50 protein-coding genes and 1 tRNA gene (1 of these 51 running past the window's edge) are annotated in these 57,671 nt (G+C 58.7%); 30 read left to right on the top strand and 21 right to left on the bottom strand.

Going from position 1 to position 57,671, the window contains the following annotated elements:
• From thiE to ACJO5Y_RS17315, 3 genes are all read left to right on the top strand, one after another.
• On the top strand, positions 1-306 hold the 3' end of the coding sequence (gene thiE, locus ACJO5Y_RS17325) for a thiamine phosphate synthase (RefSeq protein ID WP_406988968.1). The gene continues 405 nt to the left of window position 1, outside the view; only the last 306 of its 711 coding nucleotides appear in the window; its start codon lies off the left edge, out of view; its stop codon occupies positions 304-306.
• Positions 307-310: 4 nt separating this feature from the next.
• Positions 311-1,591 (top strand): glutamate-1-semialdehyde 2,1-aminomutase, encoded by a 1,281-nt coding sequence (hemL, locus tag ACJO5Y_RS17320; RefSeq protein ID WP_406988967.1) that lies wholly within the window; start codon positions 311-313, stop codon positions 1,589-1,591.
• A 187-nt stretch (positions 1,592-1,778) separates the two neighbouring features.
• Positions 1,779-2,696, top strand: a complete 918-nt coding sequence (locus ACJO5Y_RS17315) for a lipase family alpha/beta hydrolase (protein WP_406988966.1) — start codon at positions 1,779-1,781, stop codon at positions 2,694-2,696.
• A gap of 41 nt (positions 2,697-2,737) precedes the next feature.
• Here the strand turns inward: ACJO5Y_RS17315 and ACJO5Y_RS17310 are convergent, their stop codons facing one another.
• The 4 genes from ACJO5Y_RS17310 to ACJO5Y_RS17295 form a co-directional block, all read right to left on the bottom strand.
• Entirely contained in the window at positions 2,738-3,973 is a 1,236-nt protein-coding gene (locus tag ACJO5Y_RS17310; protein ID WP_406988965.1) for a tetratricopeptide repeat protein, read from the bottom strand.
• Between the two features lie 274 nt (positions 3,974-4,247).
• Entirely contained in the window at positions 4,248-4,730 is a 483-nt protein-coding gene (locus tag ACJO5Y_RS17305) for a hypothetical protein (protein ID WP_406988964.1), read from the bottom strand.
• Positions 4,727-5,434 carry an anti-sigma factor family protein gene (locus ACJO5Y_RS17300; protein WP_406988963.1) on the bottom strand — a complete coding sequence of 236 codons (708 nt, stop codon included), beginning with the start codon at positions 5,432-5,434 and terminating at the stop codon, positions 4,727-4,729. The genes ACJO5Y_RS17305 and ACJO5Y_RS17300 overlap by 4 nt, the downstream gene beginning before the upstream one ends.
• A gap of 10 nt (positions 5,435-5,444) precedes the next feature.
• Positions 5,445-6,032, bottom strand: coding sequence for an RNA polymerase sigma factor (locus tag ACJO5Y_RS17295; RefSeq protein WP_406988961.1), 588 nt, complete (start codon positions 6,030-6,032; stop codon positions 5,445-5,447).
• Positions 6,033-6,272: 240 nt separating this feature from the next.
• Here ACJO5Y_RS17295 and ACJO5Y_RS17290 point away from each other — a divergent pair, with 240 nt between their 5' ends.
• Positions 6,273-7,163, top strand: coding sequence for a DUF4382 domain-containing protein (locus tag ACJO5Y_RS17290; protein ID WP_406988960.1), 891 nt, complete (start codon positions 6,273-6,275; stop codon positions 7,161-7,163).
• A gap of 50 nt (positions 7,164-7,213) precedes the next feature.
• Here the strand turns inward: ACJO5Y_RS17290 and ACJO5Y_RS17285 are convergent, their stop codons facing one another.
• Positions 7,214-7,792: a tetratricopeptide repeat protein gene (locus ACJO5Y_RS17285; RefSeq protein WP_406988958.1), complete on the bottom strand. Its 579-nt coding sequence runs from the start codon at positions 7,790-7,792 to the stop codon at positions 7,214-7,216.
• A complete protein-coding gene (mrcB, locus tag ACJO5Y_RS17280; protein WP_406988957.1) occupies positions 7,789-10,116 on the bottom strand; it encodes a penicillin-binding protein 1B in 2,328 nt (775 codons plus the stop codon). Before mrcB ends, ACJO5Y_RS17285 begins: the two co-directional genes overlap by 4 nt.
• A gap of 71 nt (positions 10,117-10,187) precedes the next feature.
• Between mrcB and ACJO5Y_RS17275 the strand changes: the two genes are divergently transcribed.
• The gene (locus ACJO5Y_RS17275; RefSeq protein WP_406988955.1) at positions 10,188-11,810 is read left to right on the top strand and encodes a bifunctional aminoglycoside phosphotransferase/ATP-binding protein; all 1,623 of its coding nucleotides are present in this window, start codon (positions 10,188-10,190) and stop codon (positions 11,808-11,810) included.
• The gene (locus ACJO5Y_RS17270; RefSeq protein ID WP_406988954.1) at positions 11,807-12,175 is read left to right on the top strand and encodes a Rieske (2Fe-2S) protein; all 369 of its coding nucleotides are present in this window, start codon (positions 11,807-11,809) and stop codon (positions 12,173-12,175) included. The genes ACJO5Y_RS17275 and ACJO5Y_RS17270 overlap by 4 nt, the downstream gene beginning before the upstream one ends.
• Here ACJO5Y_RS17270 and sfsA read toward each other — a convergent pair.
• Positions 12,159-12,887, bottom strand: coding sequence for a DNA/RNA nuclease SfsA (gene sfsA / locus ACJO5Y_RS17265; RefSeq protein WP_406988952.1), 729 nt, complete (start codon positions 12,885-12,887; stop codon positions 12,159-12,161). The genes ACJO5Y_RS17270 and sfsA overlap by 17 nt on opposite strands.
• A 176-nt stretch (positions 12,888-13,063) precedes the next feature.
• Between sfsA and dksA the strand changes: the two genes are divergently transcribed.
• The 11 genes from dksA (at position 13,064) to pgi (ending at position 25,146) form a co-directional block, all read left to right on the top strand.
• Positions 13,064-13,504: an RNA polymerase-binding protein DksA gene (dksA, locus tag ACJO5Y_RS17260; protein ID WP_406988951.1), complete on the top strand. Its 441-nt coding sequence runs from the start codon at positions 13,064-13,066 to the stop codon at positions 13,502-13,504.
• Between the two features lie 60 nt (positions 13,505-13,564).
• Complete coding sequence (gluQRS, locus tag ACJO5Y_RS17255; RefSeq protein ID WP_406988950.1) at positions 13,565-14,437, top strand: tRNA glutamyl-Q(34) synthetase GluQRS; 873 nt, start codon at positions 13,565-13,567, stop codon at positions 14,435-14,437.
• 70 nt (positions 14,438-14,507) lie between these two features.
• Positions 14,508-14,684, top strand: coding sequence for a hypothetical protein (locus tag ACJO5Y_RS17250; protein ID WP_406988948.1), 177 nt, complete (start codon positions 14,508-14,510; stop codon positions 14,682-14,684).
• Positions 14,674-17,637, top strand: coding sequence for an ATP-binding protein (locus ACJO5Y_RS17245; protein WP_406988946.1), 2,964 nt, complete (start codon positions 14,674-14,676; stop codon positions 17,635-17,637). Before ACJO5Y_RS17250 ends, ACJO5Y_RS17245 begins: the two co-directional genes overlap by 11 nt.
• Positions 17,638-17,643: 6 nt before the next feature.
• Positions 17,644-19,053 (top strand): sigma-54-dependent transcriptional regulator, encoded by a 1,410-nt coding sequence (locus ACJO5Y_RS17240; RefSeq protein ID WP_406988945.1) that lies wholly within the window; start codon positions 17,644-17,646, stop codon positions 19,051-19,053.
• A gap of 333 nt (positions 19,054-19,386) precedes the next feature.
• A complete protein-coding gene (locus ACJO5Y_RS17235) occupies positions 19,387-19,815 on the top strand; it encodes a hypothetical protein (RefSeq protein ID WP_406988944.1) in 429 nt (142 codons plus the stop codon).
• A 49-nt stretch (positions 19,816-19,864) separates the two neighbouring features.
• Positions 19,865-21,184, top strand: a complete 1,320-nt coding sequence (pcnB, locus tag ACJO5Y_RS17230) for a polynucleotide adenylyltransferase PcnB (protein WP_406988983.1) — start codon at positions 19,865-19,867, stop codon at positions 21,182-21,184.
• Positions 21,185-21,192: 8 nt separating this feature from the next.
• Complete coding sequence (folK, locus tag ACJO5Y_RS17225; RefSeq protein ID WP_406988982.1) at positions 21,193-21,702, top strand: 2-amino-4-hydroxy-6-hydroxymethyldihydropteridine diphosphokinase; 510 nt, start codon at positions 21,193-21,195, stop codon at positions 21,700-21,702.
• A 114-nt stretch (positions 21,703-21,816) separates the two neighbouring features.
• The gene (panB, locus tag ACJO5Y_RS17220) at positions 21,817-22,611 is read left to right on the top strand and encodes a 3-methyl-2-oxobutanoate hydroxymethyltransferase (RefSeq protein WP_406988942.1); all 795 of its coding nucleotides are present in this window, start codon (positions 21,817-21,819) and stop codon (positions 22,609-22,611) included.
• Positions 22,608-23,456 carry a pantoate--beta-alanine ligase gene (panC, locus tag ACJO5Y_RS17215; protein ID WP_406988940.1) on the top strand — a complete coding sequence of 283 codons (849 nt, stop codon included), beginning with the start codon at positions 22,608-22,610 and terminating at the stop codon, positions 23,454-23,456. The genes panB and panC overlap by 4 nt, the downstream gene beginning before the upstream one ends.
• Before the next feature lie 31 nt (positions 23,457-23,487).
• Positions 23,488-25,146 (top strand): glucose-6-phosphate isomerase, encoded by a 1,659-nt coding sequence (gene pgi, locus ACJO5Y_RS17210; RefSeq protein WP_406988938.1) that lies wholly within the window; start codon positions 23,488-23,490, stop codon positions 25,144-25,146.
• Here pgi and folK (ACJO5Y_RS17205) read toward each other — a convergent pair.
• Positions 25,132-25,653 carry a 2-amino-4-hydroxy-6-hydroxymethyldihydropteridine diphosphokinase gene (folK, locus tag ACJO5Y_RS17205; protein WP_406988937.1) on the bottom strand — a complete coding sequence of 174 codons (522 nt, stop codon included), beginning with the start codon at positions 25,651-25,653 and terminating at the stop codon, positions 25,132-25,134. The two genes, pgi and folK (ACJO5Y_RS17205), sit on opposite strands and share 15 nt — an antisense overlap.
• Positions 25,653-26,009: a dihydroneopterin aldolase gene (gene folB / locus ACJO5Y_RS17200; protein WP_406988936.1), complete on the bottom strand. Its 357-nt coding sequence runs from the start codon at positions 26,007-26,009 to the stop codon at positions 25,653-25,655. Before folB ends, folK (ACJO5Y_RS17205) begins: the two co-directional genes overlap by 1 nt.
• Positions 26,010-26,162: 153 nt before the next feature.
• Here folB and plsY point away from each other — a divergent pair, with 153 nt between their 5' ends.
• Entirely contained in the window at positions 26,163-26,747 is a 585-nt protein-coding gene (plsY, locus tag ACJO5Y_RS17195; RefSeq protein ID WP_406988934.1) for a glycerol-3-phosphate 1-O-acyltransferase PlsY, read from the top strand.
• Positions 26,748-26,754: 7 nt separating this feature from the next.
• Here plsY and tsaD read toward each other — a convergent pair whose 3' ends face one another.
• Entirely contained in the window at positions 26,755-27,810 is a 1,056-nt protein-coding gene (tsaD, locus tag ACJO5Y_RS17190; RefSeq protein ID WP_406988933.1) for a tRNA (adenosine(37)-N6)-threonylcarbamoyltransferase complex transferase subunit TsaD, read from the bottom strand.
• A 238-nt stretch (positions 27,811-28,048) separates the two neighbouring features.
• On the opposite strand from tsaD, the gene rpsU reads away from it, so the two are divergent.
• The 4 genes from rpsU (at position 28,049) to ACJO5Y_RS17170 (ending at position 32,361) form a co-directional block, all read left to right on the top strand.
• On the top strand, positions 28,049-28,264 hold the full coding sequence (gene rpsU, locus ACJO5Y_RS17185) for a 30S ribosomal protein S21 (protein WP_007153483.1): 216 nt from the start codon (positions 28,049-28,051) through the stop codon (positions 28,262-28,264).
• A gap of 155 nt (positions 28,265-28,419) precedes the next feature.
• Positions 28,420-30,156 carry a DNA primase gene (gene dnaG, locus ACJO5Y_RS17180; protein ID WP_406988932.1) on the top strand — a complete coding sequence of 579 codons (1,737 nt, stop codon included), beginning with the start codon at positions 28,420-28,422 and terminating at the stop codon, positions 30,154-30,156.
• A 178-nt stretch (positions 30,157-30,334) separates the two neighbouring features.
• The gene (gene rpoD / locus ACJO5Y_RS17175) at positions 30,335-32,182 is read left to right on the top strand and encodes an RNA polymerase sigma factor RpoD (RefSeq protein ID WP_406988930.1); all 1,848 of its coding nucleotides are present in this window, start codon (positions 30,335-30,337) and stop codon (positions 32,180-32,182) included.
• A gap of 102 nt (positions 32,183-32,284) precedes the next feature.
• A tRNA-Ile gene (locus tag ACJO5Y_RS17170) sits at positions 32,285-32,361 on the top strand.
• A 48-nt stretch (positions 32,362-32,409) separates the two neighbouring features.
• Here the strand turns inward: ACJO5Y_RS17170 and ACJO5Y_RS17165 are convergent.
• The 3 genes from ACJO5Y_RS17165 to ACJO5Y_RS17155 form a co-directional block, all read right to left on the bottom strand.
• On the bottom strand, positions 32,410-32,844 hold the full coding sequence (locus tag ACJO5Y_RS17165) for a hypothetical protein (protein ID WP_406988929.1): 435 nt from the start codon (positions 32,842-32,844) through the stop codon (positions 32,410-32,412).
• Between the two features lie 222 nt (positions 32,845-33,066).
• Positions 33,067-33,750 carry an SOS response-associated peptidase gene (locus tag ACJO5Y_RS17160; protein ID WP_406988928.1) on the bottom strand — a complete coding sequence of 228 codons (684 nt, stop codon included), beginning with the start codon at positions 33,748-33,750 and terminating at the stop codon, positions 33,067-33,069.
• A gap of 248 nt (positions 33,751-33,998) precedes the next feature.
• Entirely contained in the window at positions 33,999-34,541 is a 543-nt protein-coding gene (locus ACJO5Y_RS17155; protein WP_406988927.1) for a PEP-CTERM sorting domain-containing protein, read from the bottom strand.
• Positions 34,542-35,130: 589 nt separating this feature from the next.
• On the opposite strand from ACJO5Y_RS17155, the gene ACJO5Y_RS17150 reads away from it, so the two are divergent.
• The 6 genes from ACJO5Y_RS17150 (at position 35,131) to ACJO5Y_RS17125 (ending at position 46,182) form a co-directional block, all read left to right on the top strand.
• Complete coding sequence (locus ACJO5Y_RS17150) at positions 35,131-36,375, top strand: Ig-like domain-containing domain (RefSeq protein WP_406988926.1); 1,245 nt, start codon at positions 35,131-35,133, stop codon at positions 36,373-36,375.
• Positions 36,366-38,264 carry an Ig-like domain-containing domain gene (locus ACJO5Y_RS17145; RefSeq protein WP_406988925.1) on the top strand — a complete coding sequence of 633 codons (1,899 nt, stop codon included), beginning with the start codon at positions 36,366-36,368 and terminating at the stop codon, positions 38,262-38,264. Before ACJO5Y_RS17150 ends, ACJO5Y_RS17145 begins: the two co-directional genes overlap by 10 nt.
• A 319-nt stretch (positions 38,265-38,583) precedes the next feature.
• Positions 38,584-39,921, top strand: coding sequence for an alkane uptake protein AupA (gene aupA / locus ACJO5Y_RS17140; protein ID WP_406988923.1), 1,338 nt, complete (start codon positions 38,584-38,586; stop codon positions 39,919-39,921).
• A 13-nt stretch (positions 39,922-39,934) separates the two neighbouring features.
• A complete protein-coding gene (locus ACJO5Y_RS17135) occupies positions 39,935-43,108 on the top strand; it encodes an Ig-like domain-containing domain (protein WP_406988922.1) in 3,174 nt (1,057 codons plus the stop codon).
• A 292-nt stretch (positions 43,109-43,400) separates the two neighbouring features.
• The gene (locus ACJO5Y_RS17130; protein WP_406988921.1) at positions 43,401-45,707 is read left to right on the top strand and encodes a molybdopterin-dependent oxidoreductase; all 2,307 of its coding nucleotides are present in this window, start codon (positions 43,401-43,403) and stop codon (positions 45,705-45,707) included.
• Positions 45,708-45,726: 19 nt separating this feature from the next.
• A complete protein-coding gene (locus ACJO5Y_RS17125; RefSeq protein ID WP_406988920.1) occupies positions 45,727-46,182 on the top strand; it encodes a DUF2489 domain-containing protein in 456 nt (151 codons plus the stop codon).
• Between the two features lie 310 nt (positions 46,183-46,492).
• Here ACJO5Y_RS17125 and ACJO5Y_RS17120 read toward each other — a convergent pair whose 3' ends face one another.
• From ACJO5Y_RS17120 to ACJO5Y_RS17110, 3 genes are read right to left on the bottom strand one after another with little or no spacing between them, the layout of a single operon-like run.
• Positions 46,493-47,857, bottom strand: a complete 1,365-nt coding sequence (locus tag ACJO5Y_RS17120) for an aminoacyl-tRNA deacylase and HDOD domain-containing protein (RefSeq protein WP_406988919.1) — start codon at positions 47,855-47,857, stop codon at positions 46,493-46,495.
• 45 nt (positions 47,858-47,902) lie between these two features.
• The gene (gene recG / locus ACJO5Y_RS17115) at positions 47,903-49,978 is read right to left on the bottom strand and encodes an ATP-dependent DNA helicase RecG (RefSeq protein ID WP_406988918.1); all 2,076 of its coding nucleotides are present in this window, start codon (positions 49,976-49,978) and stop codon (positions 47,903-47,905) included.
• An 8-nt stretch (positions 49,979-49,986) separates the two neighbouring features.
• Positions 49,987-50,946, bottom strand: a complete 960-nt coding sequence (locus ACJO5Y_RS17110; protein WP_406988917.1) for a hydrogen peroxide-inducible genes activator — start codon at positions 50,944-50,946, stop codon at positions 49,987-49,989.
• Positions 50,947-51,057: 111 nt separating this feature from the next.
• Between ACJO5Y_RS17110 and ACJO5Y_RS17105 the strand changes: the two genes are divergently transcribed.
• The gene (locus ACJO5Y_RS17105; protein WP_406988916.1) at positions 51,058-51,927 is read left to right on the top strand and encodes an NAD-dependent epimerase/dehydratase family protein; all 870 of its coding nucleotides are present in this window, start codon (positions 51,058-51,060) and stop codon (positions 51,925-51,927) included.
• 53 nt (positions 51,928-51,980) lie between these two features.
• Here ACJO5Y_RS17105 and ridA read toward each other — a convergent pair whose 3' ends face one another.
• From ridA to ACJO5Y_RS17080, 5 genes are all read right to left on the bottom strand, one after another.
• Positions 51,981-52,367: a deaminase RidA gene (gene ridA / locus ACJO5Y_RS17100; RefSeq protein WP_248185376.1), complete on the bottom strand. Its 387-nt coding sequence runs from the start codon at positions 52,365-52,367 to the stop codon at positions 51,981-51,983.
• Between the two features lie 85 nt (positions 52,368-52,452).
• Positions 52,453-54,585 (bottom strand): RelA/SpoT family protein, encoded by a 2,133-nt coding sequence (locus tag ACJO5Y_RS17095; RefSeq protein WP_406988915.1) that lies wholly within the window; start codon positions 54,583-54,585, stop codon positions 52,453-52,455.
• A gap of 186 nt (positions 54,586-54,771) precedes the next feature.
• Positions 54,772-54,984: a DNA-directed RNA polymerase subunit omega gene (gene rpoZ, locus ACJO5Y_RS17090; RefSeq protein WP_406988913.1), complete on the bottom strand. Its 213-nt coding sequence runs from the start codon at positions 54,982-54,984 to the stop codon at positions 54,772-54,774.
• A 90-nt stretch (positions 54,985-55,074) separates the two neighbouring features.
• On the bottom strand, positions 55,075-55,707 hold the full coding sequence (gene gmk, locus ACJO5Y_RS17085) for a guanylate kinase (protein WP_406988912.1): 633 nt from the start codon (positions 55,705-55,707) through the stop codon (positions 55,075-55,077).
• A 103-nt stretch (positions 55,708-55,810) separates the two neighbouring features.
• Complete coding sequence (locus ACJO5Y_RS17080) at positions 55,811-56,677, bottom strand: YicC/YloC family endoribonuclease (protein WP_406988911.1); 867 nt, start codon at positions 56,675-56,677, stop codon at positions 55,811-55,813.
• A 191-nt stretch (positions 56,678-56,868) separates the two neighbouring features.
• Here ACJO5Y_RS17080 and rph point away from each other — a divergent pair, with 191 nt between their 5' ends.
• Positions 56,869-57,585 (top strand): ribonuclease PH, encoded by a 717-nt coding sequence (rph, locus tag ACJO5Y_RS17075; protein WP_406988910.1) that lies wholly within the window; start codon positions 56,869-56,871, stop codon positions 57,583-57,585.
• The last annotated feature ends 86 nt before the right edge of the window (positions 57,586-57,671 follow it).

Here is a 57,671-nt window from a genome sequence, read left to right as displayed (position 1 = left end):
TTCGGGCGTTTTTTCGGATCAACAACCAAACCCGATGCACCGCCTGCGGAGCTGTCGATTCTGGCGGAAGCCCGCCAGTACCAGCGACCACTGACCGCCATTGGCGGCATTACTACCCTGAACGGGGGTGATCTTATCAAGGCCGGGGCGGATATGCTGGCTGTCGTCGGCGGGTTGTTCGGCGGAAGCCCTGAACACACGGAACAACAGGCGCAAGCATTCGCGCGACTGTTTGCCGCCCACCACCCGCTGTTCCAGTCCCGGACGACAACTCACGACACATTTTCAAATATTCAGGAGCCCTGAAACCATGACTCACTCCGAAACCCTCTTTGCCGAGGCCCAGAAATACATCCCCGGCGGCGTTAATTCTCCGGTGCGGGCATTCCGGGGCGTGGGCGGCACGCCCATTTTCTTCAAGCATGCCGAGGGCGCCTACCTCTACGACGAGGATGATAAGCGCTATATCGATTACATCGGTTCCTGGGGGCCCATGATCCTCGGCCACTCCAGCAAGCTGATCAAGGACGCACTCCACACCCAGATTGACCTCGGTGTCGGCTACGGCGCGCCTACCGCCATTGAAACTGAAATGGCCAAGAAGGTGTGCGAACTGGTCCCCTCCATTGATCTTGTGCGCATGGTGAACTCCGGTACCGAGGCAACCATGAGCGCCATCCGCCTGGCTCGGGGCTACACCGGCCGGGACAAAATCGTCAAATTCGAGGGTTGTTACCACGGCCATGTGGATTCCCTGCTGGTCAAGGCCGGTTCAGGCGCCCTGACCCTTGGCGTACCCAATTCCCCAGGCATTCCCGCCAGCCTTGCCGAGCACACCCTGACGCTGACCTACAACGATATCGACAACGTGCGGGAAACCTTTGCCAGGATGGGTGATGAAATCGCCGCCATTATTGTGGAGCCGGTTGCCGGCAACATGAACTGCATTCCGCCGGCTCCGGGTTTCCTGGAAGCACTGCGCGAGGTTTGTGATGAACACGGCACGGTACTGATTTTCGATGAAGTAATGACTGGCTTCCGCGTATCACTGGGCGGTGCACAGGGATACTACGGCATCACCCCGGATCTGACTGCCCTGGGAAAGGTCATTGGTGGCGGTCTGCCGGTGGGCGCCTTTGGCGGCAAGCGGGAGATCATGGAGCATATTTCCCCTCTAGGCCCGGTGTACCAGGCCGGAACCCTGAGCGGTAACCCGCTGGCCATGTGTGCGGGGCTGACCACGCTGAACGCGATTTCCGAACCGGGCTTCTATGACCAGCTGACCGAGAAAACCAATGCCGTGCGTGACGGGCTCAAGGAAGCCGCGGATGAAGCCGGCATTCCTCTGACGGTTCAGAGCGCGGGCGCCATGTTTGGATTCTTCTTCACCGACGCACCGGCCATCACCCGTTTTGACGAAGTCATGGCGTGTGATGTGGAGCGCTTCAAGGCCTTCTTCCAGGGTATGCTGAAAGAAGGCGTCTATCTGGCTCCCTCCGCATTTGAAGCCGGGTTTACCAACGCTGCCTTGTCACAGGATGACATTGATCACACCATCGCCGCGGCAAAACGCGTCATAAAGACACTGTAAACCCGCACCCGGATGACAAGCCCCTTTCGCTTGTCATCCGGGGCCACGCCCGTGACCCCCCTCACAAATCCAGCCCTTTCTGGCCACAACACCCGCCCCGGACATTGACTTGATACCTACATGATCAAAGTATGTGCAAATCTCATACGAGATGATCAATTAAACAACAACAAATGTAGGTACAACAATGAAACAATGGCTCAAAGCAGCAGCTATGCTGTGTGTTCTCGCATGGTCCGCGCCCACCCTCGCATGGTGGGACTCTACTCCATCCAACTACACCGATACCCAATACCCCGTTGTTCTGGTACACGGAATGTTTGGCTTTGACTCCATTGCCGGAGTTGATTACTGGTACGGTGTTGCTGAAGATTTGCGCAAATACGGCGCTGACGTCTACACCACCCAGGTACCGGCCCTGGACAGCACGATTGCCCGCGGCGAAGCGCTCTTGCCTCAGGTTGAGGCCATTGCGGCAGTTCATGGCAAGGTCAACCTGGTCGGCCACAGCCACGGCGGCCCAACCGCCCGGTACGTCGCCCATGTACGACCGGATCTGGTCGCTTCCGTCACCTCCGTGGGCTCGCCCCATAAGGGCTCTCCGGTTGCCGACCTGATTGTCGGCTCTCCGGCCGAAGGCCCGGGCGCCACATTGGGCAATGCGCTGGGCGGTCTCATAGATTTGTTGTCAGGCGGCGGCTACGACCAGGATATGGGCGCCAGCCTGTATTCACTGACAACCCAGGGAAGTGCTGAATTCAACAACTTTGCACCAGCCGGCGTTCCGTCCACTGCCTGCGGTGAGGGCGCGTATTCCGCCAATGGGGTGCGTTTCTATTCCTGGGGCGGCACCGGCGTTCTGACCAACGCCCTGGACCTGTCCGATGCCCTGCTCGGCACCACTAGCCTGGCCTTCGCATTCAGTGACAACGACGGCCTGGTGGGGCGCTGCAGTAACCACTTTGGCAAGGTCATCCGCGACAATTACTTCATGAACCATCTGGATGAGGTCAATCAGACCCTGGGACTGCACAGCCTGTTCGAAACTGATCCGAAGGCCGTGTTCCAGCAACACGCCAACCGGTTGAAAAACGCCGGGCTATAAAAAAGCAGCACTACCCCGGTGGTGAACTCGGCCACCGGGGTTCAGAACACGCCTTCAATCCCCACCAAAGCCGTCTGCCGACGGTAGTCATAGCGAGCAAGGCTGCTCTGATTATCCCTGAACATCCATTCGCCCCGAACGAACCAGTGGTTACTCAAGGCGTATTCCGTCAACAGGGTACCCTGCGTGCGCTTGTCGATCCGCCGCTCGGTTTCCAGAACGCCCTGTGAGCTGAACAGGCGATGGGGATCCGCATAGCGGCTGTGACGGTAGCTGCCTTCAACACCGAGGCTCCAGCGTTGCGACACCTTATAGCGGAGTGTTAACTCTGCCATGTGCCGCTGTGGAGACACGCTTATAAACTGTTCTCCCGCTTCCAGGTCCTCTCGGCTATTCAGATCCCAGCGATACTGGGCATCGATGCGCCAGTGGGTGTAATCCTTACGCCCTTTCAGGCGGGCCTGATACCACTGCCCGTCATAGGCCTCAAACCCGTCACCGCCTTCAACATATCCGGAAGACACCGATGCCTGACACCGCGAGCTGGCGCCTGCATAGGGACACTGGTCAAGCCGATAGGAGAGATCCAGTCGATAGGTACGCTCAAGAGCATCAGAATCAAACCAGGACTGGCTGATACCAGCGGTGACGCCTGCCCTGCCCGGCCCCAGGCTCGTCAGCCAGCCAGCTCCGAACTGGAGAAGGTCGGTATCGAACCCGGACTCTGAAGGATATTGGCGAGAATATGCCGCGCCTTCCAGCCGAATAACCGAGTCGCCGGACTGATAGACATCTGCTGACCCTGCCGCCAGCAACTCACCAAAGCCGCCTTCGCGACCGGAGCTCCCGGACTCCGGCACACTGGCGATGTTGTCATCGTAGCCCCCCGCCAGGGACACATAGCCCATCCAGGGCATCGGGGGGTGGGCGGGCGATACGGTTTCTTCTGCCTCCTGAAGCTGGATAGCGGCCAGCGCCCGGATTTTCTCGGGAGAAGACTCCGCCGACGCGCGGACGAACCACGTGTTGGCAGCCTCCAAATCCCCCGCGGCCTTGGCTACCAGCCCCAGGTTATATTCCGCCAGTGCTTTGTTGGCGGTTTCAAGCAGCGCAGAAAAGGCGTCTTCGGCCAGGTCGTATTCACCCAGCCGGTAATACACCACACCGAGGTTGTACAGCAGGGAATGGCTCTCAAGCCCTGCCGCCCGTGCGCTTTCAAACGCATTTCTGGCCGACTCAAGATCTCCGCTCTGGAAGTGTTCAATACCAACAGCCATCCGTTCCCCGGGAGTATCGGAGGCAGCTGCCGGAGCAGAAATGGTCGCTATCAGCAACAAGCAAGATAGGGTGGGAAGCCGAACTGCAGCCTGCAAACAGATCTCTCCGGAGCCTGAGGAAAACGTTCACCGGCGGCCCTGAGTTCAAGGCCAGTATCGCCGACGTTAATTCAGGAGAGTATAACAAGGAGAGGCAGGAAAAAAGTGTACTGCCGGAAGACTGCACTGATTCACACCAGTACAGGGGAAGATTCCTGTTCTATCGAAGGATCGGTTACAGCTCGAGGTTGTCGTTATCAAGCTTATCGCCGGCATCCTCCAGCAGGTCACCGGCACCATCGGTTACATCACCCGTCTCCGGCAGGTCGGTGATGTCATCGCTGTCGGGTAACGAGTCCAGAAGTCCATCATTTCCAGGGCGCTCAGAGTCAATGATCTCTCGCGCCTCACTCGCCCTTTCGGAAGCCGACTCACCAATTTCCTGGCCACGTTCCATGGCGTCCAGAGCGGTTTCAATATCCGGTCTTTCCGGACGGTCAGGAACCTCACGCGCTCCCCGACGATCCGTTTTCCCTGCTGCCATGGGCTCGGGCAGTTCAATCTCCCGAACGACTGAGTTGGTCAACTCTTCGTCATCCACGACCATTCTCATGGTCACATCCAGATCATCCCTGGCCTGAGCCACTGCTGGCGATGCAAGTAGCGCCACCAGGCACATCAGTGCCGGCTTTAACCACTGCCTGTCGTGCGTTGTCATGATGCTGGCTCCGTTTTATCTGCCCTGGTCTGACCGGGAATCGCTGCCCTGAAGGTTTTCTGGCGCTGGCCATCGTCAATGTGCGCCACCAGGTCCCCGGTCCCGGGGAACAGCACCCTGAGCGGCAATGCCAGAACATTCTCGCCCTGCTCCAGATCGACTTTCCAGCTTAACTGTTGCCTGCCGGGGAACGTTGCCAGCTCGACATTCGCAGGCAACTCCAGCGTCAGCGTCACATCCTCAAGCGGCTGTCCTGAACTGAAGGCCAGGCGCACCGTCTGGATCACCGGTTCACTGGCCACCGAAGAGGCGCTGACCGACGGTTCAGAAACTTCCTGCTGAGTAGTCGCGACTGCAGGCTGAGATGTGTCCGCACCCGGTTTTAAACCCACCCCCAGGGCTATACCCAGTGCCAATGCAGCGGCGATAGCGCCACCAACCACTGGGGTACTCCAGCCACGGTGAACGGATCCTCCGTTGGCGCGGGCGCTGGCAGCAGCCAATACCCGGGTCTCAAAATCCGGTGATGGATCCGGAATGGCATAACGATCAGCAAAGGTCGACTGCAGCACCTTTTCATTGGCCAGTCCTGTCGCACAATCAGTACAGCCCGCCACATGCTGCTCCACACGGGCAGCCTGATCCGCAGACAACTCATTCAACAGGTAGGGAACCAGGAGTTCCCGGTATTCACGACAAGACATATCCATCACCTCATTCTTTCACACGTCCGATGTCCGAAAAAGGTTCCAGTTCCCTCTGCAGTTTTTCCCGCAATGCCGCACGGCACCGGTGCAACCGCGATTTCACCGTTCCCAGTGGAATATCAAGAACCTCTGCGATGTCCTCCTGCCGCCAGCCATCGACATCGTGGAGCATGATCAGGGCGCGCTGGTCCGGGGCCAGGGTCGCCATGACCTGATCCAGGACGGGGCCAAGGCGACTGATATCCAGCTGCGCCTCCGGCCCTGCGTCATCCGACGCAAAACTCTCCAGATAGGCCGACTGGTTTTCCGCGTCCACGACTTCACTGAGGGGGCGATCCGACTGCCGCCCCTTGCGACGCACCTGGTCGATAAAGTGTCGGTACAGCACACGGTTCAGCCAGGGCTTCAGTTGGTCAACCGTTTCCAGTTCATCCAGGCGGGGATAGAGTTTCACGACGACGTCCTGGACCAGATCCTCTGCATCCTGCTGTTGCCCCGCCAGACGAAAGGCAAAGCGGTACATGGCCTGCAAATGAGGCTGAACCAGCTTTTCAAATCGTTTTGACTGTGAAGGTCGGAAAGGAAGTAATGCCAAAACAGGTACTCGCCCTTGCTTTAAAAGCGTTGTCTGACTGGAGTCGGTCGACAAGTCTATACCAGTTAGCGGATACGTCATACGCAGACTTTATCCGACCGATTGAGTTTTATGTCCAGAGAATGAGAAAACGTTCACAATAATGCAGGAACCCGGTAACCACTCCTATCGTTTAATAAGTGACAAGTAGCGCGTTTCCCGCGTTCTGCACTTTCAAAACAATAGACCACGGAGGTTTATATGAACCGCTCTCTGAAACTCTTTACGGTTGCTGCCCTGGCTGCAGGGGTTGCTGCCTGTGGCAGCGACAGTTCCGATTCCGACGCAACCGGCACCGTTTCCTTTGGCCTTACGGATGCGCCGGCAACTGAATTCAGTAACGTCACCGTTGCGTTTACAGAGATCCAGCTGAAGCCTGCCGATGGTGACTGGATTTCTTTCCCGCTGGACGGGTTCGAAACCGTTAACTTGCTGGACTTGCAGGGTGGCGTCACCGAACCACTCATTACCGATGAAGAAGTCGTGGCGGGCAACTACACGCAACTGCGCCTGATTGTTGATACCGAAAATTCTTTCGTGACCCTTGTCGACAATCCTGACGCCCCGCTTACGCTGGCCGTACCCTCTGGCGAACAGAGCGGCCTCAAGCTGCAGGGCGAGTTTGTTGTGGCGGCCGATACCAGCACCGACTTCACCATCGACTTTGACGTCCAGAAAGCTATCGTCAATCCTGCAGGACAGGCCCTGGCTGACTACATGCTGAGACCCGCCCTGCGTTTGGTGAACAACCTGGAGGTTGGGTCCATTGCAGGCACTGTTGACGCATCGACGGTCATTCAGACCGAATGTGCGGATAATACATACTCTGGCATGGTTTACGTCTATGAAGGATCAGACGCCACCCCGGATGACCTGGGAAGTGAGAACGAACCTCTCGTGGCAGTCCCGGTATCTGACGAGGACAACCCCGGCACCTATACCTACAAGGCAGCATTTCTCACCGAAGGTAATTACACCGTCAGTTATTCCTGCTCAGCCGACGACAACGAGGTTGATGAAGATCTGACGTTCGTTGACCCACAGGACGTGACGGTTGAAGCGGATACAGAAACAACTGCCGACTTCGAATAACCTGACACAAAAAACCCCGCCAAGGCGGGGTTTTTTAATGCCAGTATTTTTTAGAGAGCCCCAGCCCTATCTTCCGCCTGGTCCGCACCCGCAACATTTCCCCGGGCCCTGCGGATATCCGCCAGTAACAGCCATCCGGCCCGCTGCAGCCGGGCATCATTCCCCGCCAGAGACAGCCCCTTAAGCGTAAACTGCTCGGCGGAACCAAGCTGGTCCAGGGCGACATAAGCTTCGGAGAGCTTGAAGTACACTTCCGCTGAGCGTGGTGCAATTCGCTGGGCACGTTCGAGCTGCGCCACCGCCGCCGCGGCATCTCCTTGCGCCAGGTAGCCATCGGCCTGCCTGATCAGGCTTTGTGCCGCCGGAGACAATTGGTCACCGGAGTCCTGATAGCTCGGTGAACTTGTGCGCCGGTCCGGTTCCGGCGCCGGCTCTGGTGGCTGCTCACTCTTGCGCTCGGTGCGGGTCTCCTCTTCCCTCGGAGACGTGCGAGGCGGCTCAGGGGCTTCCTCCACATCGCGGGAGGAGCCACCCGCCGGGACGTATATGGAACCGCCGGGCGAGGCACATCCGGCGACCGCCAGCGTCAACGCCAGCAAACCGGCATTTCTCAGGGTTGTTGTGTTCATTGGAAAAGTCCTTCAAACCAGCCTCGGATCCGCCGCTCCAGATTGCCTGAGCAGGAGACCTGCTGGTCAGGCTCGCTACCGGTCATAAACGGAACCAGGCGTGCATTGTCGCAGTGCTCATCACTCAGAGCCTGCCGTTGTGTGTTGACCCAGTGGTAATCCACACCATCCGGTACCACCGGGGAAAAGCCATGCTGGGGCACCTGTGACATGAACCTTGCCCACACAGGCAAGGCACCGGTCGCCCCTGTCAGGGATGTCGGGCCATTATCGTCGCGCCCCACCCAGGTAACCGCCATCAGATCGCCGCTGAAGCCGGCAAACCAGGAATCCCGGCCATCATCCGTGGTACCGGTCTTTCCTGCCAGGCTCAGCTGTTGTGGCACGAAACGGTACACCGAACGCCCAGTCCCTTCCTGCATGGTTTCCTGCATCGCGTACTGTACGAGGTGAACGGCCGCCGGGTCCGCCACCTGATCCACCTCCAGACTGTAGCGGGACAAGGCTTCACCACCGGCATCCGTAACCTGGCGGATGGTCCGCAGTGGCGTATTGAAGCCGGAGGTCGCCAGCCCCTGGTAGATCTGTGCCACGGTCACCGGTGTCATGGACACAGACCCCAGCAGCATGGAGGGATACTGGGATATCGGGCTGGTCACACCGAAATCCTGAAGGGTATCCCGGACCGAATCCACCCCTACGTCAAGGCCAACCCTCACTGTCGGCAGGTTATAGGAATGGGACAGGGCCTCGTGCAGCGGAACCTCACCGCGTTCCTTGCGATCGTAGTTATCGGGCTCCCAGCGACGATCATCGTCGAAGACCAGGGAAAACTTCTTGTCTTCCACTGGCGAGATCAGCGTATAGCGTTCCGGATTCTTCAGGGCCGTCAGATAGATGAACGGCTTGACCAGTGAGCCGATCGGACGCCGCGCATCCAGTGCCCGGTTGAAACCGGCAAACTGGGGATCGCGACCACCCACCATCGCCAGCACCTCCCCGCTGTCACGGGAGGTAACAACCATGGCGGATTCCAGGGTGGTGTCGCTCGACCCCGAATCCATTCGGGACAGCATGTCTTCCACGGCGAACTCGGCGGCATTCTGGATCCCGGGGTTCAGAGTGGTAAAGATTCTCAGCCCCTCGCTTTGCAGGTCCTCTTCTTTGTAATCCCGCGCCAAGTGACGGCGGACCAGATCGATGTACGCCGGATAACGGTTTTCCGAATACGACGGTTTCTCACTGACCCCCAGCGGCCGGGCTTTCGCCTGGTTCGCTTCGGACTCGCTGACAATGCCTTCCTCTGCCATCACATCGATAACCAGGTTCCGGCGTTCCATGGCCCGTTCCGGGTGACGGCGCGGGTTGTAGTAGCTCGGCCCTTTGACCATGGCCACCAGCAGCGCAGACTGATGCAATCCCAGATCCCGGATCGACTCCCCGAAATAGAACTGGCTGGCCAGTCCGAACCCGTGGATGCTGCGGGTCCCCGCCTGCCCCAGGTACACCTCGTTCAGGTAGGTTTCAAGAATATCGTCTTTTTCGTAGTGCAGCTCCAGGAGCACAGACATCAACGCTTCGTTACCTTTGCGGATCAGGGTCTGCTCCCGGGTCAGGAAGAAATTCTTGACCAGTTGCTGGGTCAGCGTGCTTCCACCCTGAACAATCTGACCGGCCTGGAGATTGACCATCATGGCACGGGCAATGGACAGCGGTGCGACACCGTAATGATCATAAAACCCGCGATCCTCAATTGTCAGCAGCGCTTCCTTGACCAGCCCGGGCACCTCATCCAGCTGCACCAGCACCCGGTCTTCCTTGTGAGCGGGATAGATACCGCCGATCTGGGCAGGCTCGAGACGGACGATGGGGGAATTCTCGCCGGACACCACCCGGAAATCCTGAACCTGATCCCCGTAGATCGTTAACGCCAGCCGGCGCCGGGGCGCCAGGCCATCGGCAAACAGGAAGCCACGGGAGCTGATCAGGAAACGGCCGCCATTACGGCTGTAGGTTCCGGGCCTGGTGCCGTCGCCCTTGCGGAACCCCGACAATTCCAGCTCGCGCTGGAGGTCGCCGGAACTGATACTGGCGCCGTCATAAAGCTCCAGGGGACGGGCATAGACCCGGGAGGGTACCTCAAACCGCCGTCCCTCGAAGCGGGAAGTGACCACCGCATCCAGGTACACCATCCAGCCGGCAAGCAATACCAGCCCGGTCAGTGAGATGCGCCAGAACAGGCGCCAGAACCAGGGCCGCTTTGCAGAACCGCCCTTACCGGATTTTTTCTTCGCAGACTTTTTTGGGGGTGATGTTTTTTTCATGGCGCGATTATAACGAAAGCATCCACCCGGAAGGCAGGTTATCCATGTGTTATTTCTGTAATCTGCCCGTTATGATGGGTCCAAGCAAAATCAACAAGTTCAGGGAATGCGAGGAGAGAGCTTTGAGCGACACCAACACCAACGACCTGATTCTGGCGTTACAGAATGAGGCGCTGTACGACCATCCGGTCAAGGAATTCCAGGTTTTCGAGACTCACATCTCCCAGGTCATCCTGACTGGCGATTATGCCTACAAGATCAAGAAGCCCATGGATTTCGGCTTTCTCGATTTCTCCACGCTGGACCGCCGCAAGCATTTTTGCGAAGAAGAGCTGAGACTGAATTCCCGCCTCGCGGAAAGCCTTTACCTGGACGTAGTGCCGATCACCGGCACCCCGGACAATCCGCAAATCGGAGGCGAAGGGGAGGCGTTCGAATATGCCATCCGCATGCACCAGTTCGACCAGAACGAGCTGTTCGATGTTCGCCAGGAAAGAGGCGCGCTGACACCGGAGCTGCTGACCAGCCTGGCCCGGCAGGCCGCCGGGTTCCACGAACAGTTACCGACAGTGGGCAACGACAAACCCCTGGGTACGCCGGAGGCGGTTTATGCCGCCATGCAGGAAAATTTTGACCAGATCCGCCCCCTGCTTGATGACAAGGCATTGCTGCAACAGCTGGACAATCTGGAAGAGTGGACGCGCACCACCTTCGAACGCCAGCGGGAGCTGATTGCCAGCCGACGGGAGAACGGGTTTGTCCGCGAATGCCACGGTGACCTCCACCTCTCCAACATCACCGTATTCAACGGCGAGGTTACCGTCTTCGACTGCATCGAGTTCAATGAGCCCTTCCGCTGGATTGATGTCATCAATGACCTGGCGTTCCTGCTGATGGACCTGGAATCCCGCCGCGAGCCGGCATTGGCGAATCTGGTGCTGAACACCTATCTGGAATACCGGGACGACTTCGGGGCCCTGCCCCTGCTGCCCCTGTACAAGGCCTACCGCGCCATGGTCCGGGCCAAGATCGCGCTGTTCACCCTGGGCAACCCCTCGCTCTCGGAAGCCGAAAAAGCCGGGCTCATGCAGCGTTATCAGGACTACGCCCAACTGGCGGAAAGCTACAGCGTCATTCCCAATCCTTACATGCTGGCAACAACCGGGCTGTCTGCCAGCGGCAAAACCTGCGTCAGTGCGGCAATGGCAGAGGAACTCGGACTGATCCGCTTGCGATCGGATGTCGAGCGCAAGCGGCTGTTTGGCCTGGGGCCGCTGGATCAGAGCAAATCACCCGCCGGCGGCAATATCTACACGCCAGAAGCCACCGGGAAGACCTATCAACGGCTCGCCGACATCGCCAGCAACCTGCTTGGCGCCGGCCTTCCGGTCATCGTGGACGCCGCCTCCCTGAAACAGAGTGAGCGGACACTACTGGCGGATGTGGCGGAAAACCAGGGGGTTCCGTTCGCGCTGATCCATTGTGAAGCCCCGGAAGATCTGCGCAGAGAGTGGATTCGTAAACGCTCCGGCGACGCCTCAGAAGCCACCGAAGAACTCCTCGACGCCCAGCAAACCTGGTTTGAACCGCTGACGACCGAGGAAAAAACCCACACCATCCACCTCCACACCGATCAGGAGCACGTTGCCGAGGCGGTTGCTGACCGGATACGTCAGCACTTCGGGCTGGGATGACCAGCCCTCCATCATGGCAACGGGTTTGCCACCCGGCCGAACTCAGGGAGGGCGAGTGTGTCGAGTTCACACTCGCCAAGGGCAATCCTGATCAACAAACGACGGACCTGCGGGGCTTTGTGTTCCGCCGCAGCGGCAAGGTTTACGGTTATCTCAACCGCTGCCCACACCTGGGCATTGAACTGAACTGGATGCCCGGTCGTTTCATGGATGCGGATAACTGCTTTATTCAGTGCGCCACCCATGGTGCCCTGTTCCTGCCAGACAGCGGTGAGTGCATCGCCGGTCCCTGCCAGGGGGACGCATTGATCCCCCTGGAGGTGACCGAAACCGGTGACGATATTCTGGTCAGGCGTCCAGAATAACGGGCACAGGGCTGGTCAGTGCCAGCCTGCCGGTGGGCCCCGCCTCATTGCCCAGATCCGCACGGTAAGCGAGCACTTCCACGCCCGCGCTGACCGCCTCTCTGAGCAACGCCCCATAGGTGGCATCAATATGGTCCGCCGGACGCACCGACCCGATCCCGGTATGGTTGACCACGAACAGCAAGACCGCACGATCCCCCACCGCCACTTGCGCCATCAGTTCCCGCAGGTGTTTCTGCCCCCGCGTGGTCACGGCATCCGGAAAAAAACCCGAGCCGTCGTCACACAGAGTGACGTTCTTGACCTCGACCCAGGCATCGGCGAGCGCTTCGTGCCCCGACAAGTGGAGATCAATACGGCTTTTCTCAGCCCCGTAACGGACTTCACCCCGGCAGCTATCATAGCCTGACAACTCCTTCACCCGACCGGCCTCAATGGCCTCTCTCGCCTGGGCATTGGGGCGCGCGGTATTGATGCAGGCCAGAACCCCGGGCGCGGCTTCCACCAACTCCCAGGTGTAACGAAGCTTCCGCTTCGGGTTGTCACTCTCACTCAGCCAAACCCGCGCATTATCCGGCTGGCAGCCCAGCATGGAGCCTGTGTTCGGGCAATGGGCCACTACCTCTGAGCCATCCTCCAGCAGCACATCCGCCAGAAAACGCTTGTAACGTCGAATCAATTTGCCTTTAATCAAGGGTTGGGGGAAGTTCATGGAGGTCTCCGTGTGAAAGTCTGATCACAAGGCTGGCACCCCTGTGACTTATCTGCTATTTTCCGCAAATTCCCGTTTCAGGACGAATGCTTCATCCAGGGTTAAACCGCGCAGCCAAGGCTGGCGCGGCGGAAAGCAAAGCGTTCTTGTGAAGTACAAACAAGAGGCCGGGTTCAATGGCAAACACTGCAGAACAACCACGCGAACGTTTTACCAACTTCACCCCTTATGAAATGAAGAAGGGTGAAGAGTACATGAGTGCTGAAATGCTGGAGCACTTCAAGAATCTGTTGCTGCGATGGAAGCAGGAACTGATGGAAGAAGTGGACCGCACCATGCACCACATGCAGGAAGACGCCGCAAATTACGCGGATCCAAGCGACCGCGCAACCCAGGAAGAAGAATTCAGCCTGGAACTGCGCACCCGCGACCGTGAGCGAAAGTTAATCAAGAAAATCGACCAGACCATCGATCGCATTGACAAGGACGACTACGGTTTTTGTGACCAATGCGGTGTGGAAATCGGCATTCGCCGCCTGGAAGCACGTCCGACGGCCACTCTGTGCATTGACTGCAAGACCCTGGCGGAAATCCGCGAGCGTCAGACCGGCATCTGAGCCGGACCATAGTCAGATCAACCGGCCTGATAGCAATAGCAGGCCGGTCAGCTGATTGCTATGGCTGATATTCCTTACCGCGGTCGGTTCGCCCCCTCCCCCACAGGTCCGTTGCACTTTGGCTCCCTGGTGACCGCTCTGGCCAGCTATCTGGAAGCCAGGACCCGACGGGGCCAGTGGCTGGTCCGCATTGAAGACCTTGATCCCCTGCGGGAGAGCCCGGAAGCCACAGACAGCATTCTCCACAGCCTCGACTGCCACGGACTGCAGCCAGACGAACCCGTGCGCTTCCAGTCACAGCGGCACGATGTCTATCAGACCGCCATCCATCAACTGCTGACAACCCGGTCGGCCTACCGCTGCGGCTGCTCCCGAAAACAGCTGAAACAGCATCATGGCCGGCATCCGGACCATTGCCGTGACGGTAACCGCCCGCCAGCAGACCGCCCTTATGCAATTCGTTTCGCCCTTCAGGATGAAACCTGCCACTGGTCAGACGACCTGCTGGGTCCGCAGGTTCAACCGGTCACCGCCGAGGTGGATGACCCGGTGATTCTTCGTAAGGAGGGCTTCTACGCGTACCAGCTGGCCGTAGTGGTGGACGATATCGATCAGGGTATTACCGACGTGGTAAGGGGGTCCGACCTGCTGGACATGACAGCCCAGCAACAGCAGATTTACCGGGCGTTGGGCGCAACCCCGCCGCGCTGGCTGCATATCCCGGTTATTCTCAATGCCGAGGGTCAGAAACTCAGCAAGCAGAACCACGCCCCGGCGCTGGACGATCAGCAACCCGCCGGGAACCTGGCCCAGGCTCTCGAAACCCTGGGGCAGAATCCACCGCCAGAGTTGCACCTGCAGCCGGTCGACGATGTTCTTGCCTGGGCGACCAGACACTGGCAGCGGGAGGCAATCCCCCTGACATCCCGGTAAGCTACGTGGTATAAGGAGCTGTTCGGAGGCTCCGAGCCTTTCACAAACTTCAGCGCGGATACCATGCCTGATGTATATCTATCGTCTGGTCTTCCTGTTGGTTCTGGCCATCTATATTTTTTCACCGAACATCCTCGACTGGTGGACCTCACCGGGCAACGCCTGGTACACCCCCTATGTGATCTGGGCCGGACTGATCGCCATCGGGTTCTGGCTTGAGTGGCGGCGGGACCCTAATGAGTTTTAGCGCTACCGGTCTGCTGCTGGCCAGCCTGTTCTACCTGATCATCCTCTTCAGCGTTGCCTGGATTACCGAGCGCGGAGTCGTGCCACGGCACTGGGTCAGGCACCCCCTGGTCTACACCCTGAGCCTGGGGGTGTATGCCGGTATCTGGGCGGTGTATGCCGCTGTCGGTGTTGCCGCCGAATCCGGCTTCGGCTTCCTGGCCTATTATCTGGGCATCAGTGGCGCTTTCCTGCTGGCTCCGGTCTTGCTGAACCCGGTCATGCGCATTGGCCGGGCCTATCAACTGACGTCGCTGGCCGACCTGTTCGCCTACCGCTATCGCAGCCAGTGGGCGGGCACCCTGGTGACCATTTGCTCCGGCGCGGCCATCCTGTCGCTGCTCAGCATGCAGATACAGGCCGTGTCCACCTCGGCCAGCCTGCTGGCCCCGGACACGTCCCGCAACCTGATCAGCGTGATGTTCAGCATCACCGTGGTACTGTTTGCCATGCTGTTCGGTACCCGGCGCAACCAGGGCTCCGAAAGCCATCAGGGGTTGGTCCTGGCAATCGCCTTCGACTCCGTGGTCAAGCTGGTGGCCCTGCTGACCCTGGGCGGCGTCATCCTGTTCAGCGTTTTCGGTGGCATGGGCGGCCTGGAAGTCTGGCTGGAGAACCAGAGCTCCCCGGCCAACACCATGGCCATGAGCATTGACGACGGCAGCTGGCGCGCACTGATGCTGATGTCCTTCGCCGGCGCCCTGGTGTTGCCCCACATGTACCACATGACCTTCAGTGAGAACCCCTCGCCCAAGGCGCTCGCCAAGGCCAGCTGGGGACTGCCGCTGTACCTGTTATTGCTCGGGCTGCCGGTGCCTCTGATTCTCTGGGGCGGTCAGGAGCTCGCGGCAACCACGGGCCCGAACTTTTACGCGATCGGCACTGCCCAGGCCCTGGGCAGTCCTGCGCTGACACTGCTGATGTATATCGCCGGCCTGTCCGCCGCCAGCGGCCTGATGATCGTAAGTACCCTGGCGCTGGCCGGCATGGTACTGAACCACGTGGTGCTGCCGCTGCGCACCCCGAAAGACCATGGTGACATCTATCACTGGCTGCAATGGATCAAGCGCCTGCTGATTGCCGTCATTATTTTTGCAGCGCTGCTGTTCCATGAAACCATTGGCACCAGGCTGGATCTGTCCATTCTCGGCGCTATCTCGCTGTCCGGCACACTACAGTTATTGCCGGGCGCGCTCGGCGTGATCTACTGGCCGGAAGGCAACCGGCGTGGATTGATCGCCGGATTGAGTTCCGGGCTCGCGATCTGGATCTTCACCCTGGTGTTGCCGTTCTCCCATACCGCCAACCTGCTGGAATGGCTTGGCGCGCCGCTGGTGCCGGACTACAGCAACTGGCACATTTTTACGTTCATCAGCCTCACCGTAAATGTCACGGTGTTCGCACTGATCTCTGTTCTCAGTACCAGCACCGCCGAAGAAACAAGTGCCGCCCAGGCGTGCTCCCTCGGAGCGCTGTCCCGGCCTCACCGCCGCGAGCTTGTCGCCACCTCATCGGCGGACTTTGTCGTCCAACTGGCCGACCCCCTGGGCCATGGCGTGGCCAGGCGCGAGGTCGAACGCGCCCTGGCGCAGCTCAAGCTACCGAACATGGAATACCGCCCCTATCAACTGAGGCGACTGAGGGACCAGGTGGAGATCAACCTGTCGGGTCTTCTGGGACCTGCTGTCGCCAGGGATCTGGTCAAGCGCCACCTGGGCTACAAGCCCATGGCCAGCGGCGGCACCGCCCAGGACATCCGCTACGTGGAGAGGGCCCTGGGTGACTACCAGAATCAGTTGACGGGCCTGGCGGGAGAGCTGGACAACCTGCGCCGACATTACCGGCAAACCCTTCAGAACCTGCCAATTCCCGCCTGCTCCGTGGGTGACGATGGCGAGATTCTGATGTGGAACAACGCCATGGAACAGCTCACCAATATCACTGCGGATGACGTGGTTGGCGCCCGCCTGCTGGCACTGCCGGAACACTGGCACCTGCTGCTGGATGACTTCAACAGTGGCGAAGACCTGCACCGCTACAAACACCGGATGGACCTGAACGGCAAACCTCACTGGCTGAACCTGCACAAGGCAGCCCTGAGTGGCCCCGACCACCCGGAAGGGGGCAGCATCATCCTGGTGGAAGACCAGACCGAAACCCGGTTGCTGGAAGACGAGCTGATGCACAGCGAACGCCTGGCCTCAGTCGGACGACTGGCGGCAGGCGTGGCCCATGAAATCGGCAACCCGGTGACCGGGATATCCTCCCTGGCCCAGAACCTGAAACTGGAAACCGAAGACCCGGAGATTCTCTCAACGGCGGAGCAGATTCAGCAGCAAACGCGGCGGATCTCGACCATCCTGCAGTCACTGATGAATTTTGCCCGCACCGGCAACCACTCCCAGGCCAACCGCTACGAACCGGTGGTTATCCGGCGCTGCGTGGATGAATCCATCAACCTGCTGTCGCTCAGCGACCGCGGCATGGGCATCACATACATCAACGATTGCCCCGATCACCTGATGGTGTTGGGCGATGAACAACGGCTGGTGCAGGTCTTTGTAAATCTGCTGGCCAATGCCCGCGACGCCTCCCCGGAAGGTGGCATCATAAGGGCCAGTGGAAACCGCGATGGCTACTCCGCTATCATCGAAGTCGCCGATGAGGGGTCGGGCATCCCCCAGGATCAGCTAGATCACATATTCGAACCCTTTTACACCACCAAGGCCCCCAACAAGGGCACCGGCCTTGGTCTATCGCTGGTATACAGCATTATTGAAGAGCACTACGGCAACATCCACGTGGAGAGCCCGGCCAATCCGACATCCGGCCAGGGTACCCGGGTACAGTTAAAACTGCCCGCTTACGAACCGGAACCCGAAAATGCTGCCACCAGCCAGAACGAAAGGTTGTAAACCCCTATGCCTCGCATTCTGATCGTAGAAGACGAAGAGATCATTCGCTCCGCAGTAAGGAAGTTACTGCAGCACGCCGGCTATGAGGTCGCCGATGCCGGTTCCGTTGAGGAGGCCGAACAGAATCAGGATCCGGATGACTTCGACCTGATCATCTCCGATCTGCGCCTGCCTGGCGCCCCGGGCACCGAACTGATCAACCGCGCACCCAATACCCCCGTGCTGATCATGACCAGCTACGCCAGCCTGCGCTCGGCCGTGGACTCCATGAAAATGGGGGCGGTGGAGTACATCGCCAAACCATTTGATCACGATGAGATGCTCGCGGCCGTGGAAAACATCCTGGCGCGGAAACACAACCCGCCAACGGATGACACGGACGCCGATACGGCTGACCAGAGCGGGGACATTAACCGCAGCGACCCCGCCAGCATCATGTTCGGCAAGTGCGAGGCCATGCAGAAAGTCTTCACCCTGATCCGCAAGGTGGCGCCCACAGAAACCACGGTGCTGATCCAGGGTGAGTCCGGCACCGGCAAAGAGCTGGCCGCCAGGGCGTTGCACCTGCTCAGCCCGCGCGCCACCAAGCCACTGATTTCCGTGAACTGCGCCGCAATACCGGAAAGCCTGATTGAATCGGAATTGTTCGGTCACGAGAAAGGATCATTCACCGGCGCCGTCTCTGCCCGCACCGGCCTGATCGAGGCGGCCGACGGCGGCAGCCTGTTTCTGGATGAAATCGGGGAACTGCCACCGGAAGCCCAGGCGCGGCTCCTGCGGGTGCTGCAGGAAGGTGAGATTCGCAAGGTCGGTTCGACCCAGAGCCGCAAGGTCAGTGTGCGTATGATCGCCGCGACACACCGGAACCTGAAGGCCATGACCCGAACTGGCGAGTTCCGCGAGGACCTCTATTACCGCCTGAACGTCATGCAGGTCCGCATTCCGCCACTAAGGGAGCGGCAGGCCGACATACTTGGACTGGCCCAGAAATTCCTCCGGCGTCAGGGCGAGAAAATGGGCAAACCCGACCTGAACCTGAGCCCCGAAGCGATGCGGTCCATGGAGAGACATCGCTGGCCAGGCAACGTGCGCGAACTGGAAAACGCCATAGAACGCGCCACCATCCTGTGCGACACCGACCTGATCACCCCGTCCCTGCTGGACCTGGAATACGAAGGCGACGACGAATACATTCCGGAAACCCTGGTAGAGGGCAATAACGAGCAGGTCCGCAACCGTGAGCCGGAATCCTCCAATGATTTGTCCCTGGAAGACTACTTCCAGCATTTTGTTCTGGAGAATCAGGACAAAATGAGCGAGACCGAACTGGCGCAGAAGCTGGGCATCAGCCGTAAATCCCTGTGGGAACGTCGTCAACGCCTTGGCATCCCCCGCAAGAAAAGCTCAGGCAACTGAGATATCAGTTGCCCGCTGGTATCATCGGCATGGATAGCTACCTAAAAAGTGTGAACCCCAGCTCAGTTGTTACCGCGCGTTCCGTACGGTAACACTCCCGGAAAACAAAACGAGATCTCAGTAACACTTAGGTCGCATACGGGGTAACACTTATGATCACCATTTTTCTAAGTCATTGTTAATATTAATATTCAAAAAACTGGCACACGCCCTGCACTCTATTAAGCGCACAACAACAAAAACAAGAGTGACAACGCAGCGTCAAAACAAAAACAAAAAGCTGCAGAAAAACGTTCGGTAACAAAAACAAGAATTAGAGCGTAAGCGAACTGAGTGTTTTGGGTACTGTGCTTTTTAGTGGTCCCTTGGCACGTGCGAGTTGTAGATGTAGAGAAGAATCGCCTTCCAGGCGGCACTGCATTTACTCCTGACTTGCTCGATGCTTCTGACTGCTCTGTGTATTCAAAGCCTTCCGTTTGCGCTACTGAGATCCCTGTATTTAGGGATACACAGTGGGGTACAAAAACGAAGAAAAATCCCGGCAACAACAAAAACAATGCAGATCGTCAACGCTTTCAGGGCGGATTCGTGAGAACGGATCCGCCTTTTGATTATCTGGCCCAGGGAAAGTCCGCTCCCGGCCCCGGATTGAACATTTCTTGCCCGCTTTTCCCGGCCATTCGCCCGCAAACGTGTGCAAATCCTGTCCAAACCGTTAAACTCTCGTTTTTTGCTCTCGCAATAACGGAATTCAATGTCTAACTCAAATACCTCACCCTTCGAGAAGTTTGTCGAAAAAATCCAGTCCTTCATGCCGGGTAGCGGAAAGAAGCACCGCACCTACCAGCGGCGTGAAATCCCGAGGGACCAGCACAACGTCTCTCGCTCCGCGATCAGCGAACCGGCCAAGAAAGTGCTGAGCCGGCTGAACAAATCCGGCTTTGAAGCCTACCTGGTGGGTGGCGGTGTACGTGATATTCTCCTGGGCGGCCAGCCCAAGGACTTTGATATCGCCACCAATGCCACGCCGGAAGAAGTCCATGACCTGTTCCGGAATTCCCGCCTGATTGGCCGCCGGTTTCGCATCGTTCATGTGGTCTTCGGCCGTGAAATCATCGAAGTCACCACCTTCCGTGGCAATGCTGTGGAAGCGGACGACGAAGCAGACGACGATGATCGTCGCACCAGCGAGCATGGCCTGTTGCTGCGGGACAACGTGTACGGCTCCCAGGAAGAAGACGCCCTGCGGCGGGATTTCACCGTCAATGCCCTGTATTACTGCATCCGCGATTTCACCGTCATCGACTTCGCAGGCGGCGTGGAAGATCTGAACAATCGTCAGTTGCGACTGATTGGTGATCCGGAAACCCGTTACCGCGAAGATCCGGTGCGGATGCTCCGGGCGATACGGTTTGCCGCCAAGCTTAGCTTCGACATCGAGCCGGGCACCGAAGAACCGATTCGCGAACTCGCGCCGCTGCTGACCCACATCCCACCGGCCCGGTTGTTCGAGGAAGTCCTCAAGCTGTTCTCTGCCGGGTATGGCGAAGCCACCTACGACCTGCTGAGAAAGTACAACCTGCTGGCTCCGCTGTTCCCCGAAACCGTCAGGGCACTGAATAATGGCGAGCCGGACGAACTGATTCGCCAGGCTCTGCGCAACACCGACGCCCGCATTGCCAGGGGCAAGTCCGTCACGCCCTACTTCCTGTTCGCGGCGATGCTGTGGCCGGCGCTGCAGGCGGAGTGGCGCCACCGCCAGGATAACGGCGACCCGGTACAGCCGGCTCTTCATGGCGCAATCGCCACGGTGATTGGTCGCCAGGTCCAGGCTACATCCATCCCGAAGCGCTTCTCCGGCCCGATGAAGGAAATCTGGGAAATGCAGATGCGCCTGCCCCGCCGCCAAGGCAAGCGGGCCTTCATGGCGATGTCGCACCCACGGTTCCGCGCAGCCTATGACTTTCTGCTGGTGCGGGAATCCGCAGGTGAGATCGAACCGGGACTGGGGCAATGGTGGACCGACTTCCAGGCGACCGACGAGCGGGGCCAGGAGCGCATGCTCAGTGAGCTGACCGCCGACGCGCCAAAAAAGCGCCGGCGCAAACGTAAGCCCGCCAACCGGACCTGATCATGCCGATGACGGACGCCTTTATCGGGCTTGGCAGCAACCTAGCGGATCCAACCGCCCAGCTGGCCCGGGCCGTGACTGAACTGGCGACCTTGCCGGACACCACACTGGTGGCACAGTCGGCGTTTTACAGCAGCCGCCCCGTTGGCCCTCAGGATCAGCCTGATTTCGTCAACGGCGCAGCATGGTTGCGTACGTCACTTGGCGCCCTGGAATTGCTCGATCACCTTCAGGCCATCGAGCACCGCCATGGCCGGGAGAGGAAGCAGCACTGGGGGCCGAGAACACTGGACCTGGACTTGTTGGTGTTCGGAGATGCCACCATCGACACCGAGCGCCTGACAGTCCCCCATCCGGAACTCCCCAACCGCGACTTTGTGCTGCAACCCCTGCTGGACCTGAAGGCGGATCTGGCGTTGCCCGACGGGCAGACCATTGCCCGCCTCAGGCAGCATTGCCCCGACAACAATCTGCGCCTACTGCCCCCGATCCCACGGGAACCGCTCCCACCCGGTTGATCCCGGGGATCGTGGTACTATTGCCTCAGCCACACCCCCGGATTACCCTTAACACCTGAATGCCGGCTGACCCCGGCGCGGTCTTGGCCCATCCACCCACAAGGCAAGGATTTTATGGCTGTTACCATCGATACCCTGCGGGAATACAAGCAAAAGGGCGAAGCCTTCTCCGCCCTCACCTCCTACGATGCCACCTTCGCACAGATCGTCAGTGAAGCCGGCGTGGATGTGATCCTGATTGGCGATTCGCTCGGCATGGTGCTTCAGGGCCACGACAGCACCCTGCCCGTCACCATGGACCAGATGATCTATCACGTCAGCTCGGTCGCCAAAGGCAACCGTGGCTCACTGATCATGGCGGACATGCCGTTCATGACCTACGGCACCACTGAAGCAGCCCTTGAAAACGCCGCGGAGCTGATGCGTGCCGGCGCCCATATGGTGAAGCTGGAAGGCACGGACTGGATGACCGACACCATCTCCGCCCTGAGCGAACGCGGCGTGCCCGTGTGCGCCCACCTTGGCCTGACTCCGCAGTTCGTCAACAAGTTCGGCGGCTACAAGGTACAGGGCCGCGACGACCACGCGGCGGAAATGATGATTGAACATGCCTGCGAACTGGAAGCAGCCGGGGCCGACATCATTCTGCTGGAATGCGTACCGGCACCATTGGCCGCGCGCATCACCCAGGCCGTCAAGGCCCCGGTGATCGGCATCGGCGCGGGCGCAGACACCGACGGCCAGGTGCTGGTCGTGCACGACATGCTGGGTATGACCACCGGTCGCAAGCCCCGGTTCGTCAAAGATTTCCTGGCCGACACCGGTTCCGTACAAAAGGCTGTTGAAGCCTATGTCAAAGCAGTACGTGACCGCTCATTCCCCGCCGAGGAGCACACGTTCAAGGCATGAGAACCATCAACTCCCTGAAAGAATTACGCACCATCCTTCGCGGCTATCGCCGGGAAGGCAAAACCATTGGACTTGTCCCGACCATGGGCAACCTGCACGAAGGTCACATTTCCCTGGTCCGCAAGGCCAGCGAAGCCGCCGACGTGGTGGTGACCAGCATTTTCGTCAACCCGATGCAGTTCGGCGCCAGCGAAGACCTGGACACCTATCCCCGTACCCTGGATGAGGACCAGAGGCAGCTTGAGGCGGCCGGCAATACCCTGGTGTTTGCCCCCGGCGTCGAGGAAATCTACCCCAGCGGCCTGGTCCGGCAAACCAAGGTGATTGTCCCCGAAGTCAGCGATGGCCACTGCGGGGCCAGCCGCCCGGGCCATTTCGAGGGCGTGGCGACCGTGGTCACCATGTTGTTCAACATGGTACAACCGGACATTGCGGTGTTTGGCGAGAAAGACTTCCAGCAGCTGGCCGTTATCCGCAAACTGGTCCGCGACCTGATGATTCCAGTGGAAGTGATCGGCGCCCCCACCATTCGCGAGGATGACGGGCTGGCGAAAAGCTCCCGCAATGGCTACCTGAACGACGCCGAGCGAGCCATTGCGCCGGTGGTCTACCAGACCCTGCAGGAAAGCGCCCGCAAGCTCAGTGCAGGCCGTACCGACATTGGCACCCTCGAGCAGGAAGCCAACGACGCCCTGACCGCAGCCGGGTTGCGGCCGGACTACTTCAATATCGTCAACAGCGTGACCCTGAAGCCGGCGACACCCGAGGATACCGAACTGACCATACTGGTCGCCGCATTCCTTGGGACCACTCGCTTGATCGACAACCTGTCCGTCACCCGGTAATCAAAAAAACTGCAGCCGAAAGGAATCAATCATGCCCCTGGATCCCGTGCCGCTCACCACCCGCCCCGAGTGGCGGGTGCTTTCCGACCTCCGGCAACGGCTGGAAAACACCCATATGCGGGACCTGTTCCGGCAGGACCCGGACCGCGCACGACGTTTTTTCACCACCGGGGCGGGCCTGTCACTGGACTACTCCAAGAACCGGGTCACCGACGATATCCTGACCAACCTGTTGGCCCTGGCGAAACAGTGCGGTGTGCCGGAACGGACAGAAGCCATGTTCCGTGGCAACCGCATCAACGTCACTGAAGACCGCCCGGCCCTGCACACTGCGCTACGGAATACGGGCGGCGACCCAATAGTGGTCGATGGACTCGATATCATGCCCGAAGTGGAAAATACGCTGGCCCGCATGGAGTCGTTTACCAACGACGTCCTTTCCGGTCAGCGCACTGGCTTCAGCGGGAAAGCCTTTACGGACGTCGTGAGCATCGGCATCGGCGGATCATTCCTGGGCCCCAAATTGGTCTGCGAAGCGCTTCAGCCGTACCAGAGCGATCAGCTCAGCGGGCACTTCGTGGCCAACATTGATGGCTCCGATGTTTCAGAGGTTCTGCGTCAGGTGGACCCGGAAACCACCCTGTTCCTCGTTCAGTCCAAGTCCTTCCGCACTCAGGAAACCCTGGAGAACGGCCGGATCGCGCGGGACTGGTTCCTGAACAATGGGGGCACCAAGGAGACGATTGCCCGGCACTTCGTCGCCGTGACAGCCAACCCCCGAGAGGCTGAAGCCTTCGGTATTGCCAGTGAGAACATATTTCCGATGTGGGACTGGGTCGGCGGCCGCTATTCCCTGTGGTCGGCTATCGGGCTGCCGATCGCACTGCTGGTGGGTATGGCGAACTTCCGGCAACTGCTGGCCGGCGCACGCGCCATGGACGAGCACTTTCGCCATACCCCACTGGGGCGGAACCTACCGGTGATCATGGCCATGCTGGGCATCTGGTACAGCAATTTCTGGGGCGCCGAGACCCACGCCATCCTGCCCTACGACCATTACCTGGAAAGCCTGCCCGCGCATTTGCAGCAACTGGACATGGAAAGCAACGGCAAATGCGTCACCCGGGACGGCCAACCGGTGACCTACCCCACCGGCCCGGTTATCTGGGGCGGTGTCGGCGCCAACGGTCAGCACGCCTACCACCAGCTTCTGCACCAGGGCACACGACTGATTCCCGCCGACTTCATTATCCCCCTGCAAAGTCACAACCCGGTGGGTGAGCATCACGCCACCCTGTTTGCCAACTGCCTGAGCCAGACCAGAGCCCTGATGGCGGGCAAGACCGAGGACGAAGCCCGCCAGGAACTGGCGCGGGACGGGCTGGCAGAGGACGAAATTGCAGCGCTGGCGCCCCATAAGGTGATCCCGGGCAACAAACCGAGCAATACCCTGCTGATGGACAAGCTCACGCCGGAGACGCTCGGTGCCCTGATTGCACTGTACGAGCATCGCACCTTTGTACAGGGCGTGATCTGGGATGTGGATTCGTTCGATCAGTGGGGTGTGGAGCTGGGCAAACAGATGGGCAAGGGCATTCTTGATCAGATTATCGGTGACCAGCCCTCCGAGGCGACCAGCGATAGCTCAACAGACGAACTGATCCGACTGTTCCGGTCAAAACGCCCGTGAGATCCGCTTTCCCTGCCAGGTGAATTCCACGGGCCAGAGCTTCTGGTCGCTGGAATACGCCTGCCACAACTCCCGATAGGTCTTGCCACAGACCGGGTGGCGGGTGTCCGGTGCCACATCAGACAATGGCCAGAGCACAAAGGCGTTGCGAAGGATTTCGGCGCGCGGCAGCTCCACCCCGTCAATTTCTCCGACCAGGTCGTCGTAGGTGAGGATATCCAGATCCAGAGTTTGCGCACTGAACCTGGGGGCCCCGACGCGGCGGCCGTTATCGGCTTCCAGCTGTTTGAAGCGACGTGAAAGCTCACCGACAGGCCAGTCGGTATCCACGCCAACCACCAGGTTATAGAACGGTGAGCCGTCGAACCCGACGGCTTCGCTCTCGTAGACCGGTGAAATCGTTAACTCGCCAAACCACTGAGCAAGGGTATCCAGCGCTGCCGTGACGTAGCGTGTGCGGTCTGTGTTGCTGCCGATGCTGACATAGACCCGCGCTCTGGCCGGCATCACGCCTGCCCTCGCTCGATACGAACACCAACGGCATTGGCGGTTGGGACAGCCCCCGGCTTGCGCAGCGTCAGCCGCAGCCACGGCACCCCGAAATCCTGCTGGATCATGGCGGTCAGACCTTCAGCCGCCGTTTCGAGAAGCTGGGGCTGCGCCTGCTGCAACCAGCGGGTCACCGCTTCGCTCACGGCGGCATAGTCCAGCGCATCGGCGACGTCGTCGGATGCTCCGGGAATGCGGTTATCCCAGGCCATTTCCAGATCCACCACCAGCCTCTGGGTAATATCACGCTCCCAGTCATACACGCCTATCACCGCATCTACGGCCAGGCCTTCGATCAGAACACTGTCTGCCACCGGATGTTTTCTCCCGGATTACACTCTTTGCTGATTGAATAACGTACAGGCTACGGATACTGTGTGATTCTCGGCCTGCCGCACTTGGGGCCGGCATTTTCGCACATATCACCCGGACGCGTCTTTGCTCCGGGACAATTGCCCGTGAATCCGATGAGCGACCCTTTACTGATTGTACTTCTCTGCGCCCTGGCCTATATGGCCGGGTCGGTGCTGTTTGCCCTGGAAATCTGCAAACTCTGGAAACTGCCAGATCCCCGGGCACTCGGCTCCGGCAACCCCGGAGCCACCAATGTCTATCGTAACGGTGGCTGGCTGCCCGCCACCCTGACCCTGGTACTGGATGCCGCCAAGGGGTTTATTCCGGTGTGGCTTGCTCACGCCGCCGGCCTGTCGATCCTGGCCCAGGCCATGGTCGCGCTGTGCGCCGTGACCGGCCATATGGTACCGGTTTTCTATCGCTTCAAAGGGGGCAAGGGTGTGGCGACGGCACTGGGTTCCGGGCTGGCATTGGCACCCATGACCACATTACTGATGGCCGCCATCTGGTTGCTGGTGCTGTGGCGCTGGCGCATCTCGGCGCTGGCCTCCGTTATCGCCATCGTCAGCGGCCCACTGATCAGCGCGCTTATTGAACCGAAAACCCTGCCCCTGTTCGGCCTGCTCGCCATCCTGATCGTTGTGCGCCACCGCAACAACCTGATTCGTCTGGCACAGGGGCGGGAAAGCAGGTTTTAGTGTCCCGTCAGTCCACCAGCCCGTTAGCCCGTGGCTGGGACACCGGCGGCAAGGTATTCATGGGCCAGCGCGGGACCGCAACAATGCGATCCCCATCCCGCTGCCCGGCCAGCAGGCGCTGACAACCGGCGTAGGCAATCATGGCACCGTTGTCAGTACAGAATTCGGGGCGGGCGTAGAACACACCGGCCCTGAGTTTTTCTGCCATCTTCTCCAGCCCTGCCCTCAGGCGCTTGTTCGCACTCACCCCACCGGCAATGACCAGGCGCTTGCACCCGGTTTGCTCCAGGGCTCGCCGGCACTTGATGGTCAGGGTATCCACCACCGCAGCTTCAAACGCCAGGGCAATATCCGCACGGGTCTGATCATCCAGGCCACCGGCCTCTTCCGCCGCCGTGACAGTATTGAGCGTAAACGTTTTCAGGCCACTGAAGCTGAAGTCCAGCCCCGGGCGATCCGTCATTGGCCGTGGGAAGCGATAGCGGCCGGGGGTACCCTTTTCAGCCAGGGCCGCTACCCTGGGACCACCCGGATAGTCGAGCCCGAGCATCTTCGCGGTCTTGTCAAAGGCTTCACCGGCGGCGTCATCAACGGATTCACCCAGCAGCTCGTATTCGCCAATACCATCCACCCGGACCAGTTGGGTATGGCCACCGGACACCAGCAACGCCACAAACGGAAATGCCGGCGGTTGCGGTTCCAGCATCGGCGCCAACAGGTGCCCCTCCATGTGATGCACGCCCAGCACCGGAATACCCAGGGCAAACCCCAGGGCATGGGCAACAGAGCCCCCCACCATCAGCGCCCCCACCAGGCCCGGGCCGGCAGTGTAGGCAATGCCCTCAAGGTCCTTGCGGCTGTGCCCGGCGTCCGCCAGCACCTGATCACACAGGGGCAGCAATTTGCGGACATGGTCACGGGACGCCAACTCCGGCACCACACCGCCATAATCCGCGTGCATGTCAATCTGGCTGAACAGGGCGTGGGCCAACAGCCCCTTCTCGCTGTGGTAGAGGGCGACACCGGTTTCGTCGCAGGAGGTTTCAATTCCAAGAATCAGCATATACAAGGATCACAACGGGTGGCATGAATGGTTAGCGCCGTATTTTAGCAGAAAGCCGAAACCCTCTGGCAGTTTCATCGAACAAACATTGACCTTACCCCGGAGCAGGGGCTATCATTGCCGCCCTTAAATAAGCACTGGTCGAGTTTTAGCCAATCTGGCCAGGTATCGAGTCGATTTGACGCACGAGTCGATCAGACAAAACAGAAACCGAATACATCAGGTAGGTGATTTTCGAATGCCAGCTGTTAAAGTGAAAGAGAATGAACCGTTTGACGTAGCCCTGCGTCGCTTCAAGCGTTCCTGCGAAAAAGCAGGTGTACTGTCGGAAGTACGTCGCCGTGAGCACTACGAGAAGCCGACAGCCGTACGCAAGCGTAAGGCAGCTGCTGCCGTTAAGCGTCATCTCAAGAAGCTTCAGCGGGAACAGCGCAAGTTCGAGCGTCTGTACTAAGCTTTAGCTGACGCCGCTTGACTGCATACCAATAATCGCCTGTTAAGCCGCAGGCTGCACAGAGCGATTCCAAAATGCCGCCGAGGCCTGGCTTCGGCGGCATTTTTGGCTATTGGCGGCACTAAGCCGGCACCCTCTGCGCAACCGGAGTCATCATGAGTGGACTGATCCCTCAACGCTTTGTTGAAGATCTACTGGATCGGGTAGACCTTGCGGAGCTTATCGGATCGCGCATTACGCTGAAAAAGGCCGGAGCCAGCTACAAGGCCCGCTGCCCGTTTCATGATGAGAAGACACCGTCCTTCAACGTACGCCCGGACAAGGGCTTTTACCACTGCTTCGGCTGTGGCGCCCACGGCGACGCCATCAGCTTTGTGCGGGAATTTGAAGGGCTGGGCTTCACCGAAGCCGTCGAGGAACTGGCCAGGCGCGCCGGCCTGGAAGTGCCCTACGATCAGAGCGCGAAACAGGAAATACAACAGGCCCGGACACTGACGGACGCCCTGGATTACGCCAGCCGCTTCTACCAGTCGGCATTGCGCAGTCCCCAGGGCGAATTCGCCCGGGACTACCTCAGGCAGCGAGGGCTGGACGACAACATCATCCAGCTTTACCAGCTGGGCTATGCACCGGGCACTGGCACTGCGCTGTTTGATTCCTGCAACAAGGATTTGCAGGGGCCGCTGATTGAAACCGGTACGGTTTCCGATAAGTACGGCCGCCCCAGGGATCTGTTCCGCAATCGGGTGATGTTCCCGATCCGCAACAGCAGGGGCAAGACCATTGCCTTCGGGGGACGGACCCTCGGCGACGACAAGGCCAAGTACATCAACTCTCCGGAGTCTGATGTTTTCCACAAGAGCCGCGAGATCTACGGCCTGTATGAAGCCAAGCAGGCCATACGGCAACTGGACAAGCTGCTGGTCGTGGAAGGCTATATGGATGTTATCGCGCTGGCACAGCACGACATCCATTTTGCGGTCGCGACACTGGGCACAGCGACCAACCAGGACAGTCTGACCGCCCTGCTCAGGCAGGTGCGGCACCTGGTTTTCTGTTTCGATGGCGACCAGGCCGGGTTCCGCGCTGCGGATCGCGCCCTGGAAAATGCCCTGGAGCTGATGGCGGATGGCCTTCACCTCCAGTTCCTGATGCTACCGGACGGCGAAGACCCGGACACACTGGTCCGCAAGGAAGGCCCGGAAGCCTTCAAGAAACGAATAGAAGGCGCCACGCCCCTGTCCCGCTACCTGTTTGACCGGCAGAGCGAGGGCCTGGACCTGCAGCTGCCAGAGCACCGGGGAGAACTCCGGGCCCGGGCGGAACCACTGCTGAACAAGATGCCCAGAAGCACCCTGCGGGATGCCATGTGGCACGAAATGCTGCGGCTGTGTGGCGGCCGGAACAACTGGCAGAACCGCCAACCGCAAAACGGCCAGAAGCGGTTTGGCGATCGCCGGGACCGGATCCAGGAAGAACGGATTGACGTCAGGCTAAGCAAGGACAGCACGCTGTGCCTGGCCCTGCTGGAAGCCCCGGACATGGCCAGCGACGTCATAGAACTGGCTCGCCAGTCCAGACAGTTCGGCCAGGCAAGGGGTTTCGCGGAATGGATTCTGGAACGCCAGATACGCGACCGTCGCAAACTGGTACACACACTGGCGACGGACAAGCAGGCACGGGCGCGCTTTTATCACCTGTTCGACGGAATAGAACACATACCGTCGCGGGAAAGCACCCTGGCCGGCGCAAGGGAACTGCTGACCCCCGACCGGGACGCGGCCCGCAAGCAGCGACTGACGTCGTTACTGACCGCCAAGCGCAGCCTTGCGGATCTTACGCCGGAAGAACGCCAGGAACTGAAAGCCCTGAGCGGGCACACAGAAGACTGACCGGGAAGCTGCGGCTGCCCGGAGGGAATAAACAGAGGAAAATACAGGAACATTCCTGTATTGCACTTGAAACTTGAAGCGTTGATCACCATCTAACCATCCGGTGGCAGAGCAACCGAGCGACAGCTATAATGGCTGTTTAACTTTTTTCCGTTTACAGCGAGTTCACAGGGTGTCTATGTCAGGCAATTCGCAGAAATCACGTTTGAAAGACCTCATTGCACGGGGCAAGGAACAAGGCTACCTGACTTACGCCGAGGTAAACGACCACCTCCCGGAAGACATTGCTGACCCAGACCAGGTCGAAGACATCATTCGCATGATCAACGACATGGGCATTCAGGTGTCTGAAGTTGCACCGGACGCAGACACGCTTCTGATGACCGACGGCGACTCCACCGCCGACGAAGCCGCTGCCGCCGAAGCCGCCGCCGCACTCGCTGCCGTAGAATCCGACGCTGGCCGCACCACCGACCCGGTGCGTATGTACATGCGCGAAATGGGTACCGTTGAGCTGCTGACCCGCGAAGGCGAGATCGTCATTGCCAAGCGCATCGAGGAAGGCATCCGTGACGTGATGGCAGCCGTTGCGCACTTCCCCGGCATCTCCGGCACCGTTATCCAGGCCTACGACCGCATCATCGAGAACGAAGGCCGCATCAGCGACATCGTAACCGGCTTCCTCGACCCGGACGGCGCCGAGCCGTTCATGGACGAAGACAACACCCCGGACACCAGCAGCTCTGACGACTCATCCGACAGCGACGACGATGACGACAGCGAAGAAGAAACCGAGAGCGGTCCGGATCCGGAAGAGACTCGCCTGCGCTTCGAGCTGTTGAAAGAAAAGCTCGACGCCGCCGACGCGTGTTTGGAAAAATACGGCCGTAGCCACAAGAAAACCCAGGAAGCCCTGAACGAGCTTGGCAAGGTGTTCGCACCGTTCAAGCTGGGCAACAAGGCGTTTGATGAACTGGTGAACGTGGTCCGTTCCACCAACGATCTGGTCCGCGAGAACGAGCGCGCGATCATGAAAATCTGCGTGCGCGAGTGCAAAATGCCACGCAAGGATTTCATCAAGTCGTTCCCGGGCAACGAAACCAGCCTCGACTGGGCCGAGAAAATTGGCAACAGCAAGAAGCCCTACGCCTCTGCTATCAGCGAGCGCATCGACGAAATTGTTCGTCTGCAAAAGCGCATCCAGAACATCCAGACGGAAGTGGATCTGGACGTAACGGACATCAAGGAAATCAACCGCCGCGTTTCCATCGGTGAAGCCAAGGCCCGCCGCGCCAAGAAAGAAATGGTCGAGGCCAACCTGCGTCTGGTTATTTCTATCGCCAAGAAGTACACCAACCGCGGCCTGCAGTTCCTGGACCTGATCCAGGAGGGCAACATCGGCCTGATGAAGGCCGTCGACAAGTTCGAGTACCGCCGTGGCTACAAGTTCTCCACCTACGCCACCTGGTGGATTCGTCAGGCCATCACCCGCTCCATCGCGGACCAGGCCCGCACCATCCGTATTCCGGTGCACATGATCGAAACCATCAACAAGCTCAACCGAATCTCCCGCCAGATGCTGCAGGAGATGGGCCGCGAGCCCACGCCGGAAGAGCTTGGCGAGCGCATGGAAATGCCCGAGGACAAGATCCGCAAGGTACTGAAGATCGCCAAAGAGCCGATCTCCATGGAAACCCCGATCGGCGATGACGAAGACAGCCACCTGGGCGATTTCATCGAAGACATCCAGGCGCTCTCGCCAGTGGATTCCGCCACTGCCGAAGGCCTGCGTGAAGCCACCCGCTCCGTACTGGCCGGCCTCACCGCCCGTGAGTCCAAGGTACTGCGCATGCGCTTCGGTATCGAGATGAACACCGACCACACCCTGGAAGAAGTCGGCAAGCAGTTCGACGTCACCCGGGAGCGTATCCGTCAGATCGAAGCCAAGGCCCTGCGCAAACTGCGCCATCCCTCACGCTCCGATCACCTGCGCGGCTTCATTGACGACCAGGGCAACAACGGATAACACCACCACAACAGTAGCGGGCGCCACCCCTCACCGGTATAATGGCGCCCGCTTTGTTTCCCCACCCGGAAACACCTTTCAAAACAGCACTCGCTGAAAAAAGGGCCTATAGCTCAGTTGGTTAGAGCAGAGGACTCATAATCCTTTGGTCGCAGGTTCGAGTCCTGCTGGGCCCACCATTTTTCAATGACTTATAGCCGTCCAAAACGTCGACACCAGCCGAAGTGTCAACCAATCGTCAACGGGAATATTCTTTGGACGTCTTTGACCACGCAAGCAGCCATTGCGTAGAAGCCTAGAACTACTGGTAGCACCAGCGTTAGACTCACCTCCCATATTTCAATGCTCTCAAAAACTTTCTCAGACTTTTTACTTTGGTAAGGCTGCTCGAGATCAGCCTGGGTACGTTGAAAAACTCCGATAGCTTTATCTTGCTCTCTTTCTTGAACTCTCTGATCCCTCGACGCCTTAACATCGAGAGCCGCAGTGAAAAGAAAGTTAAAGGTCAAATACGCCAATACCACCAAAACAACGATATTAATCTTTTCGTCTACAGCTTCTTCTGTGACAGGAATATTCAGTAGCGGGATTTTTTCAGGCATAACACCAATATAGGTGAGAGCCAGTACTCCACCTGATGCAATGACTAGATTTCTCCGCATTCGATCTGCGCGCGGAGATAGAACGGACATACGATCCGATAAGTGGGACACAGGGAAGATCCTAAGCTATTGGATTTGTTAATGTTACCTCATTGAGATAATCAGGAGCGAGGTGAGCATACCGCATAGTCAATTTAAGATCTGAATGACCAAGGGTAATTCCGAATTGGTTTGTTAGGCGCTTTCTCTGAAGGGCGTGTGTGAGAAGTCCCACAAACGATTTTACCGTGATCCGTCCGCTTCTATTTCCTCACCCAGCCCTACTGGTTCCAGATCATCCGGTGTTCCAATGGGATCCACAGCTAATGGTTGTCTGATCTGTGTTTTCAGCAGGTGCTGAAGCGGATCGGTGTTGGTGAGGTGCGGGTCCAGCCACATATCGAAATCTTCAGGGGTGAGCATCAGGGGAATACTCTTGGGGTGGATGTGGCTGAATCTAGGGTGCGGGGGCAAGGTGACGATGGTGAACGACGGCACTGTTTCGCCCTGGAAGTCCCAGAGTTCGTAGAGGCCCGCAAAGGCTATGGCGCTGTCCAGAGGATGAATGTTGTAGCACTGCTTTTTGCCCTTTTCTCCTGTCCATTCATGGAAGCCGCTAGCCGGGATGATGGCGCGCTGGGAATGGAACCGCTGTTTCCATAGGGGGCTGCTTCCCAGGCTTCCCGATCGGGCGTTGAAGGTGCTGTATTTTGGTGAGGGGCGGTAGCCGGTGCCATCCGGTTTGCGCTCGATGAGTAGTGACCAGATTGCATCTTCCAGAGTTCTGCCCTGGTTGGTTTCGTAGACTATCTGGCCTTTTGCACCTGGCGCTATGTTGAGGCGGGTTTGGGCGCGGATTGGGATACCCAGGATTTCCAGCAGGTACTGGACCTTTGGGTCGTCTATTACGTTGTAGCGTCCGCACATTGTATTTCTCCCGCGGAAACTTTAGGACAGGTGAATGCCGCCAAGCCCCAACAGTTACATCTAGCGAGCAATCTACCAAGCTTATAGAAGCCTAGAAACAAGAGACGCAGGGAGGCAAGACTACTGTTTTCGCTTATTCCCGCTTCGCCCTACTGGGCCCACCATTATCCCCGCCCCATAAAAAACGCCCCTCATGGAGGAGCGTTTCGAACACACTGATCAGCGTGTCACGACGGCAAGCCGCCGTTTTATGACCGCTTCTTGGACCAGCGACCCTTAAGACCTATGGCAAACAAGCCAAGGCCAAGTAATGCCAGGGTGCCTGGCTCTGAGACTCTCACGACAGTGTTGCCGATAGGAGCAACGTGGCTGATGATCAACTCCTCACCGTCCGGCAGGTTGAATCCAGCATCCAGCAGCGCTGTATCAATGACAGCCCAATCAAGGCTGCTTTTGTTCTCAAACAGCCCCCACCAGGTGGAGTTTTTGATCAAGAAATACTCTGTCGGACTGCCCAACTCGAATCCGATCACGGTTGAACTGCCATCCACGAACTGGTAGGCGGCATCCTCTTCCTTCACACCGTAGGTTGTATCTCCACTCAGAACGGTGTTTATCCAGCACAACTCTGCTTCCTCACTGCTGCCCGGACCACAAGAGCCCAGAGTATTGGTTTCTTCTACCAGGGGGTCGACATCCCCGACATCAACGCCCCCGATCATGTTTGCCCAAGCGGCGCCGGTCAGTGACATGGAAGCCACCAGCGCCAGGGATTTTGAGAACGTTCCCATAGTATTTCTCCGCTATACATTGCCTGTTAATGATCATCGTTCAAACAGACATCTCCCTTATTTGGACGCGTTACCTCTGATAGTCAGGGTTCCACGACTGGATAGCCGCCGGCTGTCCGGATCTGACTTCTGCCAAAAAAAGACGCACAAAGCACGCCAAGAGGGTGATATGAAGCCAAAACAAAGGCCTGAAACACATGGATCTAACAGGCCGGGGAGGACGTTCATGTAAATGTAAATTTCATCGACATCATGAAGCGGGGTCTCGCAAATACAGCGCCGATCAACCGGCCTCAAGGCCTTGCGCAACGGGGGGTAATCACGCTGACGTCAGCTTTGTTTACAAACACTGCCGGAGGACAAACTGCAGACCACGTCACAAAAACACAACAAAACTTAACATGAACTCTCGTCGCATTTATTTCCGAACCGGGCAACCATGCAGGTTGTGAGCTGGATTGACCTGCCGCTAACTACACGTACGTCTCCAAAGCCACACCTTTAACCTGACAACCAGGCCTACTATCTCCATCAATGATAAAGCGGCCATAAGAGCCGCAACGACTCACAATAACAATGGAGTATTCGAATGATTGGCTCATCCAGCCCCGGCAAGGGACCGCTGCATGCATCCGTCTCGGCGATGCAGTTCTCCAGAAAAGCCCTGATTGTCATGATGACCGCCAGTATTGGCCTGGCGGGTTGTGGCGGTGAAAAACAGACCGTCGATGACGTAGACAACAGCCCGGGCGAACTCTATTTCAGCTACCCGGCTGCTGATCAGGCCGCCGTGCCCGTTACCGCTCCGGTTTTCATGCGTTTTACCCGGGCACTGTCCGTGGATGAAAGCGAGCTTTCCCCGGACATGCTCCACCTGGAAAGCGATCAGGGAGAAGTCATTGCACTGACTGACCTGACCACAACCAGCGGCCAGCAGGGCATCGCCGCCAGACCGGCGCAGCCATTGAAGCCGGGCACCCGGTACACCCTGACCAATAGTGGCCTGGCCACCTCCATGGGTGACATTGAATTGCCCGGTGGCGGACTTTCCTTTACCACGGCGCCCGCGACCCAGGGCCCGCTGCTCGACCGTACTGAGGGCAGTGGCTTCCGCGTTGCCCGCTTCATCCCGAAGGGCGACGATGTCTACCCGGCCACGGATATTTCCGTGCTCCGCATCCAGTTCACCGAGCCGGTGGAAGAAGATTCCCTGCGCTACGGTGAGACCATCAGCCTCCTTGACGGCAACAACGACCCCGTGCCCGCTGAGATGTATGTCCAGGGCCACCGGGTCACCGTGGATCCGGAAGGCGACCTGGATCCATCCCAGACCTATACCATCAGCCTGACCGACGGGATCCGCAGCACCATCGCAGACGCCCCCCTGGAGCTGCCGCCGGAGGCGCCGTGGACGTTCACACCTCTGGACTCCGCATCCCCGAACGGTGTTCGTGAGCGTATGGCCCAGACGGCCACCACCGATACCGGAAAGCTGGCGCTGTCAGGCGAGGACTATAACTCGGTAAGCCTTAGTTCTCTGCTGCTGGGTAGTGGCAACAACACCACCGCGACCGGCACCGTATTCGCGGAGCTCGGTTTTATTCCGAAGTTCGAAAACGCCGGGCAAAGTGTGCCCCTTCGCATTGATCGCGGCGCACTGATGACCGGCTCCGACGTGGTCGTTAAAGTCGCAGGGGCACTGCCCGCCGGATTCTCTTCGGAAGCGGTGGAAGTTCGCTTCCTGTCCGATGCCAACGGCTTCCTGATGAAGAACCCCCATACCGATAACGAAAGCGCCCCCGTCTCGTGGAGCTTTACATCGATATGGCGCTGAATACCGGCAACACCATTGCCAACGCGGCCCTGGGGCAGGAACTGCTTCATGTTCACCTGGTCGGGACCGCCATGGTTGAAGACGGTGCCCTGAATATTGAAGCCGTTGGTGTTATTGAGCCGGACGTCATGGGCGTGGATGTTGCCTCGGGCCTGATCTCCTTCCGCCTGGAAAGCTACCGCAACCCGGACGATGCTCCGCCCGAAGCCAGTTTCGTGGACAACGAAGCGCCTACAATCAAGAGTTGGGTGCCGGGTGAGGACAACCAGGACAAGATGCGCCCCGGCGATCCGGTGATTGTTTATTTCTCGGAGCCGGTATTGCCGGGTTCGGTGACAGCCGATTCCGTAACCCTATACAAGGATGGCGTAGAGCAGACGATTTCCCACTCGCTTAACGGCTCTGTTCTGGTTGTCACACCCGCCTCACCCCTGAGCCACGGCGCGGGCTACAGCCTGTTACTCAACGGAATTACTGATCTGACCGGGCACGAATTGGCAACGCCGCAGCTGGAATTTGCGCTGCCTTCCGCGCTGGCGGACACGTCTACCACGCAATCCCCTGTTCCCCTGACCACTCGGCCCGGCTATCCCTGTGCCAAAATTGGCGGTGACCCCTTAAACGGAAATCAGGGGCGCTGTGATGGCGGGAAAAGTAGTGACGACCTCCTTCCTGTCACCGAGCACAGCCACAGTAGTCCTATCGTCGTTCGATTTTCCCAGAATATGGACAAAGCCAGCATTTCTGAGAAAACAGTCTTGTTAGAAACTTTTCAAGAAGGCCAGTGGCAACTGGTTTCGTCTTCCAATTACACGCTGGAAACACAAGACCGTCTGCTTGAAATTATCCCCGTAGCTGGCTGGAAGGAAAATCAACTATATCGGTACACCTTAAGTTCGAACCAAAATGGGACTGGCGAAATTATTCGCTCTGAATCAGGTCTGCCGCTGCAAACCCGGATTCTAAGCCAATCGTTTCGGGATTTTGAAGAGAGAACATTCGGCGGGCCAAACTTGGTTAACTACTTCGTGGCCGTTGCTGATGAGAAAAAAGTATTCACTCCTCTGCGAAACCTTCCAAGTCACGATCACGATGGCGACTTGCGAATATCCTCTCCGGAAAGCGGTGTAGAAGCAGATAACAATGGTGAATATCATTCGCCGGCGAACGCGGCCATGCTCGCCGTAAAGCCGGGGACAGTCTCAAGCGATCTGGTAACAAACGCAAACATTGGTTGTGAGGTAGGTCAATTATGCCAGGACAGTTCCTTCATCTATAAAACCGCCATGTTAGATGTAGACGTAGGCGAGCAGGTTGATAATGAAGGCAGAGTGCCCGTCAGTATTCACCCGTCAAAACTGTATACCACCGGTGTGGACTTTTGGGTCGCAATCGATGATTCACCACAGCCAATCTGCATTTGGACGTGTAGTGCAGCAGATCTTGTTGGCGGAGTGGATCAACGGATTCCTACAGGCCCGATGGTGATGCGGATCCGCTACGCCGGGCCAGACCGCAAAGCTCCTGTACCCGGTTTCATCTACTCCGACCCTGAGACAAACCAGCTTCGCTTCCAAACGGAGCTCGATGTGTACATGGATGCACCGTACCTCTACCCGGATATAGACCTGACAACACTTGATCACAACATGAGAAGTTTCCCGATAGACGGCATTAAACTGGATGGGCCGATCACCTTCTTAAAGGACGGAAGGATGCAGATTGCTCTGTCCAATACTGAGCCTCTCGACCTGAACATCGAAATAACAGGAAACGTGCTCGGTGGACTCGGCGACATATTTGTGGGAAGCCCTGACACTGACTTAGTGCTCACCATTCCGGAAGATGAGTTGGTTCTCAACTACATCTCCCCCTACACCGAAAACTGACATGCCCAAACCCGATATACAGAAGGGGCCAGCGCTTGCTGGCCTCTTCTGCATTGATGTGAAACAAAACCTCGCACTCACTCACACATTCCCAACAAACTCAGTCGATTCGGGCCTCGTAATTCCTTTGCCCCTGAACAATGATGAACAAAGCATAAAAGTGATCTTTTCGACGAAGATTGTTGTCATTGAGGCCAACGTCCCAAAAAGACAAGGTGGTTACACTCTGAAACAGTTGTACCAGTATCCATAAATGTCACCAGCCCATCACCAGAGTCACTCAACAATCTGGAAAGACAAAAATAAAAGGAGTCAATCCATGTCCGGTTCTCACCGTTTCGCAGTACGGGCACTTACGCTTGCCGTCGCCACCACCACCGCTGGCCTTGGCAGTGTCGCATCCGCCAGCATGGGCAACCTTGGCACCACCTATGGCGTTATGCCCGTGGATGTTGCCACCGCCCAGTCCCTGTCCATGTTCAACGACCAGGTCTCCGCGACCTATTACAACCCCTCCTATCTGACCAGCGATGAGCGCGGCGAGCTGACCGGCGGCATCCTTCACGCCGAACAGGAATTGCGCTCCAGCCGGTCTGACGCGGACGGCGATGTAATTTCCGATTCCCCCAGCCAGCACGTGTTGATTGGCATGAAAACCAACCTGGGCTCCCTCACCCGCTTTGACCACCCGATTTACCTGGGTTTCATTGCGGGCGTGGAGAAGTACGGCAAGGAAATGCTGGCGTTTTCATCCCAAACCTCCGAAAACGGCCAGTACCTGCAGTATGGTAAGGAACCACTGTTCCTGAACGTTGGCGGCGCGACGCCATTGTGGCGCGGCATTTCCGGTGGCTTCTCGGTTCGTGTCACCCTGGAAGCTGCCGCCCAGCTGGATGCGGTTTCCACCCTTGGCGGTGAAACCAGCCGCGAGCGGCTTTCGGTGAACGCCGAACCATCCCTGAAATCCATCCTCGGCACCACCATCAAATGGGGCGACACATTCTGTCCCGAAAGCAGCTGCTTCCTCGACGGCTGGGAAAGCGCCGTGACCTACCGCACCAAGTCATCTGCTTCCACCGCGGTTGACTCCAACATCATAGTCACCCAGACCATCCCCGACCCGGGCCTGAGCCTGGCCGTGGCAACCATCGATTCCTTCCAGCCGGAAACCATCGGCTTCGGCACCCAGTACAAGGGCGATGGCTGGCGCATTGGCGGCAGCGTTGAACAACAGAACTGGTCCGAACTGGAAGACGAGTTCTCCGGCGATACCATCCGCGACCAGGAAAACGTCAATCAGGGCAACCGAATCCGTTTCGATGACATTCTGGTGCCACGCATTGGCGGCGAATACGAGCTGGGCCAGCATTTCGCCATTCGCGGCGGCCTGGCTTATGAAGAGTCCCCACTCAAAACCACCCGCAATCCGGAACTGAACTACCTGGACACCGACAAAATCATTGCCGGCCTTGGCATCAGCGCAACCTACGATCGCACGCGCCTGCTTGCCTACCCGGTTCGTCTGGACATCGGTTACCAGTACCAGCAATTGCAGGAACGGGATTTCACCATCGTCGACTTTGATGGCAACGAGCAACAAGCCACTGCAGACGGTGATATCCATGTAATCAGCGGCTCCATCACCCTGAAGTTCTGAGGAGAGGTCTGCCATGAACTACAAAAATACACTGGCACTATTACCCGCTGCCATCCTTGCCGCCTGTGGCGGCGGGGATGGCCAGGAAGTCAACGAACCAAGAACTCCCGGCTCCGTCGTTTACTCCTACCCATCAGACGGCCAGGGTGAAGTCAGCCCGAAATCCGATCTGGTATTACGGTTCTCCCACGCGCTCTCCGATGAGGACGTTGCCAGCAAGATCCGCATTACCGGCGGTGACGGCGAGGTGTCGTTCACAACCGAAGGTGTCGATGGCAACCGCAGCCTGAAAATCTCCCCGCAGGGCGAACTGGACCCCGGCACCGAGTACACCATCGAATTTGCCGAGGGCCTGCTGGCGGCGGATAACCGCATTATCCAGACCCCCAATGCCGTTGGCGCAGAAGGCGTGCAGTTCTCCACCCGTGGGGCGTTCAGCGGCATTGCAGGACTCGACAACCTGAGCACCAGCTTCGACGTAGCGGAGATGATTCCGGCCCCCGGCGCGGTGTTCCGGCCCATGGACATTTCCACCTTCCGCCTGCGCCTCACCCAACCGGTACACCCTGAGTGGAAAGAACTGGGCGGCGTTATTGAGATTACCGACAGTACCGGTGAACAGGTACCCGCCATCGTTCTGGCCAAGGGCCGACTGGTCACCATCGATCCCTGCATACCAGACACCCCGGAGCTGTGCGGCCGGGATGACGACTTCCTGACCCCGGGCGAAACCTACACTGTCTCTGTCAGGAACTTGCCTGGGATAAATGGCGGTGTGCTGGAGGATTTCAGTGAAGAGATCACTCCGCGAGATACCGGCCCGAGAGTCGTTCTGTTTCAGGAAGTCATCGACTCCGGCCTGAACGCGGGCAGCACTGCAACGGACGCCCGCCGCTCAAAACTGAACGGCCAGATCATTAACGGCGTCACCCTGAACTCCGTTCTGCAGGGCATCGCCGGCCCATCACAGCAAACCGGCGGCCTGTTTGCGGAGCTGGGATTCGCACCGGCTTTTGAAGCCGAAGAGCCCCTTCCCCTGCGCGTGCCCAAAGGCAGCCTGCTGAACAGCAGCAGCCTGGATGTACGCGTCAACGGCACGGTGCCGATTATCGATCCGAACACCGGCGAGATTCAGCAGACCGGCAACATCAAGGTCACCATGCTGTCGGACGCCACCGGTTACCTGATGCCCAACCCCTATACCGACGACCAGAGCGCACCACGGCACGTCAAACTGTTCATGGACGTATCCATGAATACCGAGGAAGCACAGCCGAACGCGTCACTGTCCCAGGATCTGCTTGGCGTTGAGCTGACCGGTATCGCCCTGGTGGAAGACGGCACACTGACCATCGACGCCATAGGCATGGTCGAGCCCAACCTGCTGGGCCAGGAATTCACTGATTCCACCATCGCCTTCCGCATCGAAGCAGCCACCGACTCCACCTCCCAGCTCGACGCTGCCGATCAGCGTGACGAAGAGCTGCAAGACCTGACCGGACCACAACTGGTCAGTTGGATGCCCGGCTCCGAGGATGCAGAGCCCTCCACACGCCAGGATATGCAACGTCCGGGTGATCCGGTGGTACTGAACTTTGATGAGCCGCTGGACCACGATTCGGTTCCGGGAAATGTCACGCTCTCAAGTAGCGAAGGCGATGTCGCCAACCTGAACACCAAAGTTGACGGTACCGTGCTGGTGATCAATCCGGAAGGTGGCCTGAAGCATGGAGTGGAATACGCCGTGAATATTAACGGTGTAACCGATATCTCGGGCAACCCCGCTAACGTTCCGGCGCTTAACTTTAGCTTGCCGGAAATTAGCGACGGCACAGAAGAACCTCCTGCCTCGCCCTTGGCGCTAACAACTTATCCTGGTTACCCCTGTGTGACAGAGAACCTCGATATTGCAAATGGCAGCCACGGTACCTGCGTCGACTCTCCAGACGCACCCGCCGATATTGAGCGGGATCAGCTACCAGTCACCACCTTGCCAAAGGACCGCCCGATTGTAGTGAAGTTCTCCCAGTCGATGGATTTGGAAACGATCAATGACACTTCATTCGTGGTAGAGAAAGTGGCGGATCCTTCCGCTCCAGCAGCCGTTGGCGATGAGGAAGTTGTATCGGGGCGACTGGAGAAAAACCATCAGCAGATTCGCTTCTATCCCGAGGAAGCCTGGAACATTAATGCCACTTACCGCTACACGATGAAATCCCAGGTGGACGGCAACTGTGGAAGTGGAGAGATCGTTTGCTCCTCTGAACAAATGCCTCTACAGACAGACTTGCTTGTAGACCCGTCAGACACAGGGGGACCAAACCTCACGATCTATTTCACTGGTGCTGAGTCCATTTCCAGCGTATTTACTCCCCTTCGAAATCTTCCGATTCGGGACACCAATTCAAACTACGTGATTGACTGCGACTCTCCAGAAAGCACTGACTGCCTTGAGCCTTTTGCACATGAAGAGGACGGCAACGGAGGATTCCTTCCCTCTGCTAATGCCGGCAAACTTCTTGTAATTGATGAAGATGGCGACGGCGTGGGCGATAGCAGTGCTGGCAACGCGCGGGTCGGCTGCTCCCCGGATGGTGGACCAGAAACAGACTGTCCAGAAAACAAGTTTATATACCAGACCTATGCGCTGGATACCGAGGTCGTCGGTCCAGAACTAGACGAGAACGGCAACCAGATAGGTGTTCGCATACTGCTCTACCCGACTCAGTTAGCCACAACCTCCGCTACGGTATTCGTCAGCGCGAACCTGCTACTGGGATCAGACATTGAATCCAGCACAGGCACCCAGATCCTCCGAATGACTTATGGTGAACCAAGCGAAGATAACCCTCTCGGTTTGGTGGAAGGTGTAATATCGGAAGGTCCGGACGGTAGACCCACATTCAGTACAACGGCAGACCTTACCCTGGATGCCCCCAACCTGAGCGGTGTTGACAGTCACGATGTCTACAGCAAACCCGTTCAGTTGAAGCTTTCAGGCCCCATCACATTCTTCGATGATGGACGAATGCAGATAGAGCAAAGGACCATTGAAGCAGAGGACATTACTGTCAACGCAGTATCCTTTGGCTTAGTAGCTGTAGAAATTCCCCTACAAATCCCTGAAAGCGGGGTTTATCTGAACTTCCTCTCCAACCCAATCAAGGAGATCCCGGAAGAGTATTAATCTCCTATACTAACCCGCACTCCAGGCCAGCCTTCGGGCTGGCCTTTTATATGGCCGTTTCTGCCAAATCAGGCTTTTCCCCTCACCTGCATTTCCTGCTAATCTGGTTGTCTGTTGAAACCAACTCCACACTTCCAGAGGCACGCGGGTACGGNTGTTCCGGAACCGTGCGGAGCCATGGATGGCGGAGCCCGAGCGTTACAGGGACGTATTCACAGCGTGTTCCGGAACACCGTACCCGCGTGCCTGCGCTCAGAGTCAGAAAATAAAAACCTGATCGGAGAGAGAACCCATGGAAAACGGCACCCATTACCGCACCTGCCACCTGTGCGAAGCCATGTGCGGCGTGGCTATCGAGGTCAAGGATGGACACATTGCCTCCATCAAGGGTGATGAGGACGACCCGTTAAGCCATGGTCACATCTGTCCCAAGGCCGTCGCCCTGCAGGATCTGCACGAAGACCCGGATCGCCTGAAAAAACCGATCCGCCGAACCGCCACCGGCTGGCAGGAAATGGACTGGGATGAAGCCTTCGACCTGGTGGCCGACCGCCTGCACCGGATTCGCAAGGAACAGGGCCGCAACAGCATCGGGGTGTACCTGGGCAACCCGAACGTCCATAACCACGGATCACTGGTGGCGACCATGCCGTTTTTGCGGGCCATTGGCAGCCAGAACCGATTCTCCGCCACCTCCAACGATCAGCTGCCCCACATGCTGGCCAGCCTGGAAATGTTCGGGCACCAGATCCTGTTTCCGATTCCCGATATCGACCGCACCGACCTGTTCATCTGCATCGGCGCCAACCCCATGGCCTCCAACGGCAGCCTGATGACGGTGCCGGACGTCCGCGGACGGCTGAAAGCCTTGAAAGGTCGTGGCGGCAAAATGATCGTGGTGGATCCCCGCCGCACGGAAACCGGCAAACTGGCCGACGAATTCCATTTCATTCGCCCCGGTACCGATGCGCTGCTGCTGATGGCCATGGTGCATACCCTGTTCGAAGAGGACCTGGTCAACCTTGGCCACGCGGAGAACTGGACCAAGGATGTCGACCTGCTGCGCCTGGCATCCCTGAGCTTCACCCCGGAAGCGGTCAGCTCCCACACCGGCCTGGAGGCCAATGCCATCCGTGAACTGGCGCGACAACTGGCCACCACACAGAAAGCCGCGCTATACACCCGCATGGGCACCAGCACCCAGACCTTTGGTGGTGTGGCCACCTGGCTGGCCTACTGCCTGAATATCCTGACTGGCAAGCTCGATGCCACCGGCGGTGTGATGTTTACCCAACCCGCTATCGACCTGATTGCTCTTGGCGGTATGTCTGGCCAGCAGGGCCATTTTGGCAACCGTTACAGCCGCGTGAAGAAGCTGCCGGAATTCGCCGGTGAATACCCCGCCAGCACCATGGCGGACGAGATGCTGACGCCGGGCGAAGGCCAGATCAAAGCGTTTGTGACCGTCGCCGGCAACCCGGCGCTGTCCAACCCCAACGGCGGGCGACTAGAGAAGGCGCTGGAAGGCCTCGACTTCATGGTGTCGGTGGATTACTACCTGAACGAAACCACCCGCCACGCGGACGTGATCCTGCCTCCGACGGCGGCCCTCGAACGTAGCCACTACGACCTGATTTTCAGCATGTTCGCGGTGCGCAACTACGCCAAATACAGTGACCCGCTGTTCGAAGCCGGCGACGATTCCCGCCACGACTGGCAAATTCTGCTGGAGCTGGCTCATCGCCTGGAGAAAAAACGCAAAGGCGGGCGCTTGCCCTTGCGCGCCGAGCTGGGCTGGCGTGCGTTCAAACAGATCGGACCAGACCCCATCCTGGACCTGCTGCTGCGCTCCGGCCCTTACGGAGCGAACATCGGCCCGGCCCGGGGGCTGGTACAGCCGGCCATCGATCTGGTCATGGATATCCTGCCCAATCGCCATCCGCTTCAGGGCATCGCCAGGCTCAGCCCCCTTAACCGTCATTGGCAGGACCTGCCCAAAGGACTTTCCCTGGCAACGTTGCGGGACCATCCCAATGGTGTCGACCTGGGCCCTCTCAGACCCTGCATGCCGGAACGACTGTTCACCCGTGACGGCAAAGTGAACCTTGCTCCCCGGCGCTATCTGCAGGATCTGGACCGGCTTCACGACCTGCTGGCGAGCCCGGCCCCGGATGACCTGCTGATGATCGGCCGTCGCCATGTGCGCAGTAACAACTCCTGGATGCACAACAGCCAACGACTGGTTAAGGGCAAGGACCGCTGCACCCTGATCATCCACCCCAGGGATGCCGCACGGAGCGGGCTTCAAGCTGGCGATTCGGCGGAAATCACCTCGGACTCTGGCGATGTATCCGGTAACATCGTGCTGCCCGTTGAGATATCCGAGGACATCATGCCTGGTGTCGTGTCCGTCCCCCATGGCTGGGGTCACCACCGCCAGGGCACCAGCCAGTCTGTGGCCACCGCCCACCCGGGCGCCAGCCTCAATGACGTGCTGAGCGATCAGCAGGTGGACCCGCTGGTTGGCACGTCTGTACTCAATGGGCAGAAGGTCAAAGTAAAGGTCTGGCGTGCCGAGCGCCAGCGCAAACGCGCCTGATTGAAACGAGGATGACGCTATGCCCCTGTGGCTGCAATGGACACTGATCATCGCCGGCCTGATTGCCATCGCCCTACTTTTGGCTTTCATCGTTCGCCAGGCCAGGCTGCTGAGGAAAAACCGTAAAAGTAACGACAAGAACCGGGCGTTTCAGTCGCAGCGCCGGCAGTCCATGGTGGAAAGCATCCAGGTGATTGCACTGGCCGTTGAAGAGGATCAGGTCGAGTACTCAGAGGCTTGCCTGCGGCTGAAAGGGTTGCTGGACCATGTAGCGCCGGAACTGCTTGAGCAGTCGCCGTTCCAGGTGTTCCAGGAAGTCTACGACCAGATCCAGCACATGCCGACTCACCGGGCCCGTCAGGCCACCGACACCCGCTTCATCGAAAAGATGGACAAGGAACGGCTCGCCATTGAGGAAAAACACGCGGACGCCATTCGCCATGCGGCAACCGCCCTTCGACACCATGCTTTCTGAGCCCGGCCAGCATGGTTGTGAAGTGGCAAAAACAATTTGTAACATTTTGTAACTGGAAATCAGGAAAGCGCAAACAATTAGCTTTGAAAATCAATGCATTCCAGTGTTCCAAATTTGTGACACCTTGCTCACCGCAAGCTCACCCCTTTGGTTGACTTTTATTTCCAACCTCATCGTCTAAATTTAAAGACAAGGTAGTCCTGATCGCACTCTGCGGGCACCTTGCGTTGTTTTCTCCTGATAAGTTTGGACGACTCTGCAAAAGCGGGTGAGCTTGCCGGCCCAAGGGCCGGCTTTTTTTATAGTAAAATCAAGGGTTCATCATGCCGACCATGGCCATGACAGCAGCCTTGTTGCTGACCAGTTCGTCGAATTGTTCTTCCACGGCGGCCTGGTCCAACCCCAATGATTCGTATAAAGCCCCGGGAATTTCCTCGCTGGCCCCAAGAGCCACGCCACGTTCAGCGAGTAACTGACGACTCAGCCAAAGCAACCTGGGATAGACACTGTGCTCCCCCTCGTAGTCCGGATTTTTCTGGTAGCGAATCCCCGTGACCACCTCATCAGGCATTCCCCAGTTCTGCATTAACTCGGCAGCGATCTGCTCACGGGTTATTCCCAGCAAATATTGTTCAGTCACCGTTGAATCCATGTTGGCATTCACTTCCAGCGAGCGGCATACCAGTTTGAAGTGGGGTGGAAAAACCTGGGCCAGGACCAGATAACCAAAGTTGTGCAACAGTCCGGCCAGATACGCCAGACCGGATACGGGGCGCTTGCCACGGGGCATCATGGTGCACAGGATGCTCGCGGACTGAGCCTGCCAGATGGCCTGTTGCCAATAATCCACGTACCCTTCCGGATGGTCCTGTGGCTTGCCAAGGGCCCGGCCGAGGGCCAGCCCCATTGCCAGGTTCATCACCAGATCGAACCCCAGTACCCGCGAGACGGCATCATGCACCGACCGGACCTGCCCTGCCGCGGCATAGAAAGACGACGAAGCCCAGCTCACGATTTGTGCTGCCAGACTGGGATCGCTCTCGACAATATCGACCAGGTCCCCCATCTCCGCATTGGGATTTACACGCAAACGAATAATACGCTGGGCGGTTTCGGGAAGGGGCGGCAGTTCGAGCGTGTCTTCCAGGCGCTGCTGAATTCTCAGCCCGGTGAATTTCTTGATGGCGGAATGCAACTGGTCCCGATCCTTCTCCGGGCAATCCAGGTTCACCCTGATGTTTTCCGGCGCCACCGCAAAATCCGCCCTTTGAGCCTGGGAGGTCATCGCCTGAAAGTCCGCAAGCGGCATCACCATTGCCAACTCCTGCGCGCCGACGACGATAGAGATAGACTCAAGGTCGCTTACCCGTTTATCCACGACCGTCGGCCACCCGGTCAGCGACGGCAGCGCCGGCAACTCAGCCAGCCCCGCACGCTCTCTGACCCTCAGTTGCTCACGACGCTTCATCATCCGCAGGTTCCGCCCAAGCTGCTGATTGAGCGAACTGATATCAAGGAGGTCATCATGCCGGCAGATCGCCTGCAGGTTTCCCTGATCGTCACTGAGCAACACCATTCTCAGCAACTGGTCACTGCTTACCTGACCGATATTCCGCAGGGTCACCTCCCCCGCGTTGTCGCCCAGGGCCTCCCGAACCGAAACCGGTAATTCCATGGCTATTCCCCAATCTCTGACGTGCCACATCGTGACACAATAACTTTAAACGTCGCCGTAACGAATTCTCTCGCCCAGCCAGCGACGAATCAGGCCACCGACTACATCGGGCTGTTTCATCAGCCCCGGCGCCATCTCACGGATGGGTTCAATCCATCCCTTGTCCCGCTCAAAATCGGCCAGCCGAAACTGCATCATGCCGGTCTGGCGTGTTCCCAATACTTCCCCCGGCCCGCGGATCTCCAGGTCCTTCTCGGCAATCACGAAGCCGTCCTGACTGTCCCGGAGAGCCTGCAAGCGGGCCTTGCCATTCAGGGATAATGGCGGGTGGTACATCAATACACAGAAACTGGCCTGCTCGCCCCGCCCCACACGACCACGGAGCTGATGTAACTGGGCCAGGCCAAGCCGCTCCGGGTTTTCGATGATAATAAGCGATGCGTTCGGCACATCCACCCCCACCTCAATCACGGTGGTAGCCACCAGCAGGTCCAGCTCGCCATTCTTGAAGCGGGTCATTACCTCGGCCTTTTCCGCTGCTTTCAGGCGTCCGTGAACCAGGCCGGTTTGCAGGTCCGGCAGCCGTTCCGACAATTCCCGGGCGGTCACCTCCGCAGCCTGGCACTGCAACGCCTCCGACTCTTCAATCAGTGTACAGACCCAATAGGCCTGGCGACCTTCCTGGCAGGCATTGCGCACCCGCTCAATGACATCGTCCCGACGACTGTCGGGAATCGCAATGGTCTCGATGGGCTTTCGCCCCGGCGGCAGTTCATCGATGACCGACGTATCCAGATCGGCGTAGGCGCTCATGGCCAGGGTTCTCGGAATGGGCGTTGCGGTCATGATCAACTGGTGGGGCGCCAGAGAGCCGCCCACGCCTTTTTCCCGCAACGCCAGCCGCTGATGGACCCCAAAGCGATGCTGTTCATCGACAATCACCAGGGCCAGTCGGTTGAACGCCACGTCGTCCTGAAACAGGGCATGGGTGCCGATGGCGACGGCGGCTTCACCGCTGCCGACCTGCTCCAGTGCTTCCCGCCGGGCCTTGCCCTTGACCTTGCCGGACAGCCACGCCAGACGAATACCCAGCGGCTCCAGCCAGCCCCGGAAATTGTGGTAGTGCTGCTCCGCAAGAATTTCGGTCGGCGCCATCAACGCCACCTGCGCTCCTGCGCCGATCGCCTGCAACGCCGCCAGCGCCGCCACCACGGTTTTGCCCGAACCCACATCTCCCTGGACCAGGCGCAACATCGGCAACGGCTGACTGAGATCCTGCCGTATCTCACGCACGACGTGCTGCTGGGCGCCGGTCAGGCGAAAGTGCAGCTCTTCGAGGAAACGCTCTGCAAGGTCTCCCGTCGGTAGCAACGGCAGGGCTTCCCGCGCCTGGATCTGTTCCCTGACCTGCAACAGGCTGAGCTGGTGGGCCAGCAACTCTTCCATCACCAGCCGCTGCTGGGCCGGGTGCTTGCCCTCCATCAGCAAGTGTACCGGTGCGTTGGCGGGCGGCGAATGCACCAACTCCACCGCAGCGGTAATGCCCGGCAGCTGATAATCCGACAGCAGTGCCGCGGGGAGCCAGTCACGGATGGGGTAGCGCTTGAGGTACGTCAGCGCCTGCTGACACAGGGAGCGTACGCGCGGCTGCTGGATGCCTTCGGTCAGCGGGTAGACCGGCGTCAGCGTGGCCTCACCCTCTGCCGGCATGGGCGGCGGGTTGGTCTGGTATTCGGGGTGGTAGAACTCGTAGCCGGCCCGGCCGGGGCGGACCTCGCCAAAGCATCGCACCCGGGTGCCCTCGGACAACTGGTTTTTCTGGGCGGCATTGAAATGGAAAAAGCGCATCACCAGAAAGCCGCTGTGGTCCTTCAGGGTGACCTGAAGGCTGCGTCGCCGCCCCATGACCAGATCGGTTTTGACCACCTCGCCTTCCACCACGCCCACATCCCCGATACGCAGATTGCCCATGGAGATAATACGGGTGCGGTCTTCGTATCGATGCGGCAGGTGAAACAGCAGATCCTGCAGGGACCGGATCCCCAGCTTGGCCAGCCGGTCTGCCAGGGCGCTTCCCACGCCCTTGAGGGTAGTAACCGGAATGTCGTCCAGTGACGTCATGGCCGGCCTCAGGCGCTGGCGGCGACGGCCGGGGTGTCTGACCTGGCCTTTTCAATGACTCGGCACTGGCTGGCCGCCAGTGACAGCACATCGATGGCTTTCGGTCGCGGGAACGTTACCCGCCAGGCCAGGGCGACGGTGCGGAATGGCACCGGGGCCGCAAACGGGCGCACTGCCAGGATATCTTCGTGGTACTGCATCGCGGTAGCCGCCGAGAGCGGCAGCACGGTAATGCCCAGGCCGGAGGCCACCATGTGGCGGATGGTTTCCAGGGAGCTGCCTTCAGTCACCAGTGCCGGAGCAGACGCCCCGACATTGCGGGTGACGGCCTCAACCAGCGGCGGGCAGGACTCCAGTACCTGATCCCGGAAACAGTGCCCCGGGCCAAGCAACAGCAACTGCTCCTTCGCCAGCTCTTCCGCAGTCAGGCTTTCCTTCCTGGTCAGCGGGTGACCGGCTGGCAGTAGCACCACAAACGGTTCGTCATACAGCGGCAGCGTGACAACCTCGGGCTCCTCGAACGGCAGCGCGATGATGATGGCGTCCAGTTCGGAATGCCGCAGTTTCTGACGCAGGCTGGCCGTGTAGTTCTCTTCTATGAACAACGGCATTTCCGGAGCGGCGCGTCGTAATTCGGGCAGAAGGTGAGGAAACAGGTACGGACCAATGGTATAAATAGCACCGACTTTCAGCGGAGAGTTCAGCTGGTTCTTGCCGTCCTGGGCCATGTCCTTGATCACACCCACCTGATCCAGCACCCGCTGGGCCTGTTCGATAATACGCAGCCCGGTTTCGGTCACACGAATGCTGCTTTTGCTACGCTCGAACAGCGGGATTCCGAGCTCGTCTTCCAGCTTTTTTACGGCCACGCTCAACGTGGGCTGACTGACGTGGCAACGCTCGGCGGCACGACCAAAATGCCTTTCCCGTGCCAGGGTAACAACGTATCGTAACTCGGTGAGAGTCATGGTGAGCTCCGGTCAGGGTTTTTCTAGGTAAAAAGTTCGTCCAGGTCAGAGTTCGGTGTGTTTAACTGCCCCGTTGGCTGATAAGCCAAAGCATAAGGATTGATATTGTCTATGGCAATCACTGAAAGCAATAAACTGCCACGAATTCTTGTCGCCGGCTGCGGCAAACTTGGCGGCAATATTGCCTCGCTTTTGATCGACCAGGCCGAAGTGTTCGGACTCAGGCGCACCCCCGACCGGGTCCCCGACGGCGTCCAGCCATTGGGGGCGGATCTGATGGAGGCTGACCAGGTCAACGCCGTTATCCCCTCCCGACTCGATGCCGTGATTTACTGCCTGACACCGTCCAGCTATGACGAGCAGGGGTACCGGGACGCCTACGTAACCGGCCTGATAAACCTGCTGGCCTCGCTGTCAGGGCAGGCAGTTCAACGCCTGGTGTTTATCAGCAGCACCAGCGTGTACGCCCAGGATGATGACGCCTGGGTTGATGAATCAAGCCCCACGGAACCCGAGCGCGCCAGCGGCCAGGCCATTCTGGCGGGTGAACGGACGGCCCTGGAAAGCGGCTTTCCCGCGACCATCGTTCGTTTCAGCGGAATTTACGGTCCTTCCCGCCGGCGCTTCCTGGAGGCCGTGGTTGCCGGCAACATGGACCCGGCCAGCCCAGGCCCGTTCAGTAACCGTATTCACGAGGCCGACGCTGCAGCCATCGTTGCACATCTGATCAATAAATCGCTCGTTGGAGAGCCCGTGGAAGATTGCTATGTCGCCAGCGATTGCGAGCCGGTGCGGCTGGATGAGGTGGTGCACTGGGTTCAGGAACAGCTGCCTTGCGCGGCGCCCAAAGCCGATGCCCGCAAGGGCGGCAGGGCAGGCAGCAAGCGTTGCAGTAACCAGCGCTTGCTGGACAGTGGCTACCGTTTCCGCTACCCCGATTTCCGGGCGGGCTATCTGGAGATGATCACCGGTCGCCCATAAAAAAAGCGGCCAGTGCAAGTGGCCGCTTTCTTATCGCTGCTGGTCTCAAGCTATCAGCTCAGAACCATCACCGCTTCCATTTCGATGGGCACACCCTTTGGCAGGGCTGCCACGCCAACGGCGGCGCGGGCCGGATATGGCTCCTGGAAATACGTTGCCATGATTTCGTTGACCGTGGCGAAGTTGGCCAGGTCCGTCATGTAGATGTTGAGCTTGACGATGTCTTTCAGCTCACCGCCGCCGGCTTCGCAGACCGCTTTCAGGTTCTCGAACACCTGACGGGTCTTGGCGGCGAAATCACCGGCCACCACTTCCATGGTTTCCGGCACCAGAGGAATCTGTCCCGACAGGTAAACGGTGTCGCCGGCTTTTACCGCCTGGGAATAGGTACCGATTGCCTGGGGAGCATTCTCGGTCTGGATGATAGATTTATTGGTCATGACCTTGGGGTTCCTCTCTTCCAAAACGCCAATCGTCGCCCCTCGAAGCGCACCCTGTCAACCAGCCGTTGGTCGGCATTCCGGGTTAATGACGCACACGGTTAATGTGGGTCACGGCGCGAATATTACGAACCCGCCGCATCACCCGGGCCAGGTGACGGCGACCGTTCACATGCACCACCAGGCTGACGACACCCAGCCGTGCGTTCTGCTCTTCGACGTTAATCCGTTCGATATTGCCGTCGGCCATGGCCACGGCGTTGGCCACCTCGGCGATAACGCCACGCTGGCGCTCCAGCTCCACCCGCAGCTCTACCGAGAATTCATCGGTGATGTCCTTGGCCCACTTGAGGTGCGTCAGGCGCGCCCGGCCCTCGTCGTCTTCTGGCAATCGCGAGCAGGTATCGGAGTGGATGATCATGCCCTTGCCAGAGTCCATCACACCGACCACCGGGTCCCCGGGAATCGGCTTGCAGCAGCTGGCGAAGCGGACCAGCAGACCCTCGGTCCCGCGAATGGTAACCGGACTGCCCTGGGACTGGGCATCCGAGACGGTGCCGGAGGTTTCCTCCTCACCGCTGACCAGCTGCCGGGCCACCAGGTACGCCATGCGATTACCCAGACCAATCTCGCTGACCAGGTTGTCCAGACTACTGACCTGGTTGTGCTTCACTACCGCGTCAATCTGGCTGTCACTGATGCTGGACAGACTGGTTCCGAAGCCCTTGAGGGATTTCTTCAGCAACGCCTTGCCCAGCTCCAGGGATTCGGTCCGCTTCTGGTTCTTCAACACGTGGCGAATGCTGCTGCGGGCCTTGCCGGTGACCACAAAGCTTAACCACGCCGGATTCGGGCGCGCCCCGGGTGCGGTAATAACTTCCACGGTCTGACCGCTTTGCAACGGCTGGCTCAGGGAACCCAGGTTACGGTTGATACGACAGGCAACCGTGGCATTACCGATATCGGTGTGGATGGCGTAGGCGAAGTCCACCGGCGTGGCGCCGCTGGGCAATTCCATGATCTTGCCCTTGGGCGTAAACACGTAGATTTCGTCCGGGAACAGGTCGACCTTGACGTGCTCAATGAATTCCAGGGAGTCGTCCGCCCGTTCCCGCATTTCCATCAGACCCTGCACCCAGCGGTCCACCCGGGACTGATTCACACTGGTCACGCTGGTGGGTTCGTTCTTGTACATCCAGTGGGCGGCAATACCGTTGTTGGCAATGTGCTCCATTTCCTCGGTGCGGATCTGGATCTCGATATTCACATGCATGCCGAACAGCGTGGTGTGCAGGGACTGGTAGCCATTGGCCTTGGGCATGGCGATGTAATCCTTGAAACGCCCCGGCAGCGGCTTGTACAGGCTGTGCACCGCGCCCAGGATACGGTAGCAGTCGTCCTCGGTGTCGGTGATGATGCGGAACGCGTACACATCCATGATTTCGTGGAACGACTTCTGCTTGAACTTCATCTTGTTGTAGATGCTGTTCAGGTGCTTTTCTCGCCCCAGGATACGGCCCGGTAACCCTCGCTCTTCCAGCTTTTCCTGAAGCTTGCCGCGGATCTCGTCAATGATTTCCCGGTGACTGCCCCTCAGCTTTTCCACCGCCTTGGAAATGTACCGCGAACGCATCGGATAGAGGGAAGAGAACCCCAGATCCTCCAGTTCAGTACAGATGGAGTGCATGCCCAGGCGATTGGCAATGGGGGCATAGATATCGAGGGTTTCGGTGGCAATACGCAGACGCTTTTCATAGGGCATGGGCCCGAGGGTGCGCATGTTGTGCAGGCGGTCCGCCAGCTTCACCAGGATGACGCGAATATCCCGGGCCATGGCCAGGGTCATTTTCTGGAAGTTTTCGGCCTGGGCTTCGGCACGGGAGCGGAATTCAATCTGGGTCAGCTTGCTGACGCCGTCTACCAGTTCTGCGACATCCTCGCCAAACTGATCCGACAGGGCGTCCTTGGGAATACCGGTGTCTTCGATAACGTCGTGAAGCATGGCCGCCATCAGGCTCTGATGGTCCAGTTTCAGCTCGGCAAGGATATGGGCAACAGCAAGGGGGTGGGTGATGTAACGGTCGCCACTGCGGCGCATCTGGCCTTCGTGGGCTTGCTCGGCATAATAGTAGGCTCGTCGCACCTGATTGATGCGATTGGTATCCAGATAGGAACTGAGCTCTTGCGCCAGCCCTTCAACCGTTGCCTCTGCCGACACCGCGCCTCCGAGTACAGATTGAAAAGTAGAAAGTGAAAAGTACAGATCGAAAATCAGGGATAAAAAAACCCGAATGCGTGCATCCGGGTCCTTCCGTTATCCGTCCAGCCATGCGTTATAGATACACTATAAAACCGCAGGGACAGATTTCAATGCTTGAGACAGGCATTCTACCTGCCTTGCAGCTTAATCTTCCTCTTCTTCCGTCAGAAGGCTGCGGGTTACTTTGCCTTCGGCAATTTCACGCAGGGCAATGACAGTAGGCTTGTCGTTCTCTTCCGCTACCATCGGCTCAAAGCCCTTGGTGGCAATCTGGCGAGCGCGCTTGGTAGCCAGCATAACCAGCTGAAAACGGTTATCAACGTTTTCCAGACAATCTTCAACGGTAACTCGTGCCATAACTTCCCCGACAAAATAAAAAATGACTGATTCAGCAGACCGCATAGTTTACTGCGACCGGCTCAATTTGTATACAGCGGAAACGCGCCGTCAGCCCCGGGCCGACAACCGTGCCAGCAAGTTGCTATAGCGCACCTGCTGGGCCGCTATCCGCAGGCGCTGGCCGCGCACGATGGCCAGCAGGTCCTGGAGCGCCGCGCCAAAGTCATCATTCACCACCAGATAATCGAACTCGACGGCGTGACTGCACTCTTCCGCAGCCTCACGCAGCCTGCGATCAACCACTTCCGGTGCGTCCGTACCCCGACCGGTCAGGCGCTCGCGCAGCACTTCCGGGGATGGCGGCACAATGAATATGCCGACGCACTCGGGAATAAGCCGCCGCACCTGCTCGGCACCCTGCCAGTCGATCTCCAGGATCACGTCCCGCCCCTTCGCAAGAGTCTCACGCACCCAGACCTGGGATGTGCCGTAGTAGTTGCCGAACACATCCGCGTGTTCGAGAAAATCGCCGCGGCCAATCATCGCTTCAAACTCGTCACGGCTGACGAAATGATAGTTGACCCCGTGCTGCTCGCCTTCCCGCATCGGGCGGGTGGTGTGGGAAACCGACACCCCCAGCTTCTCATCATTGCGCAGCATTTCTGCCACAAGGCTGGTCTTCCCTGCCCCGGACGGGGCCGAAATTACATAGAGGGTACCTTGTTCAACTGCCTGGCTCATGGCGCACAACTCTCCGGTCCTGACTGAATTCCGCGACATCTCACCGGTCACAACCCGCTGCCGCAATAACAAGGGGCGGGATTATACACGATGCGGGAATCCCTTACTCCAGGTTCTGCACCTGTTCCCGCATCTGCTCGATCAGCACCTTCAGATCCACCGCCACGCGGGTTACCCGGGCGTCGATGCTCTTGCTACTGAGAGTATTGGCCTCGCGGTTCAGCTCCTGCATCAGGAAATCCAGGCGGCGGCCGATGGCATCATCCGACTGCAGGGTTTCCGACACCTCGGTGACATGGGCCTCCAGACGATCAAGCTCCTCCGCCACATCGCTTTTCTGGGCCAGCATCACCATCTCTTGAGCGATGCGCTCTGGGTCTATCTCCACCTTGGCTTTCTCGAAACGCTCCTTCAGAGTCTTCTCCTGCGCCTTCAGCAACTCCGGCATCAGGCTGCGCACCTCGCTGACCAGCTCGCCCATGGTCTTCAGGCGATCATCAAACAGCGGCCGCAAACGCTCACCTTCCCGCTCACGAACCGTCACCAGCTCGGCAACCGTTCGCTCAAACAATTCCCCCGCCGCTTCCCGCGCCGGGCCGTAATCAAGCTCCTTGACCGACAACACCCCCGGCCAGCGCAGGATATCCAGGGCATTGATATGGGCGGGATTATCCAGCATCCGATTGACGTGATTGGCAGCCTCATTTACCGCATGAGCCATCTCCTCACAGACTTCAAACCCCTGCCCTGCGCTTTCAGCCGTTTGCAGGCGCATGGACACATCCACCTTCCCGCGCTTGAGTTGCTGGCGTAACTGTTCACGGAACGTATTTTCCAGCTCGCGGAGCGCCTCCGGCAGCCGAAAGGAAGGCTCCAGGTACCGATGGTTCACTGTACGAATCTCACACGTCAGTGTTCCCCATTCTCCCTGGGTATCCTGTCGGGCAAAGGCAGTCATACTTCTGATCATGGCGACTCCGCTAGTCATCAAGTGCAATCGTTCAAGTTTAGCAGGCCCGCGCGCAAAACCGCGAACCCGACCAAAGCCGTGAACCTTCACGGCAGAGACCGGAACTTCCCCGTGTTATACTCGGCGGTCTTCCCAATTTTCAACAATCGGGTATAACACCCGGACATCCACTACCAATATCAGGAAACACTATGCGTCCAAGCGGAAGAACTCCGGAACAACCGAGAGACATCCGAATCACCCGCAACTACACCCGTCATGCGGAAGGCTCCGTACTGATCGAGTTCGGCGACACCAAGGTGATCTGCACCGCGTCTGTCGAGAACAAGGTACCGCCATTCCTGCGCGGCGAAGGCAAAGGCTGGATCACCGCCGAGTACGGCATGCTGCCCCGCTCCACCGGCAGCCGCATGGGCCGCGAAGCCGCCCGTGGCAAACAGGGCGGCCGCACCGTCGAAATCCAGCGCCTGATCGGTCGCTCCCTGCGTGCTGCGGTTGATTTGAGCGCTCTGGGCGAGCACTCCATCACCATCGACTGCGACGTGATCCAGGCCGACGGCGGCACCCGCACTGCAGCCATCACCGGCGGCTGCGTTGCCCTGGTTGATGCACTGAACCACCTGGTTGCAGAAAAGCGCCTGAAGGAATCACCGCTGAAGCAAATGGTGGCGGCGCTGTCCGTTGGCGTTTACAAGGGCACACCGGTTCTCGACCTGGACTACCCGGAAGACTCCGAAGCCGAAACGGATATGAACGTGATCATGACCGATCAGGGCGGCTTCATCGAGATTCAGGGTACTGCCGAAGGCGCGCCGTTTGTTCAGGAAGAACTGGACAGCATGCTGGCATTGGCCAGGCAGGGTATTGATCAGTTGTTTGAGATTCAGAAGGCGGCTTTGGAGGGGTAACTTCCGGGGCTCGTGGGTGTCGGATTACGGCTTTCGCCTAATCCGACCTACGGTGCTACGCCCTAATCAGATCTACGGGTGCCCCC

The sequence above is a fragment of the Marinobacter alkalisoli genome (assembly GCF_045449855.1).
GTDB lineage: Bacteria > Pseudomonadota > Gammaproteobacteria > Pseudomonadales > Oleiphilaceae > Marinobacter.
Note: the sequence above shows the minus strand (reverse complement) of the source record. Positions and strands in the feature narration are given on the sequence as shown.

What these genes read in the sequence shown, in the direction of transcription:
- dnaG (WP_406988932.1), top strand. Translation starts at nt 28,420, where the DNA reads ATGAGTGGACTGATCCCTCAACGCTTTGTTGAAGATCTACTGGATCGG.
- rph (WP_406988910.1), top strand. Translation starts at nt 56,869, where the DNA reads ATGCGTCCAAGCGGAAGAACTCCGGAACAACCGAGAGACATCCGAATC.
- pgi (WP_406988938.1), top strand. Translation starts at nt 23,488, where the DNA reads ATGCCCCTGGATCCCGTGCCGCTCACCACCCGCCCCGAGTGGCGGGTG.
- ACJO5Y_RS17315 (WP_406988966.1), top strand. Translation starts at nt 1,779, where the DNA reads ATGAAACAATGGCTCAAAGCAGCAGCTATGCTGTGTGTTCTCGCATGG.
- plsY (WP_406988934.1), top strand. Translation starts at nt 26,163, where the DNA reads ATGAGCGACCCTTTACTGATTGTACTTCTCTGCGCCCTGGCCTATATG.
- ACJO5Y_RS17135 (WP_406988922.1), top strand. Translation starts at nt 39,935, where the DNA reads ATGAACTACAAAAATACACTGGCACTATTACCCGCTGCCATCCTTGCC.
- ACJO5Y_RS17270 (WP_406988954.1), top strand. Translation starts at nt 11,807, where the DNA reads ATGACCAGCCCTCCATCATGGCAACGGGTTTGCCACCCGGCCGAACTC.
- panC (WP_406988940.1), top strand. Translation starts at nt 22,608, where the DNA reads ATGAGAACCATCAACTCCCTGAAAGAATTACGCACCATCCTTCGCGGC.
- ACJO5Y_RS17150 (WP_406988926.1), top strand. Translation starts at nt 35,131, where the DNA reads ATGATTGGCTCATCCAGCCCCGGCAAGGGACCGCTGCATGCATCCGTC.
- mrcB (WP_406988957.1), bottom strand. Translation starts at nt 10,116, where the DNA reads ATGAAAAAAACATCACCCCCAAAAAAGTCTGCGAAGAAAAAATCCGGT.
- ACJO5Y_RS17080 (WP_406988911.1), bottom strand. Translation starts at nt 56,677, where the DNA reads ATGATCAGAAGTATGACTGCCTTTGCCCGACAGGATACCCAGGGAGAA.
- ACJO5Y_RS17145 (WP_406988925.1), top strand. Translation starts at nt 36,366, where the DNA reads ATGGCGCTGAATACCGGCAACACCATTGCCAACGCGGCCCTGGGGCAG.
- folK (WP_406988937.1), bottom strand. Translation starts at nt 25,653, where the DNA reads ATGCCGGCCAGAGCGCGGGTCTATGTCAGCATCGGCAGCAACACAGAC.
- gmk (WP_406988912.1), bottom strand. Translation starts at nt 55,707, where the DNA reads ATGAGCCAGGCAGTTGAACAAGGTACCCTCTATGTAATTTCGGCCCCG.
- ACJO5Y_RS17155 (WP_406988927.1), bottom strand. Translation starts at nt 34,541, where the DNA reads ATGGGAACGTTCTCAAAATCCCTGGCGCTGGTGGCTTCCATGTCACTG.
- recG (WP_406988918.1), bottom strand. Translation starts at nt 49,978, where the DNA reads ATGACGTCACTGGACGACATTCCGGTTACTACCCTCAAGGGCGTGGGA.
- pcnB (WP_406988983.1), top strand. Translation starts at nt 19,865, where the DNA reads ATGCCGGGTAGCGGAAAGAAGCACCGCACCTACCAGCGGCGTGAAATC.
- ACJO5Y_RS17160 (WP_406988928.1), bottom strand. Translation starts at nt 33,750, where the DNA reads ATGTGCGGACGCTACAACGTAATAGACGACCCAAAGGTCCAGTACCTG.
- ridA (WP_248185376.1), bottom strand. Translation starts at nt 52,367, where the DNA reads ATGACCAATAAATCTATCATCCAGACCGAGAATGCTCCCCAGGCAATC.
- ACJO5Y_RS17290 (WP_406988960.1), top strand. Translation starts at nt 6,273, where the DNA reads ATGAACCGCTCTCTGAAACTCTTTACGGTTGCTGCCCTGGCTGCAGGG.
- aupA (WP_406988923.1), top strand. Translation starts at nt 38,584, where the DNA reads ATGTCCGGTTCTCACCGTTTCGCAGTACGGGCACTTACGCTTGCCGTC.
- ACJO5Y_RS17310 (WP_406988965.1), bottom strand. Translation starts at nt 3,973, where the DNA reads ATGGCTGTTGGTATTGAACACTTCCAGAGCGGAGATCTTGAGTCGGCC.
- gluQRS (WP_406988950.1), top strand. Translation starts at nt 13,565, where the DNA reads ATGGCTGATATTCCTTACCGCGGTCGGTTCGCCCCCTCCCCCACAGGT.
- panB (WP_406988942.1), top strand. Translation starts at nt 21,817, where the DNA reads ATGGCTGTTACCATCGATACCCTGCGGGAATACAAGCAAAAGGGCGAA.
- ACJO5Y_RS17125 (WP_406988920.1), top strand. Translation starts at nt 45,727, where the DNA reads ATGCCCCTGTGGCTGCAATGGACACTGATCATCGCCGGCCTGATTGCC.
- ACJO5Y_RS17165 (WP_406988929.1), bottom strand. Translation starts at nt 32,844, where the DNA reads ATGCGGAGAAATCTAGTCATTGCATCAGGTGGAGTACTGGCTCTCACC.
- ACJO5Y_RS17285 (WP_406988958.1), bottom strand. Translation starts at nt 7,792, where the DNA reads ATGAACACAACAACCCTGAGAAATGCCGGTTTGCTGGCGTTGACGCTG.
- ACJO5Y_RS17300 (WP_406988963.1), bottom strand. Translation starts at nt 5,434, where the DNA reads ATGTCTTGTCGTGAATACCGGGAACTCCTGGTTCCCTACCTGTTGAAT.
- ACJO5Y_RS17105 (WP_406988916.1), top strand. Translation starts at nt 51,058, where the DNA reads ATGGCAATCACTGAAAGCAATAAACTGCCACGAATTCTTGTCGCCGGC.
- dksA (WP_406988951.1), top strand. Translation starts at nt 13,064, where the DNA reads ATGGCAAACACTGCAGAACAACCACGCGAACGTTTTACCAACTTCACC.
- ACJO5Y_RS17240 (WP_406988945.1), top strand. Translation starts at nt 17,644, where the DNA reads ATGCCTCGCATTCTGATCGTAGAAGACGAAGAGATCATTCGCTCCGCA.
- tsaD (WP_406988933.1), bottom strand. Translation starts at nt 27,810, where the DNA reads ATGCTGATTCTTGGAATTGAAACCTCCTGCGACGAAACCGGTGTCGCC.
- ACJO5Y_RS17305 (WP_406988964.1), bottom strand. Translation starts at nt 4,730, where the DNA reads ATGACAACGCACGACAGGCAGTGGTTAAAGCCGGCACTGATGTGCCTG.
- ACJO5Y_RS17110 (WP_406988917.1), bottom strand. Translation starts at nt 50,946, where the DNA reads ATGACTCTCACCGAGTTACGATACGTTGTTACCCTGGCACGGGAAAGG.
- ACJO5Y_RS17275 (WP_406988955.1), top strand. Translation starts at nt 10,188, where the DNA reads ATGATGGGTCCAAGCAAAATCAACAAGTTCAGGGAATGCGAGGAGAGA.
- sfsA (WP_406988952.1), bottom strand. Translation starts at nt 12,887, where the DNA reads ATGAACTTCCCCCAACCCTTGATTAAAGGCAAATTGATTCGACGTTAC.
- ACJO5Y_RS17130 (WP_406988921.1), top strand. Translation starts at nt 43,401, where the DNA reads ATGGAAAACGGCACCCATTACCGCACCTGCCACCTGTGCGAAGCCATG.
- rpoZ (WP_406988913.1), bottom strand. Translation starts at nt 54,984, where the DNA reads ATGGCACGAGTTACCGTTGAAGATTGTCTGGAAAACGTTGATAACCGT.
- rpoD (WP_406988930.1), top strand. Translation starts at nt 30,335, where the DNA reads ATGTCAGGCAATTCGCAGAAATCACGTTTGAAAGACCTCATTGCACGG.
- hemL (WP_406988967.1), top strand. Translation starts at nt 311, where the DNA reads ATGACTCACTCCGAAACCCTCTTTGCCGAGGCCCAGAAATACATCCCC.
- ACJO5Y_RS17120 (WP_406988919.1), bottom strand. Translation starts at nt 47,857, where the DNA reads ATGGAATTACCGGTTTCGGTTCGGGAGGCCCTGGGCGACAACGCGGGG.
- ACJO5Y_RS17250 (WP_406988948.1), top strand. Translation starts at nt 14,508, where the DNA reads ATGTATATCTATCGTCTGGTCTTCCTGTTGGTTCTGGCCATCTATATT.
- folK (WP_406988982.1), top strand. Translation starts at nt 21,193, where the DNA reads ATGACGGACGCCTTTATCGGGCTTGGCAGCAACCTAGCGGATCCAACC.
- rpsU (WP_007153483.1), top strand. Translation starts at nt 28,049, where the DNA reads ATGCCAGCTGTTAAAGTGAAAGAGAATGAACCGTTTGACGTAGCCCTG.
- ACJO5Y_RS17245 (WP_406988946.1), top strand. Translation starts at nt 14,674, where the DNA reads ATGAGTTTTAGCGCTACCGGTCTGCTGCTGGCCAGCCTGTTCTACCTG.